The sequence below is a fragment of the Baekduia sp. Peel2402 genome, assembly GCF_052567285.1.
Window position 1 is genome coordinate 2074683 of record NZ_CP199582.1, and the last position, 56475, is coordinate 2131157.

Sequence of the window (56475 nt, forward strand, 5' to 3'; positions counted from 1 at the left end):
CGCGCCTCGGTGCCCGCGCCGGCCGACTGCGGCGTGCCGGTCAGCGTGATGTCGTAGTCGGCCGGGCTGGCCGTCGAGACCGCCACGTCGACGGTCGTCTGGCCCGCGGGCACCGGGTTGGGCGAGAACGTCACGCCGACGCTCCCGGATGAGTCGCTGAGCAGGATGTCGCCGTTGGACCCGTTGATGCGGTTGATCGTCAGCGTCGTGTGGGCGATCCCGCCGGCCGACAGCGCCACGCGCGTGGTCGCAAGCTCCATGGCGAAGTCCGCGGGCGGCGGCGTGACCGGGTCGTCGTAGGCGAGGTCGTCGACGCGGACCGGCCCGCTCGACGTGCTCGACAGCCGGAAGTAGGCGATCGTGGACACCGCGCCCGGCGTCGTGACGCTGAACGACACCCACCCCGCCGCCGTCGTCAGCGCGTGCGTGGCGATCGCGATCTGCGCGCCCGCCGAGTTGTAGGCCTTCAGCGAGACCGACGCGACGTTGACGTCGGTCGCGCGCGCGTAGAGCGAGACCGTGGAGCGCGTGGTCGAGAACTTCCCGGCGAAGTCCGGGTGGGCGAACTCCTGCTGGTCGTTCGACACGTCCAGGGCGTGCGTGCCGCCATGTACCACGCCGCCGACCCGCATCCGCGGCAGCGCTCCGGACGGCGTGCCGGTCGGCGCTCCGGTCACGAACGTCACGCCCTTGGAGGCGGCGAACTGGGCCGCGACCGCCGTCCCATCGGCCACCGCCGGGCTCTCGAAATCGACGGTCGTGGCCCCGGCTGCGGGCGCGGCGGCGCCCACGCACAGCATGGCCATCAGCACGACGCTGCGCAGACGCATGGGCGAATGCTCTCATCACACGCGGCGGCGTCGCAACGCCGTCGACCCGCACGGTGTTCGGTCAGGCGGCCAGACTGGGTGCGGCCGCGGTACGGCGCTCGCGCTTGCAGTCGTACATGCGCGCGTCGGCCAGCCGCAGCGCGACCTGGGCGTCGGTCGTCTCCTCCGGCAGCGACACCGAGCCGACCGACGGGCCGATCGGCGCCTCGGTCAGCGCGGCGCGGGCGCGCTCGCGGAACACCGGCACGGCACCGGCCGGCAGCGCCAACAACACGCAGAACTCATCTCCGCCGAGGCGGTAGGCGACGCCGTCGTCGCCGGCCGCCTCCGCCAGCCGCCCGCCGAGCCGCGCCAGCAGCGCGTCGCCCGCCACGTGGCCGGAGCGGTCGTTGTAGGCCTTGAAACCGTCGAGGTCGAAGAACAGCAGCGTCGCCGGGATGCCTTCGGCCGACCGCGCGGCGGCGGCGTCGAGGTCGTCGATCATCCGGCGGCGGTTGGCCAGGCCGGTCAGGGCGTCGGTGAGCGCGTCGCGACGGCTCGCGCGCAGCAGGCGGTGGTGCTCGGCAAGCGTCAGCCCGGAGCGGACCGCGGCGACGAGCAGCGCGCCGGCCGCGAGCACCGCGGCGAGGTCCGGCGCGCCGGCCAGCGCGGCCCACAGCAGGATCGCGAGGTCGATCAGCGCCAGGGCGCCCGGCATCATGATCAACATGGTGGTGTCGGTGACCTGGGCGCGACGCGACGGCGCCGCCCAAGCGCCGGCCGCGGCAGCCATCAGCGCGACCACGTTGCCGACGAGCCACCACGACGGCGCGTAGGCGCCGGTCGCATGCGCGTAGGTGAACCACACGTCGGTGACGACGTGCCCGAGCACCCAGACCAGCAGCAGGACCCAGTCGCGCGTCAGCCGCCAGCCGCCGGTTCCGAGGACGACACCCAGCACGCTCAGCATCAGCAGGTCGATCGCGACGTACGCGACGCCCGTCGCCGAGCCGTGGTCGTCGGCCAGCACCGGCCCGAGGAAGGCCGTGGCGACGATCGCCGCGAGCGTGATCCCCGCCATCACCCCGTCCAGGACCAGCGGCGCGCGCAGCGGGGCGAGCCGGTCGCGGATCAGCCGCAGGACGCCGGCCAGGCCGCAGACGAAGCCGGCCATGAAGAGGATGTCGCTCGGGTTCGGCGACGGCGGGTCGACGACGTGCTCGAGGGCGAAGTGCCAGTACGTGTCGCCCGCGGCCTGGCTCACGCACGACAGGCCGATCAGCAGCCACGCGTCGCGCTCGCGCGGACGGGCCCGCGCGCCCGCGACGCACAGAGCCGCGGGGACGACTTCGGCGAACAGATAGAGAAGGCCAGGGCCGTGACCGCCGAGCGACCGGCCGACGAACGTCAACGCAGACAGCGCGCACAGCCCCAGCAAAGCGACGACGGCACGGGGCACGTTCCCTGCGGTCGACTGGGAGCACACGGACTTGAGGCGGCCTGTCCGGGTCCGGCCGATGGTCGATCTGCGGACCTTCGCCAGGGCTTCGCTGACGGTCTGTCACCGTTTACCGCGACACTGTGCCGGTGGACGACCCTGCCGCCGAGCGCGCGCGTGACGCCGACGGCCTCGTGGCCCAGGCCCTCGACCACGCGCCGTCCGCCATGGCGGTGCTGGACGTCGACGGCCGCTTCATCATCGCCAACAGCTCCCTGTGCGAGCTGACCGGTCTCAGCGAGGCGCAGCTGATGGAGCGCAACTTCATCGACCTGGTCGCGCCAGAGGCCGTCGAGTACGCGCTGACCCAGCGCAACCGGATGCTCGCGGGCGAGATCGAGCGCTTCGCGGGCGAACAGCCGTGCCGGCGCGCCGACGGCGAGATCGTCTGGGTGCAGCTGCTGGTCGGCGCCCTGCGCGGCCCGGACGCCACGATCCGGCGGTTCATCGTGCAGGCCGACGACGCGACCGCGCGCCACGAGGCCGCCGAGCGCCTGCGCGCGAGCGAGCAGGCGGCGTTGGACGCCTCGCGCATGAAGTCGCAGTTCCTGGCCAACATGAGCCACGAGATCCGCACGCCGATGAACGGCGTCCTGGGGATGATCGACGCGCTCCTGCACCGCGGGCTCACCGAGGAGCAGGAGCGCCACGCCCAGACCGCGCGACGCTCGGCCGAGTCGCTGCTGACGATCATCGACGACGTCCTGGACTTCTCGAAGATCGAGGCCGGCAAGCTGGAGCTCGAGCAGAGCCCGATCGATCTGGTCGAGTTGTTGGAGGAGTTGCGCCACCTGCTCTGGCCGCGCGCTCGCGACCGCGGTCTGGGCTTCGCGCTCGCGCGCCTGCCGGGCACGCCCCGCACGGTCCGCGGCGACCCGGTCCGCGTCCGGCAGATCTTGGTGAACCTGATCATCAACGCCATCAAGTTCTCCGAGCGCGGCGACATCGTCGTCAGCGTCGGGGCCCTAGACGGCGACCGCCTGCGCTTCGCGGTGGCCGACCAGGGCATCGGGATCGACGCAGACACGCTCGGCCGCCTCTTCCAGCCGTTCACCCAGGCCGACACCTCGACGACGCGTCGCTTCGGCGGCACCGGCCTGGGGCTGGCGATCAGCCGGCAGCTCGCCGAGTTGATGGGCGGGAGCCTGGAGGCGACCTCGGTCGTCGGCGAGGGCAGCACGTTCAGCTTCACCGCCGAGCTGCCGGCCGTGCCTGACGCGCCGTTGAAGCCGGGGTCGCGGCGCTTGGCCGGGCTGCACGCCCTGTTCGTGGCGGACCTCGAGCTGCGCCGCGGCGCGGCGGAGGGCCTGGTCGAGCAGTGGGGCGTGACCGCGACGCTGAGCGAGTTCGACGACGCGGAGCGCGCGGTGGTGCTCGACGGCGCGCGCGGCAACGCCCCGGCGTTCGCGGTGATCGTCGATCCCGGCGGGGATCGCGCGCTGGAGCTGATCGCGCGGCTGCGCCATCGCGTCGGGAGCGAGCTGCCGTGTCTGCTGATCAGCGAGGCGCCACCGTCGGCGCCGCTGCCTGCGCGGGTCGCGGGGGCGCACGCGCCGCTGCGCAGCGACCGCTTCGTGGACCTGATCGGCGACGTCGTCGGTGTCGCGCCCCTGCCCGCGCCGCCGGAGCCAGCCACGCCCGCTGCGCCCACACGCGCCGACGACCCGGTGCCCGGCGCCGGATGCCGCGTGCTCGTCGCCGAGGACAACGAGGTCAACCAGCAGGTCGCCAAGCTGAGCCTCGCGCGGCGCGGCCTCGAGGTCGACGTCGTCGCTGACGGCGAGGCCGCGGTCGTGGCCGCCGAGCAGACGCGCTACGACCTGATCTTCATGGACTGCCACATGCCGCGCATGGACGGCTTCGCCGCGACGGAAGAGATCCAGCGGCGCCTCGGCGACGCCGCCGCGCCGATCGTGGCGCTCACCGCCTCGTCGACCGCGGAGGATCGCGAGCGCTGCGCCGCGGCCGGCATGGACGACTTCCTGTCCAAGCCGATGCGGTCGGAGGAGCTCGACGCGATCCTGCGCCGTTGGCTGGGTGGCGTCTAGAGACACTCGTGGTGCGAAAGTCCGTCACCGCGGCTCCCGCCGCCGGTCATAGCCACCATGAACGCAGCCACCACCCGTCTCCTACGCGGCGTCGCGCTCGCCTCGGCCACCGTCCTCGCGGCGGCCGGCGCGTCGTCCACGAGCGCCGTCGGCCTCGACCCCTCCATCTACGACACCGGCGTGCCGTTCGGCTCGGTCGAGCACGGCGTCCTGTCCTACACGATCACCGGGACCCGCGACCCGATGAACCGGCGGATCGAGTACTGGAACACCGCCGACCGCTACCGCGAGCAGGTCACCGACGCGCGGACCGGCGAGCTGATCGCCGGCCGCCTGCATGACGCGAGCGGGACGACGTGGCTCCAGTACAAGCCCATCAACGGCGACCCCAAGGTCTTGCACTTCAAGGGCAATGACTCGGTCCCGGGCCCCGGCTACCCGGCGCCCTACAACCGCAAGCTGGCGACGACGGGGGTCCCGGCCGGCAGCGACGCCGACCCCATCAACCAGACCCTCCAGCCGATCGGGCCGCGGACGATCGCGGGGTTCGCCGGGACCGCCTACGAGCAGCTGAGCAACGGGGTGCCCGGGCTGCATGGGGGCGAAGCGGGCACCGTCCCCGGCTCGCACGCGATCCTCGTCCTGCAGGACGGGACCTATCAGCCGCTGATGCGGGAGTTCAGCGCGCCGAACGGGGCCCACGGCTCGTTCGTCCAGCGCGAGATCCTGCTGTCGCGGCAGACGACCCCGGCCGCGCAGGCCAGCGTGAAGCTGACCAAGGCGAGCTTCGCGAAGACCACCGCCGTGTGGAGGGCCAAGGTCAAGGCCGCCATCAAGAAGAAGCACCACAAGAAGTAGCCGGCCGGTGCGGTCATCTGCACTCGCGCGCCGGGCCCGCGCCGCGATCGTCCTGACGATCGCGGCGCTCGCGCTCGCGCATGGCGCGCCCTCAGCCAGCGCTGCCGCGCGGACGGTGACGATCTGCGCGCCGCGCGTGACGCTGTACGAGTCGCCGGGCGGCGCCAAGGTCGGGATCCTGCACGCGGGCGACCGCGTGCGGGTGCTGACCCGCGGCGCCCACAAGCCGTGGTGGCGCGTGGTCGCGGCGTTCGGAACGCGCGGGTGGCTGCGCTCCAGCGCGATCTGCGGGCGGCGTCGGTGAGTTTCTCGCACGTGATGCGGCCGCTGGCGCGGATGAGCGACACCGAGCTGCTGGCGGCCTTGCGCGCGGGCGATCCCGACGCGTTCGCGGTGCTGTGCGAGCGCTACGGGCCCGCGCTGCGGCGCTATGCGCGTGGCGTCCTGCGCGCGCGGCCGGCGATCGTCGACGACGTCGTCCAGGAGTCGCTGCTGCGCGCCCACCACGCGCTGCGGCGCGACGACCGCCACATCGAGGTCCGGCCGTACTTGTACCGGTTGGTGCGCAACTGCTGCCTGGACGAGCTCGCACGCGTGCGCACCGACTCGGTGCCGCTGCACCTCCTGCGCGCCGACGAGGAGCCGTCCAGCGGCGCCTCCCCCGAGGCGGCCGCGGAGCAGCGCCAGCGACTCGGCGCGACGCTGGCCGCGCTCGCCGAGCTGCCCGAGGCCCAGCGCCGTGCGCTGGTGCGCCGCGAGCTGGACGGGCTGTCGCACGAGCAGGTGGCGGCCGAGCTGGGCATCACGCCCGGCGCGAGCAAAAGCCTGGTCTACCGCGCGCGAGAGACCCTGACGCGGGCGGAGGCGGCGCGCGACGCGCGCTGCGAGGACATCCGCTTCGCGCTCCTGCGCGCGCACGACGCCAAGCGCCGCGCGCCGATGAGCGCCCTACGCCACGTCGCGACGTGCAGCGGCTGCCGGAGCTACCGGGCGGCGCTGAAGGACGGGCGCCGCGCGCTCGGCGTCCTGGTGCCGGTCCCGGTCTTCGGCCTGCTCGGCGGCCTGGTGCTCGCCTCCAAGCCGGCGGTCGTCAAGGGCGTCGCGGCGGGCACGGCCACGGTCCTCGCCGCGGGCGGCGCCTACGAGCTGCGCACGCACGTGTTCCGGGCCGGCGACCCGGCGCCGATCGCGCTGACCGGCGTGGCGCTGCCGGGCGGCCGCCTCGCCCAGGGCGCGCCGCTGCCGGCGCGCACGGCGCTCGTGACCCAGGAGGTCAAGCTTCCTACCAGCGCGGTGACGCTGGAGTGTCCCGGCGGTATGCGCGTCGCGGGCCTCGTCCCGATCCCGGGCTTCTCGCGATCGCACGGCTTCGACCCGCTGACGGTGGTTGGCGCCAGCGTCACCGCCCGGATCGTCTTCGCGCCGGGCGCGCCGCGGGAGACCGTGGACGTCGCGATCTTCTGCCGGACGCCCGACGCGCACGGCTCGGTCCGCGCCGCGCCCGCCGCGTCTGAGGGGGCGCTGATCGTCCACGCCTGTCGCCGCCGCATCGCGCTCAGCGCCGTGCGCGGTGGCCAGCCCTCCGGCACGATCACCGCGCGCGAGCCGCTGGCCGTCCTCGCCGCGCGCCACGGCTGGATCCGCGTGCGCACCGACGCGGGGCGCCGCGGGTGGATCCGGGCGTCGGTCGCCTGCTGACGCCTGAGTTGTCATAGGCTTCGGTCTCGTGCCGACGCCGCTGACCCGCCGGGAGATCCTCAAGGGCGCGGCCGCGCTCGGCGCCGGTGCGACGTTGGCGGCTCCCGTCACGGCCGCGGCCGCCGCGAAGCGCGACCGCGTCGCCGTCATCGGCGCCGGTGCCGGCGGGATCGCCGCGGCGTACTTCCTCTCCGGCCCGTACGGCGTCGACGTCTTCGAGGCCCGCTCGCGGATCGGCGGGCACTGCGACTCGCGTGTTGTTGAGTACCAAGGGCACCGTGTGACCGTCGACCTCGGCGCCCAGTTCTTTCACCCCGACACGCACCCGCTCTACGTCACGCTGCTCGAGGAGCTCGGCCTGGAGCGCCAGATGCACGCCTCGGACGGCAGCCTGTGCGTGTTCGACGCCAACAGCAGCGGCGCACCACGGTTCACGTCGACCCATCCGCTCGACACCCTCCCCACCGCGCTGGCGTTCGCGTCCTTCACGCAGCTCGCGCGCCAGGCGGTCATCGATGGTCTGGCGTGGGAGACCACCGTTGCGCAGTGGATCGCCTCGCTGCCGCTGGAGGCGGCGTTCAAAGCCGACATCTTGTACCCGTGGATCACCGCGACGATCGGGTGCTCGCGCGCCAACGCCGCGCGCGTGTCAGCGCGCTCGATCCTGCAGACCTTCGCGCTCGCGTTCCCGGCCGACCCCGCCGCCGGCGCCAAGACCTACAACTCGAAGATCGGCCTCCAGGGCAACCTCCAGCGGCTGCTGGACCGCGTGCCCGCGGCGCGCGTCCACCGCAGCGCGCCGGTGCGCGCGTTGACGAAGACCCGCGCCGGCTGGTTCCTACGCACCCCCGCCGGCCGCCAGGGTCCGTACCGCTACGTGGTGGTCAACGCGCCGCCGCGCGTCAGCCGCACGCTGCTCGCGCCGCTGCCGGCGTTCCGCGAGGCCACCGCTCTGCTCAAGCAGTACACCTACTTCGACTCGCGCCTGGTGATCCACCGCGACCCGGCCTACGTGCACCGCGACCGCGCGAACTGGACCGCCTACAACGCGGGCGCCGACGGGCGCGAATGCGAGGGCAGCGCCTGGGTCGGCGCCCTGCACGACCCGCTCCCCTCGGGCGCGACCGTCGACGTCTTCAAGTCCTGGGCCCAGCGCCGCCACGCCGATCCAAAGCAGATCCTGTTGGAACGCCGCTTCCAGCACCCGCTGATCAGCCCCCGCGCGATCGCCGCCGCCCGCGCGCTGCGCCCGCTCCAAGGCCGCCACGGCCTCTTCTTCAGCGGCGCCTACACGACCGGCGCCGACCTTCAGGAGACCGCGCTGTACTCGGCGATGAAGGTCGCCGAAGCGATCGCGCCGACCAGCCCGAAGCTCACGGCCCTCCAGGCGCGGATGCGCGCCAAGGGACTCGCCGGCGTCTCCTACGACCTGTAGGCGGTGCGCGCGGGCGACTACGCGTCGAGCGTGACTGGGGCGGTCGGGCGGCTACAGCAGACGAGCGCGACGCCGTCCTCGGGGCGCTCCAGCGGCTCGGGGGCGTAGGCGACCTCGCCAGCCACGACGCTGGTCGCGCAGGTCTGGCAGACGCCGGTGCGACAGCTGAAGGCGACCGGGACGTCACAGGCCTCCGCCAGCTCCAGGAGGTTGTTGTAGCGGTCACCGTCCCAGGCTGCGGTGATGCCGGAGCGGGCGAACGTCACCTCCGGGCCGGTGCCGGTCGGGCCGTCGGGCGCGTGCGGCGCGGGACGGTCACCGGTTTCGACGATCCCGGTGCGCGCGATGGCGACGGCGCCGAAGGTCTCGGTCGCGATCCGCTCGGGCGCGACGCCGCGGGCGACGAGCGCGGTCGAGAGCGCGCGCATGAACCGATCCGGCCCGCAGAGGTAGTAGTCGGCGTCGACGGGGACGCCCGCGCGGTCCAAGGCGGCGCCGTCGAGGCGGCCGGAGATGTCATGGTCCTTGTCTTGGTCGCCGACGACGGTCGGCCCGCTGTAGGCGATCAAGTGGTGCGCGTCGGGCAGGCGCGCGAGCAAGCTGGTGGCCTCGGCGGCAAAGGCGTGCTCGCGCGCGCCGCGGGCGCCGTGGACCCACCACACGGGGCGCGCGGTCGCGGTGGCGGCGAGCTGGGCGAGCATCGCCAGGACGGGCGTCGCGCCGACGCCGGCGCTGAGCAGCACGACGGGGCGCGCGACGTCGTCGTCCTCGCGCAGGACGAACGCGCCGCGCGGCGCGGCGACGTCGAGCACGTCGCCCGCATGGACGTGGTCGTGCAGCCAGCGGCTGACCGCGCCGTCGCGTTTGACGCTGATGCGCAAGGTGCCGTCGGCGCCCGGGAGCGCGGAGAGCGAGTAGCTGCGTACGAGCGGCGGCGCGGCGGAGTCCGGGTCGGCGCGCACGCGCAGGGTGACGTACTGGCCCGCGCGCACGGTGCCGGCGCCCGCGCCCTCCGGCGGGACGAGCGAGAACGACATGATGGTGTCGCTCTCGCGCTGGACCGCGGCCACGCGCAACGGCGCGAACCCCGGCCAGGCGGGCGGTTCCGCGGGCACGGCCGCCGCCGCGCCCTGCGCGCCGTGCAGCAGCTCCCGGAAGCTCCCCTTCCAGCCCTCGCTCAGCGCCGGGATCCGCAGCGCGCGCTCCATCCGCTCGCGCGAGCGGTGCGGCAGGTACAGCAGCGCGTCGACGTCAGCGACCGTCAAGCGCTCCAGGCCCTCGGCGACCTGGACGATCGCGTCGCCCGCCTGCACCTCACCCTCCTCCAGGACCCGCAGGTAGTAGCCGGGCCGGTGGTGGCCGACGAGCAGCGACGCCATCCGCGGCTCGTCCATCCGGATCCCGACGCGGTAGCACGTCACCCGCGGCTGGGTGACCTCCAGCAGCGCGCCGCCGATCCGGAACCGATCGCCGATGCAGACCGCGTCGTCGGCGAGCGCCTCACCCTGCACCGTGAAGTTCTCGCCGAACTGGCCGTAGGTGAAGTCGTCGCGCGCCAGCTCACGCTTCCAGTAGTCATAGGACTCGATCTGGTAGACGAACACCGCCCGGTGCTCGCCGCCATGGCCCTTACGATCGGCCTGGTCGTCGCCGTCGATGTTGATGGTCCTGACCATCCGCGGGCCGTCGACCGCGTCCTTCCAAACGGCCGTCCGCACCGTCTCGCCCTCCCACACGACCTCCCGCGGAAGGCCGACGTTGACCGAGAGCAGGCGCCCGGCGCTCATGCGCCAACGCTACACCGGTGCGGCTTCGTCGGCGCGCCGCGCGGCCATTGCCGCCCGGCGGGGCGCGCCGGCCTCGCGCAGGACGATCTTGATCGTCGCGGCGAACGGGACCGCCAGGATCGCGCCGACCACGCCGAGGATCGAGCCGGCGATCATCACCGCGACGATCGTCGTGAACGCCGACAGCGACACGGCGCGGCGGTAGACCAGCGGGTAGACCACGTAGTTCTCGATCTGCTGGTAGACGAGTTGGATGACGAGCATCCCGATCGCGGCGGGGGTGCTGACGGTCAGGGCGATAGCCACCAAGATCACGGCGGCGATCGTCGCGCCGACTTGCGGGATCAAGTCCAGGAAGCCGGTCATCACCGCGAGCACGATCGGGAACGGCAGCCCGAGCGCCCACGCGCTCAGCCCCGCCACCGTGGCCGCGACGAGCGAGATCGCCAGGTTGCCCAGCAGCGACTGCGAGATCGCACCGATCGACTCTTCCAATACCGGACGCCAGCGGCGCTCGACCTCGGGCGGAGCGAAGCCGAACAGCCAGTCGGTGATCGTCGGGCGCTCCATCAACACGAACAACGCCAGGAAGGTCAGCGTCACCAGCGACAGCACCGATCCGAACACGCCTCCGGCGATGCCGAGGATCGCCGTCGCGGCATCCGGCAGCCCGGCGGCCAGGTCCTTGAGCCCGTTGCGGATCGTGTCATCGGCGTTGGCCGTCGAGATCAGGTTCTCGAAGCCGTCGGTGTGGGTGAGCTCGTCCCAATAGCCGGGCAGCGCGTGGGCGAAGTCGACGATCTGGTCCCACAGCGGCCCCGCGGTGACCAGGACCAGGACGACGACGCCGACGAAGATCCCCGCGAACAGCGCGACCGCCGCCAGCCCGCGTTTCCAGCCGCGCGCCACCATCGCGCTGACCACCGGGTCCAGCCCGAGCGCCAGGACGACCGCCACGAAGATCGACAGCAGCGTGCCGAGCGACAGGATCGCCAGCGCCACCAAGGCCAACGTGCCCAGGACGACGAGCATCGTCCTGACCCCGACGACGACCTCGACCTGCTTGCGGTCAGCAGGCGGCATGTGCGCGTCGTCCGCTTCCGGTGCCGGCCTATGCCGCCGCCAGGACCTTGGCCTTCAACGTGGCGAACTCTTCAGGCGTGATCGCGCCGCTGTCCAGCAACTGCTTGGCCTTGTCGATCTCGCTCGCCGCGCCGCCACCCACCGAGCGCACGTAGTCGTCGAACTGCGACTTCTGCGCCTGGGCCGCCTTCGCGCTGCGCTCGGCCATCCCGTCGTGGTTGACGATCAGGTAGACGAGCACGCCCAGGAACGGCAAGACCAACATGAACACGACCCAGCCGGCTTTCGCCCAGCCCGAGCTGTCGCGGCGACGGAACACGTCGCCGAGGATCAAGATCATCATCCAGATCCAGACCACCCACGCGAAGAAGATGATCATGGACCACAAGATGTCCAAGAACGGGTAGTCGGCTGCGATGATCACGCCGCGAACTTTCGTCGGCGCCCGGATGAGCGGGCGTCACCCTCCCAGGGTGATGTCTGGGCGCCGAACGCAGCGAAAGCCGACGTGGCTCATGCCCGTGTCGACCATCTGCGGACGGCGCGCGGCGGGCCGGTAACGCAGGCAGTAGCTGTCGGCGCACAGGAACGAGCCGCCCTTGAGGACCTTGCGCGGCACGCGGAACTGCGGCTGGGCGGGGTCGAGGCTGGCGGCGGCATCGGCGCCGCGCGGGTTCTGCGGGATGCAGCACGGCTTCGCCGCGTCCTGTGGGTGACGGGCGGTGTAGAAGTCCTCGGTCCACTCCCACACGTTGCCGGTCATGTCATACAGGTCGAAGCTGTTGGCGGGGAACATGCCCACGGGCGTGGTCGTGCCGTAGCCGGGGTCCGCGCGCCAAGGGAAGTCGCCGTGCCAGTAGTTGGCCCGCCGCCGCCGCGGCGCGCCGCCATCCGGCGGTCCCTCGGGCTCGTCGCCCCAGACGTAGGTCGCGCCGTCCAGACCGCCGCGCGCGGCGAGCTCCCACTCCGCCTCGGTCGGCAGCGTGGCCTGCGCCCATGCCGCGTAGGTCGCCGCGTCCTCGTGGGCGACGTGCACGACCGGGTGCTCCATCCGCCCGGCCAGGACCGAGTCCGGTCCCTCCGGATGGCGCCAGGACGCGCCCGGCGTCCAGCGCCACCACTGGTCGATGTGCCGCAGGTCCACCGGCCCGCGCGTGCGTGCGAAGACGAGCGACCCGGCGCGCAGGTTCTCCGGCGGCGCGCCGGGGAAGTCCGCCGGGTCCGGCGGGCGCTCGGCGACCGTGACGTAGCCGGTCTCGCGCGCGAAGGCCGCGAACTGGCGGTTGGTGACCGGATGGCGGTCGATCCAGAACCCGTCGACCGCCACGCGGTGCGCGGGCGCCTCCTCGGCGTAGTGGACGTCCGACCCCATCATGAACGTCGCGGCCGCGATCCACGCCATGTCACGCTCGGTCCCGACCGCCACGCCCGCCATCACGCGAAGACCCGCGCCCAGTCGTCGCGCATGCTCACGACCGTCCACCCCGCGCGCGCCGCGGTGTCGGCGATCGCCTCGGCGCTCGGGTCGGTGACCGATTGCCCGGCGTAGGCGTACTCGCGCTCGGTGTCGTCGTGGTTGACCACCAGCGCCAGCGACGGATGCGTCCCGGTCGTCGCGTACTCGAGCATCTCGCGGTCCCCGGCGCTGTTGCCGGCCGCGAAGATCGGGCGCCGGCCGACATGCGCCTGGATGTTGAGGGCCTTGGGCGCGCCCTCGTTGGGCGACCCCATCAACTTGGCCTGGCGGACCAGGACGACGCGGCCGTCCCGCCGCTCGAAGGCGACCTCCACGGCCGAGCCGACCACGTCGTCCGGGCCGATGCCGTAGAGCCGCTCGCTCGCGGCGCGGACGAACTCGACGCCGCCGCCGGTGACGACGAAGACGCGGAAGCCGGCGCCGCGCAGCAGCTCGAGCAGCTCCAGCATCGGCGCGTAGACGAGGTCGGCGAACGGCCGCTCGAAGCGGGGGTGCCGGGCCTCGGCCAGCCATCCCGCGGCGACCTCCGCGAACGCCTCGGCGGTCAGCCCCGAGTGCGTCGACAGCAGCACGTCGACGAGCTCCTCGGTCCCACCCGCGTGGGCGGCGGCGCCCAGGTCGCCCGCCAACAGCGCCTGAACCACCGGCCGCGCCGCGAGCGCCGGGTCGGCGTCAGCCTGCTCGCGCAGCCGGGCGAGGATGAACATGGCCTGCACGTAGGCGGGCTTCTCGCACCACAGCGTGCCGTCGTTGTCGAAGGTGGCGATCCGCTCGGCGGGCGGGACGTCCGCCGAGCGCTCCACGAAATCCAGGATCGCGGAGCGCGCGGCGCCGTCGTTCCAGGAGGACAGCGGCGCGGTGCTCATCGCCCGGCCGTCATCGCCGCTTCCATCTTCTCCAGCGCCTGGTCGATCGTGAAGCTCGCCGCCTTCTGGCGCGGCGGGAACTCCTTGAACGTCTCCAGGAACCGCGCCACCAGCGTCGTACCCGCCAAGACGAGGAAGTCGTTGGTCAGCAGCCAGTCCCAGTAGGTGTTGGACGTGATGTCCGCGCGCTCGAACGGGTCCATCCGCAGGTTGAACAGCTTGGGCACGCGCAGCGTCACGAACGGGTCAGACCAGACCTGGAGCGTGCCGGCACAGCGCTGCTCCATGAACACGACCTTCCAGTTGTCATAGCGGATCGCAAGCAGGTCGCCGTCGTCGGAGAAGTACAGGAAGCCCGGGCGCGGGTCGTCCTCGGTCTCGCCGGTGAGGTGCGGCAGCAAGTTGTAGCCGTCGATGCAGACCTTGTAGGTGGCGTCGCCCGCGGTGTGGCCGGCCTTGCACTTCTCCACGATGTCGGGCTCGCCCGCCGCGGCCAGGAACGTGGGCAGCCAGTCGTGGTGGCTGATGATCGCGTTGGAGATCGACCCCGCCTCGATGCGACCGGGCCAGCGCACCATCTGCGGGACGCGGAAGGCGCCCTCCCAGTTGGTGTTCTTCTCACCGCGGAACGGCGTCATGCCGGCGTCCGGCCACGAGTTCATGTGCGGCCCGTTGTCGGTGCTGTAGACGACGATCGTGTCGTCGGCTAGGCCCAGCTCATCGAGCAGATCCAGCACGTCCCCGACCGCGCGGTCGTGGTCGATCATCGTGTCGTGGTAGGGCGACTGCCAGCGCCCGGCCTGCCCCACGCTCTCGGGCTTGGGATGCGTGCGGAAGTGCATGTGCGTGGTGTTGAACCACACGAAGAACGGCGTGTCGGCGTCGGCGGCGCGCTTGATGAAGTCGCCGGCGTGAGCCAAGACCTCGTCGTCGATGGTCTCCATCCGCTTGGCCGTCAACGGTCCGGTGTCCTCGATGCGCTGCTTGCCGACCTTGCCGTAACGGCCCTCGACGGTGTCATCGTCGACGTCGGTCGCCCAGCTGTGCAACACGCCGCGCGGGCGGAAGCGGTCATTGAACTGCGGGAAGTCGCCGGCGTCGGGCCAGTTGGGCTGCTCGGGCTCCTCCTCGGCGTTGAGGTGGTACAGGTTGCCGAAGAACTCGTCGAACCCGTGGACCGTCGGCAGGAACTTGTTGTTGTCGCCGAGGTGGTTCTTGCCGAACTGCCCGGTCGCGTAGCCCAGCGGCTTGAGCAGCTCGGCGATCGTCGGGTCCTCGGCCTGCAACCCGACATCGGCGCCCGGCATCCCGACCTTGCTCAGCCCCGTCCGGAACACGCTCTGGCCGGTGATGAACGACGACCGCCCGGCGGTGCAGCTCTGCTCGCCGTAGGCGTCGGTGAACCGCATCCCCTCTTTGGCGAGTCGGTCGATGTTCGGCGTCCGGTACCCCATTAACCCGTCGCTGTAGCAGCTCAGGTTCGTGGTCCCGATGTCATCGCCCCAGATCACGAGGATGTTGGGCTTGCTCTGGTCAGGCAACGTCGATCGTCTCCTCAAGGGTTTCAGGCTGACCTCACCTTCAACCCGCCCCTGAGGAGACGGCATCACCCTGCGGAGGTGATCTGGCGGAGAGCCGCCCTACGTCGTCGCGTACCCCGACAGCGGCCATGACCCCGACCAGTTGGGTCCCGTGCTCCAAGTCGACGGCAGCGCCGTGAGGTTCGTCTGCGACGAGCCCTCCACGCCCCCGGCGCTCGAGCCGTCGCGGAAGCGGATGATGCCGCCGACGCCGAGCACGGCAATCCAGTACTTCGTGCCCGAGGTCACGGAGACGGCGCCGACCGGGATGTCGATCCAGCCGGTGAGCGGGGTCGCAGAGCCGCTGGTCAACAGCGTCTTGGGGTGGTTGCCGGAGGTGGTGTTGGAGTAGAGCCCGAGCTTGACCGTCGGCGACGTGAAGCCCGTGATCACCTTCAGCCACAGATGGTTGACCGTGCCCGTGGTCGAGGCCGTGAACTGGAACGCCTCGGCCTGCCCGTCCGGGTTGTAGTCGTTGGCGGTGTTGTTCGACGTCGAACCCAACAGCGTCGTGTGCGCGGAGACCACGACGTCTTGCTCGACCGTCGCGACGTCGCTGTCGGCGTCGGTGACCGTCAACGTCACGTACTTCGTGCCGGTCGTGGCGAAGCTGTAGGACAGCGTGCTACCCGAGCCCAGCGACGTGACGCCGCCGCCCGGAGGCTCGTCCGTCCACGCGTACATGCACGGGGCGTCCTGGCAGGTCGACGTGGTGGCGTCGAAGGCGATTGAGTCGCCCGTCTGCGGCGCCGCCGGTGAGAACGTGAACGCCGCCACCGGCTGGTGGTCGTCGGGGATGGGCCCGAAGACCTTGGCGGACGGCACCCAGTCGACACCGCGCCCGCTGGCGAGGCGGTAGTCGCCGTGGGCTTGGTCGAGGAAGGCCGGCGAGCAGCTGGTAGTCGTCCCAGGCCAGTCCGCCCAGCTGCCGCTGCCCGCGGCGGTGCAGCGCGTGTTGCTCGATCCTGAGAGGCCCGAGGGCACGTCGGTCCCGCTGTCGTCGGTCACGTTGTCCGAGACCGTCACGCTCGACCAGCCCGGGTCGCGCAGGAGCGACGCCCCGCCGACCTTGAGCTGGCCAGTGTCGGTGGGCCAGATCGTGTTGTGCGAGATGGTGGCGTTGGAGATCGGCCCGAAGACCTGGAACGGAGACAGCTGCCAGGTGGGGCAGAGCGAGTCGGGGTCGCAGGGCAGGTTCTGCCGGACGATCAGGTTGTTGGAGATCACCAGCCCGTCGATCGCGGTCGCCTGGTCCTTGACCAGGATCCCCTGCCCGCCGAAGTCGTGGATGTAGTTGCCGCGGATGACGAGGTGGTCGCCGACCCACACCGTCTGGAAGACGTCGTTGTGGCCGCCCCACTCCTCGTTGCCGGAGAACTCGTTGTCTTCCACGAGCAGGCCGATCCCGTCGCTGTCACCGTCGTGGTAGACGTTCGCCCGGATCGCGTCCTCGCTGAACGAGCCGACGAACTTGTTGCCCGTGATGGACGTGTCGTCGCAGTGGTTCGGGGGCGTGGCCGGACAGACCATGACGCCGTACTCGGTCCTCGATCCGACGATCAGGTTGTGCTCGACATGCATGCTCACCGCGCTCGTCTTCACGTCGACCGAGCTGGTGAGCTCCAGGTTCGACACGGTGAGGTTGCTGCCGTACATGTCGACGCCGGCGACCGACGCCGCGCCGGAGTGCTGGGCGGTCAGCGTGACTCCAGGTGCCGCGGGCGTGGCGTTGAGCGTGATCCGCGCGTAGCTGCCGTCGGCGAGGCAGACGGTGTCGCCGGCGCTGGCTCCCGAGACCGCGGTTTGCGCGGCGCCCACGGTCGACACGGTCGTCGTGCACGTCGCCGCGCTGGCCGTGCCGGGAAGCGCCCAGCACAGTGCGACCGCACATGCGGCCAGCGATCCACGGGTGCCGAATGCGCGCAGTTGCGTCCTCATGGGAGATGCCCCAGTTTCAGTTGGAATGCTCTGCCCTGCCGCGGTGCCCACACTACGCACTAGCACAGAGCGATCGCAACACCTAAGCGTCATTTTGGCGATTACCTAGGCAGGCCCAATAGGGTTATGACCACGCCCGGGGCGTCATCGACAACACCAACAACATGCCAGCACCACTCTGGAAGCTCGCACCAGGCGAGCCGATCAAGCGCACCGAACTGCATGCGGCGTTTGGCGGCAGTAGCCAGAACGGCATCGCGCCGTCGCGTCAGTCGCCGAACGTCTTCATCTTCAGCGATCCGGCGTCCGGCGAGCAGCACGGGTACTTCGATGGCTGGTTCAGTGACGGCTGCTTTCACTACACCGGTGAAGGCCAACGGGGCGATCAGCAGCTGAAGGCCGGCAACGCCGCGCTGTTGCACCACGCGGCCGACGGACGCGCGCTGCGGGTCTTCGACGGCGCCCGCGGCATCGTCCGCTACCGCGGGGAGTTCGTGGTCGACGCCACCGAGCCCTATTACTTCGCAGACGCACCGGAGACCGGCGACGGCCCGCTCCGGCAAGTCATCGTCTTTCGCCTCCGTCCGCTCGACGCCGCCGTCGAAGGCGCCTCAGCGCTTGACGCGCTGCTGCACCGCCAGGTCGAGCAGGTCGCGGTCGAACGCCAGATGACCGAGGTCGCCTGGGTCAACCCTCGCGCCGAAGGCCACGAGCTCAATCGCCGCGAGCAACGCCTCGTCCTCGCCTACCGCGACCACCTGATCGCCCGCGGCCACGACGACGTCGGCCGGATGAAGATCGTCCCGGACGGCGAGCACCGGCCGCTCTTCACCGACCTCTACTGCCGCGACCTCAACCTCCTGGTCGAAGCCAAAGGCTCCGCCGAGCGCGGATCGATCCGCATGGCCATCGGCCAACTCGCTGACTACCGCCGCTTCCTCTCGCCGTCGCCGATCTGCGCCGTGCTGCTCCCGAGTCAGCCACGCCCCGACCTCCTCGCGCTGCTCGACGCGGAGGACTGCGCTGCGATTTGGCCGGCGGCGAACGGCGGCTTTGCCGACTCTCGCAACGGCACGCTGTCCTGATCAGCCGCGCCAATTCATGGCCTACATCTTGACTTCTTGACACATCGGAGGAGAGTCGGGCGCTCCTCGATGGAAGCCGTCCGGTCGGAACGATCGCAGCGACAACCAGGAAGGGGACACGCATGTCCCCCGCAGCGCCTCACGAGCCGAGTCGCCCGTCGCTCACCTCGGAGCACCCGCAGGACAACACGACCGAGCGCCACCTCCGAGACCTGCGCGAGGCTGCCGATGGCCGCGACACGGCTGCCAAGCGCCCTCATGAGAGTCCCGCCACCGGCGTGGACGCGACGACCAAGGGATTGCCGTCACCCGAGCAGTGAAGGGACGCTGCGGACGGCGTACACTGGACAGTCCGCGCCCGGACTCATATGTCTTCTCGCCCCGCGCGCCCTGCCTTTCGAGAAGACATGGAGAGGCCCATCATGGGCAATCGCCCCAACCCGCCGCGCGAGCCCCCGGGCGCGCTAGGCGTCGAGGTCCTCGAGCATCGGCGCACCGCGCTCGTCGCCCTCCGTGGCGAGCTCGACCTCGTCACCATCTCCCAGGTCGCAGAGGTGATCGGCCAACTCGATCCCCGCGACGACGGGCTGCGTCACGTCGTCCTGGACCTGCGCGGGTTGTCGTTCATAGACGTCTCCGGGTTGCGCGAGTTGATCAACCAGCACGAGCACGCCCGGACCAACCACCACAACTTGGCGATCGTGCGCGGCTCCCCCGCCATCGAGCGTCTACTCGCGCTGACCGGCGTCAGCGATCGGCTCGTCCTCGTCGACGATCCCCTGGACCTCGCGCCGCCGCCGCACGCCCTCGGCCGCTGACGAGCCGCCCGCCCGTCGCTGCTCGCGATTCCCCGCGTTGATCGCGGTGTTGGCACGATCGGCATCGCTCAGCGCTTGGACGGCTAGATAATGGGGATAGGATGGCCGTCGTGAGCAGCGCTGCGGCCGCAGGCCATCCGCCCATCGAGTTCGACGGCCTGGTCAAGCGCTTCGGCAAACGCACGGTGCTCGACGACCTGTCCTTCACGGTGCCCGAAGGCAGCGTCGTGGGGCTGCTCGGACCCAACGGGGCGGGCAAGTCCACCGCGATGCGCGTCCTGCTCGGGCTGCAGCGCCCGACCGCCGGGCACGCGCGGATCCTCGGCCACGAGGCGGGATCGGCCGGCTTCCGCGAGGCGACGCGCCGCGTCGGGGCGATCATCGAGGCGCCGCCGTTGTACAAGAACGCCAGCGCGCGCCAGAACCTGGCGATCCGCGCGGCCGCGGTCGGCGTCTCGGGACGCGACGCTGACCCGGAGGCGTTGCTGCGTCGCGTCGGGCTCGGCGACCGCGCCGACGACCACGTCGGCTCGTTCTCGCTGGGGATGCGCCAGCGCGTCGGGATCGCGCTGGCCCTGGTCGGCGACCCGGCGATCGTCGTGCTCGACGAGCCCACCAACGGCCTCGATCCCGAGGGCGCGGTCGAGGTCCGCGACATCGTGCGCTCTTTGCCCGCGCGCGGCGCGACGACGCTGCTGTGCACCCACCGGCTCGCCGAGGTCGAGGCGACCTGCGACTACGTCGTCGTCCTCCAACAGGGCCGGTTGATCATCAGCGGCACGCTCGACGACGTCATCGCCCAAGCCTCCAGCGGCGGCCTGACGATCCGCGTCGCGCCGGCCGAGCTCGACGCGGCGCTAGCGGCGGTCACGGCGCTCGGGCTCGGGAAGACGAGGATCGAGGACGGCGCGATCATCACCGCCGCGGTCCCCGACGACCCGGCGGTCGTCACCCGCACGCTGGCCGAGCGCGGCATCTACCTGCGGGGCCTGGCCGAGCGCCGGGCGACGCTCGAAGAGGCGTTCCTGAAGCTCACCCACTCCCAGGAGGCGCCCGCCGCATGAACGCCGAGCTGCTCAAGCTGCGCTACCTGCCGACCGCGCGCTGGACCGCGGCGTTCGTCGCCGGCGTCGTGCTGATCGTCGGGGTCGTTCTGCTCGCCGTCGCCCCGAAGGACCCCAACAAGTACATCTCGATCCCTGAGACGACGATCGGCCTGACGACCGCGATCGCCGCGATGGTCTTCGGCGTCTGGCTCGCCACCCTCGAGTTCAGCGCCGGCACCCTTCAGCGGACGCTCACCGCCGAGCCCGACCGCAACCGCGTCCTGGCCCACAAGCTCGTGGTGGTGATCACCGTCGCCGCGATCGGCGGCCTGCTCGTCGCCGCCTCGGCCGGTGGCCTGGCCCACCTCGCCGCCAACCGCCACGGGGTCGGCATCGACGACGGCGACCTCGCCGGCCGGCTGTTCGGCTCGGTCCCGGTCTGGATGGCCGGCGCGGCGATCGGCTTCGGCTTCGGCCTGCTGGCCCGGGCGCCCGGCGGCGGCATCGCCGTCAGCCTCGTCTTCGTCCTGGCCTTCGACGGGATCATCAGCTTCATCCCCGGCGTGCAGGACTACACCTACGGTCAGCTCACCTCCGACCTCACCACCAACATCGGCGGTAACGGCCAGACCCAGAACGGCCTCGCCGTCGCGATCATCGGCACGATCGCCTGGTGCGCGCTGATCATCGCCCCGGGCTGGGTGCGGTTCCTGCGGGGCGACCTGAAGTAGCGCCGCGGCCCGGCGCGCTCACCACACGGTCTCGAATAGCAGCTGCGTGACCAGCGCCTGAGCGGCCAGCGCGAGCAGGACGAGGCGCAGCCGCCGTGGCGGGATTGCCGTCGCCGCAGCGGCGCAGGCGAGCGGGACGAACGGCAGCCAGATGCGCTCGGTCTCGGCCTTGGTGAACGCGAGCAGCGAGGCAATGGCAACGACAACGGCGAGTGCGATCGCACCGGGGTCACGGCGACGCACGGCGATCAGCCAGCCGCCGGTGAGCGGGAGGCCGGTGCAGACGGCCCAGGCGACCGGGGAGCCCAGCACCCAGAACCAGTACGGACGGATCTGCGCGAGCGAGTTGCGGTAGACGCCCTCGGTCGCGCGCAGGGTGCCGATCGGGTCATAGCCGTAGGCCGCGGCCAGCCCGGCGTTCAACACCAAGAACGGGATCGCGGAGACGACCGCCAGCCGCGCGGCGGTGCGCCAGCCGTCACGCTGCCAGGTCACCAGCGCCGCGAACGCGCCCGCAGCCAGCAGCGCCCAGGAGCAGAAGGCGGCGAGCGCGAGCACGACCGCGCCGACGGTGCGGTCGCGCCACGAGGGCCGGACCAGCAGCGCTGCCGCCCCGACGCCGAGCGCCGCGTAGACCGCGTCGGCCGACGTGGTCCCGAACAGCAGCAGCCCGGGCGCGGCGGCGGCGAGCAGCCCCGCGGTGCGGGCGGTGCGGTCGTCCTGACCCAGGCCGCGACCCAAGGCATAGGTCAACGGCGCGCACGCGGCGGCGGCGCCGATGCACAGCGCGGCGAAACGCGCCGGCGTCGTCAGGGTCGTCAGGTGGGCGAACAGCAGCAAGCCCGGCGGATGGCCGGCGACGTTGACCGGCACGGCCGGCGCCAGCTCGGCGAAGCGGTCCAGGAAGAAGCGCGACCCATAGGACAACGCGGGCAGACCGGGCAAGTACTCGTTCTTGGCCTCGAACGAGCCGTCTGGGCCGGTGTCGAAGATCGCGAGCCAGCCGTGGGTGCCCGTGCGCGCGGCGTTGATGGTGAGCGCGCAGGCCAGCGCGGCGGTGGAGATCGCGATGATGTAGGCGTTGCGCGGGAGCCGGACGATCGCGGGTCCGGCGACGACGAGCGCGCCCAGCGCCGCGGCCGCCAGGAGCGCCCAGAGGACGTCCGCCTTCGGCGCCCACCCCATCACGAACGGCGGCGTCGCCGTCCCGAGCACGCGGCCGGAGCGCTCGACCAGGATCCCGAGCGCCGTCCACGCCGCGGCGAGCGCCGCTGCGCCGAGCAGGAGGCGGCGCGGGGTGAGACGCGGGTGCCGACCCGACCGGAGCCGCGCGCGGGCCGGGGCAGTCGCGCTCATGCCGCCGCCACCGTCAGCCGCGAGAACGCCCGCGCGAACGCCGTGCCGGGCGCAGCCGCCGCGACGTGGGCGGCGTCCTCGATCGTGTCGACGTCGACGAGCGTCGCGGCGTCGGCGACGCGGAGGCCGAGCGCGGCCAGTCGCGCGCGCTGCGCGGCGAGCGTGTGGTCGACGCTCATCGGCACGCCCACGAGCGTCCGCGGGTCAGCGCGGCGCAGGCCGATGCCCCAGTAGCCGCCGTCGGCGGCCGGGCCGAGGACCGCGTCGTGGTGCTCCAGCGCGGCCAGCGCGTCGGCCAGCATCGCGCCGGTGAGCTGCGGCGTGTCCATGCCGACGATCAGCGCCGGGCCGCCCTCGAGGTCGGTGAACGCGTTGGCGAGCCGCTCGTCCAGGCCGTCACCGCGTTGTGCGATGACTCGCTCGTCGGTCGTCCACGCGCCGGGCGCCCCGTCCAGGACGATCGCCCGCGTGACCGCGTGACCGGCCAGGCGCGCGGCGTCGGCCATCGCGGCGAGCGTGTCGCGCAGCGCCGCCTCGGCGAGGGTCGCGGCCTCGGTCGGCGTGCACGGCGGGCAGAGGCGCGTCTTGACGCGACCCGCCACCGGGGCCTTCGCGATCACCGCGAGCGTGAGGGCGCTCACGCCAGCACCGCCGCCATGTCGCGCACGGTCCGCAGCGTCCCGCGCACGGTCCCGGTCACCTTCGAGCGCCCGGCGCGTTCGCGGTACGGGACGCCGACCTCGTCGATCGTCCACCCGGCGCGGTCGGCGCGCACGACCATCTCCAACGGCCAGCCGAAGCGACGGTCGGTCACGCCGAGGTCGAGCAGCGCGCGGCGGCGCGCGGCGCGCATCGGCCCGAGGTCCTCCAGCCGCGGGCCGCCGCGGCGGGCCAGCTCGCGCACGAGCACGCGGTTGGCCAGCCGGGCGTGGGCCGGCCAGGCGCCGCGGTCGGCGTGGCGGGCGCCGAGCATGAGGTCGGCGCGACCTTCGATCACCGGCGCTGCCACCAGCGGCAGGTCGGCCGGATCGAGCGAGCCGTCGCAGTCCATGAAGCACACGACCTCGGACCGCGCCGCGCGCAGCCCGGCGAAGCAGGCCGCGCCGAACCCGCGCTGGGGTTCCACGACAACTTCGGCGCCGAGCGCGCGCGCCAGCTCCGGCGAGCCGTCGGTCGAGCCGTTGTCGGCGACCACCGCGCGGTAGCCGGGTGGCATCCGCTCCAGCACCCACGGCAGTGCGGCCGCCTCGTCGAGAACCGGAAGGACGACGTCGATCATCAGCTACAACTCCCTCGATGCGGATCCTCGTCACCGGCGGCGCCGGCTTCATCGGAGCGCACGTCGCCGAAGCGCTGCTCGCGCGCGACCACGACGTCCGGATCGTCGACGCGCTGCTGCCCAGCGCCCACGACGGCGTCCCGCCCGGCCTGCCCGCGGCCGCCGAGTTGGTCCACGCCGACCTGCGCGACGCGGAGGTCGCCCGTGCCGCCGTCGCCGGGATCGACGCGGTCTGCCACCAGGCCGCGATGGTCGGCCTGGGCACCGACTTCGGCGACGTCGCCGACTACGTGTCGCACAACGACCTCGGGACCGCGCAGCTGCTGCGCGCGCTCGCGGCCCGCGATTTCTCCGGCCCGCTCGTGCTGGCCTCCAGCATGGTGGTCTACGGCGAGGGCCGTTACGCCTGCGCCGAGCACGGGGACGTCGCGCCCGGCCCGCGCGCCATCGACGATCTGCAAGCCGGGCGCTTTGAGCCGCCGTGCCCGGCCTGCGGCCGCGCGCTGGAGGCCCGCTCCGTCCCCGAGACCGCGCCGCTGGACCCGCGCAACGTCTACGCCGCGACCAAGCTGCACCAAGAGCAGCTCGTCACCGCCTTCGCCCGCGAGCACGACGGGGTGCGCCCCGTGGCGTTGCGCTATCACAACGTCTACGGGCCGCGGATGCCCCGCGACACGCCGTACGCCGGCGTCGCGAGCATCTTCCGGTCGTCCCTGGAACGCGGCGAGGCGCCGCGGGTCTTCGAGGACGGCGCGCAGATGCGCGACTTCGTCCACGTCGCCGACGTCGCGCAAGCCAATGTCCTTGCCTTGGAGGCCGAGGACGACCGCGTGCGCGGCGCGTTCAACGTCGCCTCCGGCACTCCGCGCTCGGTCGGCGACATGGCCCGCGCGCTGGCCGCCGCGATCCCCGGCGGCCCGGCGCCCGTCGTCACCGGCGACTTCCGGCGCGGCGACGTCCGCCACGTCTTCGCGTCTCCCGACCGGGCACGGGAGGTCCTCGGCTTCACGGCGCAGACGATGCTCGAAGCAGGCATGGCCGAGTTCGCCGTCGCGCCGCTGCGCGCGCCCGCGCGGATCTGAGGAGGCCCGCGCGGTCACGACGCGCTCCGGGTCAGCAGCGGGTGCGGCCGACCGGTCGCGGCCAGCTCGACGACGTCGCCGTCGCGCGCGCTCAGCGTCACGTACAGCCGACGCGCGACCGGGTCCAGCGCGATCGCCGACGGACCGCCGGGGAGATACACGCGCCGGACCAGCTCCAGCCGCGGGCGCGTCGCGAAGACCAGCAGCGCGTCGCCGCGGGTATCGGTGACGTAGACCCAGCTTCCGGCCGCGACGACGTGCGTCGGCCCGACGCCGGCCGCGGCGCGCGCGATCCGGCGCCCCGTCTGGCGGTCGCGCAGCTCCAGCACACGCTCGCGCCCCAGCAGCACCGCGCGGGCCGCGCCCACCTCGGCGACCGCGCGGGCGGGTCCGGCCGCCGGCGGCAGCTCGTCGATGCTCGCCGAGCCGCAGCCACCCGCCGCGACGGTCAGCGCGACCACGGCGATGGCGCGCGCGGCGATCACGTCGTCAACGCCGCGAACCAGCGCCCGTCGTCGCTCCAGCGCTCGGCGACCGCAAACCCGGCATCCGCCGCCGGCCCGTCGATCGCGTCGACCGCCACGCGCGCCCAGGCAAACGGCGCGCTCGTCCGGGTCTCGCCCTCCAGGCGCACGCGCCCGGACCGCAGCCCGGCGCCGGGCGCCTCCAGCTCCACCAGCACGTGCCCGTCAGCGCGCAGCATCGCCGCGACCCGGGCCAGCAGCGCGACCGGGCAGCCGCCGATCCCGATGTTGCCGTCAAGCAGCAGCGCGGTCCGCCAGCTCCCCGCCCCGGGCAGGTGGTCGAAGATCGATCCGTGGACGACGTCGGCGCCGCCGCGGCGCGCCAGCGCAACCGCCGCAGGCGTGACGTCCACGCCGACCGCGAGCACGCCCCGGCGCGCCAGCGCGTGGACGTGGCGCCCTGGCCCACAGCCGACGTCGAGCACCGGCCCGCGCGCCCGCGCCAGCAGCCGCTCGTCGCAGGCCGTCGCGCGCCCGAGCCACGGCGCGACGTCCACCGGCCACGCAGTCCCGTCGTCGAGCCGCGCGACCAGCGCCCCACCATCGCTGAGCGCCTCCGAGTAAAGGTCGGCCGGGTCGTTCACGGCGCCCGACACTACGTCGATGGACCTTACGGATCGATGACGGATGCCCCGGACCTTGCGCCAACTCGGTCCGCACGTGTCATCGTCGGCGGCGCATGACCGAGCAGCCCCGCACCCCCGCGTCGGTCCTGGTGGTCGACGACGAGCCGACGATCGGCGAGATCGTCTCGCGCTACCTGGAGCGCGAGGGCTACGACGCACGCGTCGTCGGCGACGGGCACGCCGCGATGGACGCCTTCACGCGCCAGCGCCCGGACCTCGTCGTGCTCGACGTGATGATGCCCGGCATCGACGGCCTGGAGGTCATGCGCCTCATGCGCGAGCAGCAGGGCGCGCGCACCGCGATCATCCTGCTGACCGCCCGCGGCGAGGAGACCGACCGCATCGCCGGCCTACAACTTGGCGCCGACGATTACGTCGTCAAGCCGTTCTCCCCCGCCGAGCTGGTCGCGCGCGTCGGCGCCGTGCTGCGCCGCCACGACCCGGCGACGACGTGGGCGCCGCGCGTCGAGGTCGACGACCTCGTCATCGATCCCGAGTCGCGCGAGGCGACGCGCGCGGGCGAGCCGCTGCTGCTGACCCAGCGCGAGTTCGATCTATTGCTCTTCCTCGCCCAGCACCCCGGCAAGGCCTTCGCCCGCGAGCAGCTGATGGACCACGTCTGGCGGTTCTCCTATTACACGGACACCTCGACGGTCACCGTCCACATCCGACGGCTGCGCGCCAAGATCGAGCGCGACCCCGACCAACCCAAGTACATCGAGACGGTCTGGGGCGTCGGCTATCGCTTCGCCGCGCCAACGTCATGACCATGATCCGCACGACCGCGCTCGGGCTGCTGTGCTCGACGTTGACCGCACTGGCGCTGTCGGCCGTGGCCGGCCTGGTCTATGGCGGCCATGCGTTCGTCGTCACCGCCGAGATCCTGCTGCCGCTGGGCTGGGCGACGGTCGCGCTGACCACCGTCGCCGTCTCGCACCGCGCAGTGCTCGGTGGCCTGCGCGCGCAGTTCGGGGCGATCGCCGCGATCGCGGGCGCCCAGCTGGCCGCGGGCGTCGGGCTGTTCGTCGCCATCATGTTCGTCTCGCCCCACGACGCGCTGCTGACCGTGCTGCTGGTGGTCGACTGCGGCGTGCTCGCGCTGTGGGCCGGGCTCGTCCTGGGCCGCCGCGCGCTGGCCGACCTCGACGCGGTCCGCACGACGCTCGACGCGGTCGGCGAAGGACGACGCGACGTGCTGACCGGCGCGGGCGCGGCGGACGCCGTGCCAACCGACGAGCTGGGACGCCTGGCCGCCGACGTGGACGTGATGGTCGGCCGCTTGCACGACGAGGAGGAGGCCCGCTCGCGCCTCCTCGCCGCGGTCTCGCATGACCTGCGCACGCCGCTGACCGCCCTGCGGCTGCTGGCCGAGGCGATCGGCGACGGCGTCGTCGACGAGCACGACCGCGGCGAGTACGCGCGGCGGATGGGCACGCACCTGACCGCGCTGAGCGCGCTGGTCGACGACCTCTTCGAGCTGACGCGCGTGCGCAGCGGCGACCTCGGCGCGATGACCGAGCGCGTCCGCCTGGACCTGCTCGTCGCCGAGACCGTCGACGCGATGCGCCCGACCGCCGCCGCGGGCGCCGTCGCGGTGCGCTCCGAGTCGGCCGCCGACCTGGCGGTCGCGCGCGCCAACCCCGACAAGGTCCAGCGCGTCCTCTACAACTTGATCCAGAACGCGATCCGCCACACGCCGCCCGACGGCGAGGTCACGGTTCGCGCGCTGGCGCACGGCGGCGAGGTCGAGGTCCAGGTCTCCGACACCGGCAGCGGCATCCCGGCGCCGCTGCGCGACCGCGTCTTCGAGCCGTTCTTCCGCGCCGACGCCTCGCGCACCGACGCGGGCGCCGGCCTCGGGCTGGCGATCGCCCAGGCGATCGTCGAGGCCCACGGCGGCCGGATCTGGGTCGCCGAGCCGGAGACCGGCGCCTCGGTGCGCTTCCGGCTGCCCGGCGTGTCCGAGGCGGCGCGCTGACGTGCCCCTGCTGCCGAAGGACCCGCCGCCCGGCCCCAGCCGCGAGGACTTCTGGCTCTCCCCCGTCCGCGGCCCGTGGCTGACCACGATCCTCGGGTCGGTCCTGCTCGTCGCGGTGGTGATCGTCGGCGCGACCGGGTTCCTCTCGCACGCGGCCTATAACCCGGACCTGGGCGCCAACGCGGTCGTCCCGCGCGACCATGACCTACAACTGCTGATCTTCGACTGGCCGACGCGGCCGGTGTGGCTGTTCGCCTTGAACCAGTCGCTCCACACGATCGTCGGGATCATCGCCGTGCCGTTGTTGTTGGCCAAGCTGTGGTCGGTGATCCCCAAGCTGTTCGCGTGGCCGCCGGTAGCGTCGCCCGCGAAGGCACTGGAGCGGCTCTCGCTGCTCGGGCTCGTCGGCGGCGCGATCTTCCAGTTCGGCACGGGGATCTTCAACGCCCAGCTCTACTACCCGTGGCACTTCAACTTCGTTGTCGCGCACTACTACGGCGCGTGGGTGTTCCTCACCGCGCTGGCGCTGCACGTGGCGATCAAGCTGCCGACGATGCGGCGCGCGATCCGCGAGCGCGGTGCCTTGCAGCCGCTCATCGACGGGATCGCCGCCACCGAGGCCGAGCCCTATGAAGCCGGCGGCCTGGCGCCGCCGGTCCCCGAGCCCGCGACGATCTCGCGCCGCGGCGTCTTCGCGCTGGTCGGCGCCGCCTCGGCCGGGCTGTTCGTCGTCACCGCCGGGCAGTCGATCGGCGGGCCGCTGCGGTCGGTCGCGCTGCTGGCGCCGCGCGGACGCGGGACGACGTTCCCGGTCAACAAGACCGCGCGGCTGGCGCGCGTGACGCCGGCGATGGTCGGCGCGGCGTGGCGGCTGGAGCTGACGAGCGGCGGCGACGGAGGCACCGCGCCGCTCATGCTCTCGCGCGCCGCGCTGCTGGCGATGGACCAGCACAGCCACGACCTCCCGATTGCCTGCGTCGAGGGCTGGACGACGACCCAGCGCTGGACCGGCGTGCGGCTGAAGGACCTCGCCGCCCGCGCGGGCGCAGGCAAGGACATGCTGTTGCACGTCGAGTCGCTGCAGCCGCACGGCGCGTTTCGCCAGACGACGTTGAGCACCGACCAGTGGCATGACGACCAGGCGCTGCTGGCCCTGCAGGTCAACGGCGCCGACCTGCCGCTCGACCACGGCTACCCGGCCCGCATCATCGTCCCGGCCCTGCCCGGCGTGCATTGCACGAAGTGGGTCGGCAAGCTCGCGTTCGGGGCCGCGGCATGACCGCGGCGTTCCGCAGGTACTACGGCGCCTCGCCGCTGCACCTGCTCGGGCACCTCGTCGCGTTCGCGATCGCCTACTACGCGCTCAGCGAGGTCTTGTTGTCCCGCTACAGCCACTGGATCAACTGGGTCGCGTGGTTCGTCGGCGGCGCGCTGCTGCACGATCTCGTCTTCCTCCCGATCTACGTGCTGTTGGACGCCATCGCCCGCCTCGGCGTCGTCGACCACCCGCTGCGCCAGGTCAACGCCATCAACCACATCCGCGTCCCGGCCGTGATGGCCGGCGTGATGTTCCTGGTGTTCTTCCCGCTGATCCTCGGCGACGGCCGCGAGAACTACGTCAAGGACGTCGGGCACGCCCCGCCGGACTTCCTGGCGCGCTGGCTGCTGATCTGCGCGATCCTGTTCAGCGCATCAGCGTTGGTGTACGCCATCCGATTGCGAAGGAGCCGCGCATGAGCGACGAGCAGGTCCCGGACGGCCGCCCGATCGGGCGGCGCGCGTTCTTTGGCGTCGTCGGCGTCGGGATCACGGGCCTGCTGTGGGGCGACCAGGTCGCGCGACTCGTCGCGAAGTCCACGACGGTGCTGCCGGCGCCGGTGCGCTCGGCGATCCCGCTCGGCGAGGGCTGGCGCATCTACTCGGTCAACCCGCCGTTCCCCCACTTCCACCCCGCGACCTGGCGGCTGGAGATCGACGGGCTCGTCGAGCGGCCGCAGCGCTTCACGCTCGACGACCTGCAGGCCCTCCCCGCCGCGCAGCAGGTCTCCGACTTTCACTGCGTCACCGGCTGGTCGGTCAACGACGTGCGCTGGCGCGGCGTGCGCTTCGACGACCTGCTGGCCAGCGCGGGCCTGCTGCCCAACGCGACGGCGCTGTCATTCGTCTCCTCCGAGAAGCCCTACGTCGACACGCTCACCCTGGAGCAGATCCGCGCCGCGCCCGACGCGATGCTCGCGCTGGAGATGGACGGCAAGCCGCTGACGCGCGAACACGGCGCGCCCGCGCGCGTCGTCATGCCGCAGATGTACGGGTACAAGGGCGTCAAGTGGGTCCAGCGGATCACCGTGACCGACACGGTCAAAGACGGCTACTGGGAACAGCGAGGCTATGACCGCGACGCGTACGTCGGTCGTTCCAACGGCCTCTGAGCCGCCCGCCACGGTCCCGCGCTTTGGCTCCACCGAGCGCGCCGTGCACTGGGTCCACGCGGTCGCGTTCTTCTCGCTGTCGGCGTCCGGGCTGGCGCTCTACCTGCCGGTGCTGGCCAGCGCGATCGGCGACCGACCGTTGTTGAAGGCCTTGCACCTGGGCACGGCGGGCCTGTGGCTGACCGCGCTGCTGGCGCTGACCGTCGGCGGCGACCACCGCCGCCTGCGCCGCACGCGCCAAGAGCTCGAGCGCTTCACCGACGATGACATCCGGTGGCTGCGCCGGCAGCGGGGCGCGCGGGCGGGACGCTTCAACGCCGGGCAGAAGGTCCACGCGGTGCTTCAGTCCGCGCTGGCCGCGCTGTTCGTCGTCACCGGCATCCTGCTGTATCTCGGCGAGCGCAACACCGCGCTGCGCTTCCCGGGCACGATCCCCGTCCACGACGCCTGCATGTTCGCCGCGCTGGCGTTGGTCACCGGCCACCTCTACCTCGCGCTCGTCCATGAGCCGACCCGCCCGGCGCTGCAAGGCATGACCGACGGCCGCGTCGACGCCGCGTTCGCCCGCAAGCACCACGCGGCCTGGACGCCGGAGCCGGACGTCTGGCGTCCTTCGCCACAGACCCGCCTCGCCGGGGCCCTCGTGCTGCTCGCCGGCAGCGTCGCGACGGTCGTGCTGATCCTCGACACCCTCCGCTGAAAGGCCCTGATGCCCGACTTCTCCGACCTGCGCGCGCTGTTTCTCAACTGCACGCTCAAGCCCGGCACCGAGCCGTCCAACACCCAAGCCTTGATGGACAACGCCATTGCCATCATGGACGCCCAAGGCGTACAGGTGGAGTCGGTCCGCGTCGCCGACCTCGACGTCCCGCCCGGCGTGCAGCCCGACATGACCGAGCACGGCTTCGCGACCGACGAGTGGCCCGCGCTCCAGGAGCGCGTCTTCGCCGCCGACATCCTCGTCCTCGGCACGCCGATCTGGCTCGGCGAGAAGACGAGCATCGCCACCCGCGTGATCGAGCGCCTGTACGGCTACTCGGGGCAGCTCAACGAGGCCGGGCAGTGGATCTACTACGGCCGCGTCGGCGGCGTGATGGTCACCGGCAACGAGGACGGGATCAAGCACGTGGCCATGAACGTGTTGTACTCCTTGCAGCACCTCGGCTACGTGATCCCGCCACAGGCCGACTGCGGTTGGATCGGCGAGGCCGGGCCCGGACCGTCCTACGCCGACCCGGGCAGTGGGGGCCGCGAGAACGAGTTCACCCAGCGCAACACCACGTTCATGGCGTGGAACCTGATGCACTTGGCGCGGATGTTGAAGGACGCGGGCGGGATCCCCGCCTACGGCAACCAGCGCGCCGAGTGGGACGCGGGCGCGCGCTTCGACCACCCCAACCCGGAGTACCGCTGACGTCGGCCGACCCCATCCTGCGCGCTCGGGGCCTGGTCAAGGTCCACGGCAGCGGCCGCGCCGAGCGGCGGATCCTCGACGGCGTCGACCTGGAGGTCGAGCGCGGCGAGCTGGTGGCGATCGTCGGGCGGTCGGGCAGCGGCAAGTCCACGTTGTTGCAGCTGCTCGGCGGGCTGGACCGTGCCGATGCCGGGGCGGTCACGGTCGCCGGGCGTCCCGTGGCCGGCGCGTCGGAGCGGGCGTTGAGCGCGCTGCGCCGAGAGGAGATCGGCTTCGTCTTTCAGTTCTTCCACTTGTTGCCCGAGCTCGACGGCGAGGCCAACGTCCTGCTGCCCTCGACGTTGCCGGGCGCTGACGGCCCCGCGGTCGCCGCGCGTGGGCGGGCGCTGATCGAGCAGCTCAGCTTGGGCGCGGTCGCGGGCCTGCGGCCGCATCAGCTCTCCGGCGGCGAGCAGCAGCGCTTCGCGCTGGCCCGGGCGCTGGTCGGGGATCCGTCGCTGGTGTTGGCCGACGAGCCGATCGGCAACCTCGACGCCGCCGCGGGCGCCGTCGTCCTCGACCTCCTGCGCGGGATCGCCGACGACGGGCGCGCGGTGGTGATGGTCACCCACCAGCCCGAGGCCAGCGCACGCGCCGATCGCGTGCTGCGCCTGCAGGACGGCGCGCTGACGCCGGCATGAGCGCCGCGGCGTTCGCCCTTCGCACCGCGTGGACGTCGCTGCGCGCGCGGCCGGGTCGCGCGCTGCTGACCGGCGTCGGGATCGCGGCGGCCGGGCTCGTCCTCGGCGTCGCGCTAAGCGTCGCCTACGCGCTGTCGACCGGCTTTGACCGGGCCGCCGAGCGGGCCGACGTGCCGACGGTCGTGGCGCGCTTTGCCGAGCAGGACCGGGAGGTCGTCGCACGCGCGGTCGGGGATCTGCCGAACCTCGCGGCGGCGTCGTATCGCTATGAGCGCACAGGGCTGCCGCTGCGTGCCGCGGACGGGCACCGCACGCGCCAGGGTGTTCTGCAGGTGGTGCCGGACGGGCGGCGCGGCTACGCGATCGTCGCGGGGCGTGACCTGACGCCGGGCGCGCGCGGCACCGACGAGGTCGTGATCGAGCGCGGCCTCGCGCGCGCGTGGGACCTCGGCGTCGGCGACACGCTGGACGTCGGGCGGTTGGGCGAGCTGCGGGTGGTGGGCGTGTCGGTCGCGCCGGACAACGTGGCGTTCCCGCTGGCCAAGACCGCGCGGGTGACGGTGAGCGAGCCCGCGCTGCTGGCACGGCTGGGCGCCCAGCCCGGCGAGCGCTTCCCGGTCAACATGGTGGCCTTGTGGGCGCAGGATGGGTCGCGCGCCGACGTCCTGGTCTCCGCGGCGCGCCAGTCGTCGTTCGGGCTGCGCGAGCTGCGGTTCCTCACGCGCAGCGGCGTGCAGGCGCTGATCGGCCAGGCGGCCGGGATCGTCGTGGCGTTGTTGGTGGCCTTTGGCATCGTGGCGGCCGGGCTGGCGGGCGTGCTGCTGGCGGCGGGCGCGCAATCGGAGGTCCAGCGCGCCTTGGACCGGATCGGGCTGCAGCGCGCGCTGGGCGTGACGCCGGGCGCGGTCGTCGGCGTCCACGCCGCGCGTGGGGCGCTGGTGGCCGCGCCGGCGGCGGCGGTGGGACCCGTGGTCGGCGCGGTGGTCGCGCGTGCGCCGACCGCGAGCGTGTTGTCGTCCTTGAACGAGCTGGCGCCCGGGTGGGGCGTGGAGGTGCTGCTGCTCGGCGCCGTGTGGCTGGCAGCGGTGGCGCTGGTTGCCGCGTGCGCGGCGCTGCCGGCCTGGCGCGCGGCGCGACGGGCGCCCGCGACGCTGTTGCGTGGCGGTGACGTGGCGGACCCGCCGCGGCGGCGGCGCGGGGGCGGCGGCTTCGGGCGTGGGCGGACGCGCGGCGGCCTCGGCGCGCTCGGCGCCCGGCTGGTGGCGGCGCGCCGCGCGCGCTTCGCGTCGGTCATCGCGGTCCTTGGGACGGCGACGGGCGTGGTCCTGCTGCTGCTCGCGCTGGCCACCACGCTCGAGGCGCTGCGCGACGACCCCGCGACGCTGGGCAAGCGCTATCAGTTGACCGCGCGGCTGGATCCCTCGCAAGCGGCCGCCGTCGCCGCGATCCCGGGCGTCGAGGCCGCGGCGCCGCGGTTCTCGATCGACGCGGTCAGCGCCTCATCGCTGGGGTCGCCACTCAAGGTCATCGCCTACCCGGGCGACCACACGCGCTTCGAGGCGCCGCCGCTGGCCGAGGGTCGCCGCGTACGCGGGCCGGGCGAGGCGGAGGTCGGGCTCGGGCTGGCCGACGCGCTCGGCCTGCGGCCGGGCTCGACGCTTGTCGTCCAGCCGGCGTCCCCGCGTGAGGCGCGCTTCCGCGTCGTCGGGGTCGTGCGCGCGCTGCAAGACGAGGGCCGCGTCGCCTACGTCCAGCCGGCGCGGTTGGAGGCGGCAGGCGCGGCGCTCAGCGGGCCGATTGTCCTGCGCCTGCGCGACGGCGCCGACCGCGCGCGGATTGCCCGCGGCCTGCGCGACCTCGGCGCCAGCGCCGACCCGGTCCGCGGCGCGACCGGAGACAACGGCGCCTTTCTCGGCGTCCTGGCCGGGCTGCTGCGCGTCGTGGCCTTGAGCGTCGCGCTGGTCTGCCTGCACGCGCTGGTGGGCGCGCTGGCGCTGACCGCGCGCGAACGGCGCGGCGCGGTCGCGACGCTGCGCGCCGCCGGTGCCGACGCCGGCGCGTTGGCGCGGCTGCTGGGCGGCGCGGCGGTGGCGGTCGTCGCCCCCGCGCTGGTCGTGGCGACCATGTTGGAGGCGTTGGTCCTGGCGCCGCTGGTCGCGCGGCTGGCCGCGGGATATGCGGACCTGCCGCTCGGCGCGAGCGCCGGCCAGGTGCTGTTGGTGGCCGGTGTGTTGTTATCGTTGTCGCTTGTCGCCGCCGCGCTGACCGGGCGGCGCCTGACGCGCGAGCCGGTCGTCGCCGGGCTGCGGGAGGAGGCATGACCCGGCGCGCCCGGCCCACCCGCCGCGAGCTACTCGCGTCGTCCGCCGCCGCGGCGGCCGCGGCGCTGCTGGGCGGCTGCGGCGCGGCCGGACGGGGCGGCGATCCGGGCTCGACGCTCCTGCGCACGCTCGTCGACCCCGACGGCGACGGCCTCCTGGCCCGCGGCCCCGGCTTGCCGCTGGCCGACCGCACCGAGCTGGCGCCGCGCGCCGGGGCGACCGGCCGAGCCCTGGCCGCCGTCGCCCAGGTCTCCGACCTGCACGTGCGCGACGCGCAGTCACCCGGCCGCGTCGCGTTCCTGGACCGGCTCGGCGCGCCGCTGGGATCGGCCTTCCGCTGGCACGAGGCGCTGACCGCGCAGACCGTCGCCGCGGCCGTCGAGGCCGTCAACGCCGCACGGCCACAGGCGGTCCTGGTGACCGGCGACCTCGCCGACTCCGCCCAGCGCAACGAGCTGGAGTGGGCGCTCGGGCTCCTGCGTGGCGGCACGGTCCGGCCAGACTCCGGCAGGCGGGGCTACCAAGGCGTACAGGATGCGTCGATCCCCGACCCCTTGTACTACCGGCCCGACGTCGACGCTCCGAGACATCCCGAGCTCCTGCGCCGTGCCGTCGCGCCGATCCGCTCGCCCGGTCTCGACGCACCCTGGCACGCGGTTTTGGGCAACCACGACATCTTGGTCGCGGGCGAGGTCGCGCCGTCGGACGCGACGCGCGCAGCGGCCACCGGCGACCGCCTGCTGGTGACGCCCGCACCGGAGCTGCTGGAGTCTTTGCGCGGCGCCGCACCAACGCGGGCCCAGGTCGACCAGCTCCTCGCCGCAGGCCTGGCGGGCGACGCGATCCGCGTCGCGCCCGACCCGGCGCGGACCCAGCTCGACGCCGCCGACGTCGTCGGGCGGCTGCGCGCGGGCGCGTCCGAGCGGCTCGACTACGCCGTCGACGTCGGCGACCAGTTGCGCATGATCGTCCTGGACCTCGTCCGCCGCGACGCCGGATCGGGCGGCCTCGTCACCCCCGCCACCCTCGCCGCGCTCCAGCGCGATCTCGCCGCCGCAGGCAACCGCTACATCATGGTCGCCGTCCATCAGCCGCTCCACGGCACCGCTGGCGGCGACGCGATCTTCGACGTGTTGGACGCCGACCCCCGCGTTATCGCCGTACTCGCCGGCCACACCCACCGCAACGCGATCGCACCTCGACGCGCCGCCGCCGGCGGCTACTGGCTGATCACCACCGCCTCGATCGTCGACTGGCCCCAGCAGTGGCGCGCCCTGCGCCTCGTCGAGACCGCCGGCCGCGGCCTCGCGATCGAGACCTGGATGGCCGACCACACCGGCCGGCCCAACGACGAGTCCTCGCTGGCCGGCATCGCCCGCGACCTCGCCTTCCTCGACCCCCAAGGCGGCCGGCCCGTCCACGCCGCTGGGCCTGCATCTGCGCGCAACGTCCGCCTCCACCTCCCCGCCGGCCGCGCGCCTCGCCCGCCACGCCGGCCGGGCGTCCCCCGCGCGCTCCCGCCGCAGACCGCGCCGGACCGCCTGGGAGCGGGCGACGCGATCAGCGGCTGAGCGCTGCTACTTCGTGACGTAGTAGAGCGTGTGGGCCTTGTGCCCGGTCACGGTGATGGTCACCTTGATCAGCGTGTTCTTGGCCAAGAGCTTGCCCTTGACCGTCTTGGTGGTGAGCAGGTTGACCGACGTGCCCTTGACCTTGACCGACGTCGCCTTGGAGGCGCCGCAGCCGACGCCGTCGCACGCGACCTTGACCGAGGAGCCGGCGACCAAGCCGGTGACCGACAGCTTGGTGAGCTTCGCCCGCGTGGACTTCTTGCCGTTGACCTTGACCGTGACGTGCTTGGTCGCGACCGACAGCTTGCCCGGCGCATCCGATGCAGGGCCCGCGGGACCGACCGGACCGACCGGACCGACTGGGCCAGCGGGACCGACCGGACCGATGGGGCCGGCCGGGCCGGTGTCGCCCTTCGGGCCGGTCAGATCGACGGCCGGGTAGTCCGCCGCGGTCGGGAAGTCCCTGCGCCGCGCGGTGGCCCCGTGCCCGGCCACATCCGAGTACGGCCAGGCCGACGTCCCGCCCCACGGCCCTGTGGAGAACGGGACCGAGGCCGAGACCCCGTCCAGGTTGACCAGGTTGAACGCGCCGCCGACGGTGGCGCCGGTGGGCGTCGTGCCCGGAGGCGTGGAGCCGAGGATCTCGCCGGTGAACAGCGCGTGGAGGGTCACGCCCGGCTTGACCGGGCTGGTGATCACGCTGGTCACGTTGCAGTAGCAGCCGTTCCCGAGCCGGCTCCACGACTGGAAGCCGTGCAGGGTGAAGTGATCGACGTTCGACGAGATGGCCAGCGCCGGGTACCCGTCGAAGTTGTTGTTCATCTTCCACACGTGCGGCTGCTGGCCGATCTCACCCGGGATGTCGAACGGCACGGTCAACGGCCGCTCGTTCTGCAGGAACGTCACGTTCCCGTACTCGCCGTTCCAGGTGATCTGGGTCTTCTTGAAGTGCTCGAGCCAGATGCCCTGCCAGGTGATGTGGTCGCCGTTGACGATCGCGCCGGTCTCGCTGCTGGCCGCGTTGGTCCAGTTGGTGGTGGTGTAGCCGTCGCCGGAGTTGTTGTTGCTCTGGATCTGGCCCTGGTTGAGGATCGTGTAGTCCTGGTTGATCAGGTACAGGTTCCTGGAGCCGCTGACCGAGCTGACGTCGTTCAGCGTCGTCGGGTCGGCCGACGAGCCACCACCGTGCGGCGTCTCGCCGATCACGATCTGGTTCTCCGCGAACGGCACCTGGCCGACGTCGTTGGGGTCGAACGCGCGGCCGTTGGCGTTGAACTTGGAGAACGTCGAGCCGGCGGCGGAGTCCTTGACCACGAGCGTCGAGGTGTTGTCGGCGCGCAGGATCGCGTCGCCCAGGCCCATGACCACCGTGTCGGGGTGCGTCACGGTGATCGGCGCGTCCAGGACGTAGGTGCCCGGGCCGAAGATCAGGTTCTTCCCGCTCGCCAGCGCCGCGTTCATCGTGGTGGCGTTGTCACCGCCGGCGACCGTCGCGAGGTAGAAGCTGCTCAGCGGCAGGGAGTCGCCCTGGTTGGCGGCGACGCTCCAGTTCGGGCCGCGCACGTCGAACTGCGCCGACGGGCGGAAGACCTGGAACTGGCTGCCGTCGTAGTAGACCCACGGCGCCTCGCGGATCACCGGCGCGCGCGTGACGTTGGTGATGTGGCCGGGCGCGGCGTACGGCGAGATCGAGCCGGGGCCGAAGTCGTCCGACGGCGCGCCGAGCGTGCCGTTGAACACCATGTCGGAGCCGAAGCCCGTGTAGCCGCCGATGTCGTCCTGCTGGAAGTAGATGTCGGAGTTGCCGCCGTCGCCCTCGACGTTCGGGCGGTTGAGACCGTCGTTGTTGATGACCTTCCCGGTGACGACCGAGTTGGAGATCACGAAGCCATTAGCAACGCCGAAGATGAGGTTGATCGGCAGACCCTGGGTGATCGGATCGCACGGGTTCTGGCACGCGCCCGCGGTCGGGGTGACCTGCGAGACGTACAAGTTGCCCAGGATGTTGACCCGGCGCAGCGTCGCGGTCTGCGACGTGTACCAGAGCATCCCGCCCGCCGGGACACCGGCTTGGATCGGGTTGATCGTCAGGTTCGACATCTGACTCGGCCGGATCGCCAGCCCGCCGTTGTTGATGCTCAAGGCGCCGTTGATCACGACGTCGCACGGACCGCTGCCGAGGCCCGCGACGACGGTGCCGCTGGCAACCTGGGCCTGGATGACGTTGCTCGTGGTGGCCGTGGACGGCGTGACCGTCGGGTCGCCGTAGGTCCCCGGCAGGAAGAAGAACTGCCGCTTGCCGCCTGCCGGCGGGGCCGCGCTGAGCGCGGCGTTGATCGAGCTCACCGACATCGACGGATCGAAGATCGTGACGTTGGCCCCGAACGGGTTGGCCGGCGGGCTGGAGACCGGCGTCGGCGCGGTCGTGCATGGATTGGCCACGGCGGCCGAGGCCGTCGCGACGCCCCCGGCGAGTAGGGCGGGAACGACGACGCACGCGACCGCCAGCGCGGCACGCGCCTTTCGCACAGCACTCAACGACATTGCTTTCTCCTCCATTGACCCGGGACATCCCGCTACTGCATCCAACTCTGGCGACTGTATGCTCGTGCGAGAGACGTAGGCAAATCACAATTTCGACGCACGACCATCGACGAGATCTATGGCTTCACGGGGAAACGCCCTCCGCGGGATGGACCTGAACCTCCTGAAGGCCTTCGACGCGTTGATGCAGGAGCGCAACGTCACGCGCGCCGCCGAGCGCCTCGGCGTGACGCAGCCGTCCGCGAGCGCTGCCCTCGCCCGGCTGCGGCTCCTCTTCGGGGACGAGCTGCTGGTCAAGTCCGGGCGGGAGATGCGCGCCACGCCCTTCGCCGAGCGGATCGCCGAGCGCATCCACACGATGCTCTTGGAGGTCGAGGACATCGTGACCTCACACGAGGACTTCGATCCCCACCAGGACGAGCAGACGTTCCGCGTGATGGTCACCGATTACACGGCGCTCATCCTGATGGGACCGGTCGCGCGGACGCTGGCGGCCGAGGCGCCTCACGTCCGGCTCGAGCTCGTGACCCACGGCATGAGCGATCACGCCGACCGCCTGCACTCCGGCGAGGTCGACCTCGCGGTCGTGCCGGATCGTCTGAGCCGGCACAGCGGGCTCCCGCGCGAGGAGCTCTTCGTCGACGAGTTCGCGCTCGCAGGCTGGCGCGGCAATCCGCGCATCACCGATTCGATGACGATCGCGGACTTCACCGCCACGCCCTACCTCAGCTTCAGCGTGGGATCTGAGCCATCGATGGTCGACTCGCTGCTCACCGAGCTCGGGCACGACACCCGCGCCAACGTCCTCGTGGCGAGCTTCGTCACCGGACCGCTGCTTCTACGAGGCACCGGGTTCGTCACGTTCATCCAACGCCGGCTCGCCGACCTGCTCGCCGAGTCGGCCGAGCTCCGCGTCGTCTCACCCCCGTTCGAGATCCCACCACTGCTCGAGACGCTCACCTGGCACCCGCGGTCGACGACCGATCCCGGGCATCGATGGCTGCGCAAGCAGATCGTGGCGGCAGCGGCGGCGCTGTAGCCGAGGGTTCGCGCAACCTGCACGCGGGAACCATCGAGATCATCATGTTGCCTTTGGGTCGTCCTTCTCCCGCGATGGTCGTCGCGTGCACGGCGCTGATCGTCGCGCTCGGCGGCACCGGCTACGCGGCCACGCAGCTCCCCGCCGACAGCGTCGGACAGAAGCAGCTGCGAAATGGCGCCGTCGGCAACCTCGAGCTGCGCGACCGCGCGATCACGCAGGGCAAGCTCCACGACGACGCGGTGACGAGCCGCGCGATTCGCAACGGGTCGGTGAAGGCACAGGACTTGGCCAAGGGCATCCTGCCCGCTGCGGCGAGCACCGTGCACCAGATCAGCGGCGATCCGATCGCGCCCGGCGCCGTCGGCGCCGTCAGCGCGGCCTGCGACCCAGGCCAGCGCGCGACCGGCGGCGGAGGCGGCTTCGCTGGGCCTGCAGTCACCAACGACAAGATGGTCGACTCGATCCCCGTCGGTGAAGAACGCCCCGTGGTCCGCTGGCGCGTGAGCCTGTTCAACGGCGGGACCGCTCCACGCACGCCCGTGGCTTACGTGCTCTGCGTCGGGCCCTGAGCGCCGCGCAACACTACGTATCCCTCGGTAGAGATTTAGGTGAGCTTCTTACCGGAGGTCCGGTTGCGTGCGCAGGTCGGCGAGGTTCTCGCGAGCGGCCACGTCGTCGGGATGGAGGCACACCAAGGCCTCCAACAACGTGATCGCCGTCTTGTGGTCGCCGCAGCGGTGTGAGAGGACCGCGAGGTCGTTGAGTGCCTCCGGGGCGATGGTGCGGCGCAGCGCGTTGGCCAGCAGCGCTCGTGCGCCCTGGGCGTCGCCGGCCGCGGCCAGGTTCAGTGCCTCGGCGTGGGAGGCGCCGTGCTGGGCCAGCGGCGGCGCCGGCGGGTAGAGCCCGGCGACCGTGAGGCCCATCCGGGTCTCCTCGGTGCGGTAGCGGTCGTTGGGCTCTACGCGGTTGGCGCCGGTGTCCCAGCGCGATCCGGGCCGGGTGATGACCGAGATGCAGTCGGTGAGGGTCTGGGCCTCCCAGGCAAACGGCTCCTGGATGACACAGCGAAGCCCGGCGCTGGCGGCGAAGCGCTCGACGATCGCCGCGGAGACCGACGGCGCGCGCCAATGGACGCGCTCGGGATCGACCGCGCCGAGCGCGGCGACGTTCGAGTGGTGGATGAACACGACGCCGTCGTCGCTCAGCACGCGCGCGAACTCGACCATGTAGCCGCCCAGCACGTCAGCCTCGGCGTGCACCAGCGAGTCGAAGCTGAAGACGAGGTCGACCGAGCGGTCAGACGCCGCGGCCAGCGACGTTCCGTCGTTGACGTGGAAGCTCAGCCGCGGATCGTCCGCAAACCGCTGACGGCAGTGCGCGATCGCCGTGCCCGCGATGTCCACGCCGATCAGCTCGTCGCAGCGCTGCGCGAGGTACTGGGTCCAGCGCCCGTGCCCGACGGCGATCTCCAGCACCTTCTTCGCCGGCAGAAACGCCCGCACGCGCGGGTACAGCCACATCGACCAGTGGTTGGCCGAGCCACCCCACGCCGCGGACCACTCCTCGCCATCTTCAGGCCAGTCGTAGCTGGCGTCCCAGACCATGAGGTTCTGCACGAGGGAGGGCACGAATTGGTGATCGGCAGCGAATCGACGGCGCTTAAGCCCGACCCCGGTCGACGGCTAGCCTGACGGGATGAACGGCAAGACCAAGGGGCGCCTGCGCGCCGCGGCGCAGCTGACGCTGGGCAGCTTCCTGCTCACGGCGGGCACCGGCCACATGACCTTCGCGCGCGAGGAGTTCCAGGCCCAGGTCCCGGACTGGGTGCCGCTGCTGGACAAGGACACGGTCGTCCTGCTCTCCGGCGTCGTCGAGCTGGCCTTCGGCGCCGCGCTGGTGAGCACCTGGAAGCAACCGCGCCGCGCCATGGTCGGCGCCGCAACCGCCGCGCTGTTCGTCGCGGTGTTTCCCGGCAACGTCGCTCAGCTGACCGGCCACCGCGATGCCTTCGGCCTGGACACCGACACCAAGCGCGCGATCCGCCTGCTCTTCCAGCCGCTGCTCGTCGCCTGGGCGCTGGGCGCCACCGACGCACGCCGCGTGCTCACCGCGCGCTCGTCTTAGCCGGCGACGTCTGATCTGTACAAGGCGCGCGTTGGGCTTTGACGGCGCGCGGCACGGCCGAGGACCCGTGCCTGCTCGACACCTACCGCGCGGTCATCGCCTTCGCCGAGACCGGCGACGCCCGGCCCTGGCACGCGTTCTCCCGCGAGCGCTTGGCGCAGGACCCGCGACCGTCCTGAGCGACGCGGCCTACGCCAGCCCCATCCGCAGCGCCCCCGCCAGCTCCACGACCGCGTCGTGGGAGGCCTGCGAGACCGCGGTCATGCTCGCGAAGCCGTGGATGAGGCCCGGGTGGCGGCGGGCGACCGTGGGGACCCCGGCGGCGGCGAGCCGGGCGGCGTAGGCCTCGCCCTCGTCGCGCAGCGGGTCAAAGCCGGCGGTGACGACGTAGGCCGGCGGCAGGCCGGAAAGGTCTGAGGTGGCGGCGGGGTAGGCGCGGGGGTCGGCGTCGGCGGCCGCGTAGGAGGCCTGGAACCAGGCGATGTCCTCCTCGACGAGGAAGAAGCCGCGGGCGAAGAGCTCACCCGAGCGGGTCGGCTCGTGGGTGGTCTTGGGGTAGATCAGCAGCTGGAAGGCGGGCGTCGGCGCGCTGGCGGCGCGGGCCAGCTGGCAGACGACGGCCGAGAGGTTGCCGCCCGCGCTGTCGCCACCGACCGCGATCCGGTCCGGATCGATCCCGAGCGACGCGGCGTTGGCGTGGACCCACGCGAAGGCGGCGGACGCGTCGTCGACGGCGGCCGGAAACGGGTCCTCCGGCGCGAGCCGGTAGTCAATGGCAATAACCGTCACCTGCGCGTGGAAGCACAGCATCCGGCACAGCTCGTCGTGGGAGTCGAGGTCGCCGAAGACGAAGCCGCCGCCGTGGAAGAAGACCAACGCCGGCCCCGCACCGTCCTCGCCCGGCGCCAGCGCGGGCCCGGGCGGCGGGATGTAGCGCCGCGCCGGCAGCGGTCCGGCCGGGCCCGGGACGGTCAGGTCGGCCACGGCCGCAACACGCGGCAACGGCCGCGCCGTGACCAACGCCGAACGGCGCACCTGACGACGCGCGCCCTCAGCGCCCTGCGCCTCCCACCCACCCAGCCCGCGACGCTCGCCGAGCTTGAGCACGAGCTGAATCTGCGGATCGAGCGTCTGCCCGTCGAGGATGACCGGCCGTCCCGCCAGCCGGCGCGCGGCCCGCGGAGACAACCGCCCGAGCACGCGCGCGCCGGCGCGCTCGACGCGATCGGCCGGCGTCAGCCGGTAGGGCGAGGCGGAGGACATTGGCGGAACCTACCGGGGCTGCGGCACGCCGACGACAGAGTTCCGAGACGAGACCACGATCCGCGGGCTCAAGCCGGCGCCACCGCCGGCTTCGCGGTGTCCTCCACACCGAGCGGCAGCCACCTTTCGCCGCGATCAGCCGCTCTCGGAGACTCACGAAAATCGAACATGCAGTCGTGCTCGACGGCCACTCCCGCGCCGTCGCAGAAGACGACCAACGGTCGGCGACCGGATGCCCTCAAGGTCACTCAGTAATGCTGAGCACTTTATAGATGTGTGCGACTGGTCACGGGTAGACCGAGGTCTCTGCACCAACCTGAGGAGAGTTCCTGATGGTGTCCATGTCCCTTGCCCGCCGGGCGGCGGTCGTCACCGGCTGCTGCATGCTGATCGTTCTTCTAGGAGCCGCGACGCGGCCAGGTGACGCCTCGGCCGCTGCGTGCACGATCACTAGCAACGCAGCGGTGATCGTAGGGACGTCACAGTCCGACGTGATCTGCGCGGGCGACGGCGACAACGTCATCTACGGCGGTTTGCTCGACGATGAGATCTATGGCGGCGGCGGCAACGACGTGCTGATCGGCGGTCACGGCACCGACCTCCTGCATGGCCAGACCGGCAACGACGTGCTCCGTGGCGGCACCAACCGCGATTGCTACATCGGCGGCGACGGCAACGACACGGTCAGCTTCGCCAGCATGACCCCGAGCGGGCGCGACGCTAGTGGTAACCCGAGCACGGCCGGCGTCACGGTGGAGCTCAAAGCCGACACTTTCCCGGCCGAGCGAAGCTGCCCGGCGAGCTTCACCGCCGACGGCCTCGCGAAGGGCGAGGGCGCCGACGAGGATCTCATCGGCGTCGAGAACATCATCGGCAGCGCGTTCGACGACGACCTGACGGCCAAGCCCAACAGCACCAGCGACCTGCGCGGCGGCGGCGGCAACGACATCCTGCGCGGACGCAGCAACGGTGCGGCCGACGACACCCTGCGCGGCGAGGCCGGCGCCGACCAGTGCCGCAGCAACGGGGTCGTGGTCGCGTGCGCCGACGTGCCCGAGGGCGCGTCCCGTCCTGCGGCTCCTCACGCCTACGTCGAGAACCGCGGCGCGGACTCGGGCGTCGTCGTCCTCGGACGCCTGGGCAACGACCCCGACACGCTCGCGATCACGCGACCGTCATCCACGCAGGTGCGCATCGACTTCGACGAGGCGCCCACCGCGACCACGACCTGCCCGAAGACCGCCACGCTGACGCTGACCTGCACGATCTCCACCCCGCGCTACGTCACGGCCTGGGGCGACTTCGGCAACGACACCATGTCGATCGGCGCAAGCGGGACGCTCTTCCCGCCAGAGGCGAGCCTCGACCTCAACGGCGGCCCGGGCGACGACGTCGTCACCGGCGGCCCCAACCAGGAGATCCTGTTCACCGGCGAGGGCGACGCCGACCAGCTCTACGGCAACGCGGGCACCGACGCCCTGATCAGCGAGGGCGATCCCGTCGGCTCCGGCGGCGACTACCTCGCCGGCGGTGATGACAACGACCAGCTCGTCACCGACAACGCCTGCGCCGGCCACACGCTCTGGGGCGGCAACGACACCGGAACCGGGGCCAGCGGCGACATCATCGGCTTCGCACGGCAGGGCAACCTGCTCCTGCCCGGCGGCGACCGCGGTGTCTGGGCCCAGCTCGGCACCGGGGCGACGCCCGGCGACGCCTTCGCCGTCCCCGAGCCCGGCGGCTGCGCGCACTCGCAGATCCTTGGCGGCGGCGAGATCCTCGAGGGCACCAACCAACACGACCAGCTGCGCGGCAACGACGCCCCCAACGAGATCTGGGGCCGCAAGGGCAACGACACCATCTACGGCCTCGGCGGCAACGACATCCTCCACGGCCTCGACGACAACGACATCCTCTACGGCAACGAGGGCAACGACACCGTCTACGGCGAGGAGGGCGTCGACGAGCTCTACGGCGGCGACGGCTCGGACAAGCTGCGCTCCCAGGACAACCGCACCGACACCGCGGTCAACTGCGGCGCCGGCGCCGACTACCCCGTCGAAGCCGACCCCAACGACCCGGTCGTCAGCTGCAACGAGCTCGGCTAGCCCAACCGCTCTTAGCCGACAACAAGGGCATAGGCCATGAAAGACCGTTCATGGCCTAAACCCACAAGAATCCGCCCGAAACACGGGTTCCTCGGACGGCCGAGACCCCGGCCGAGGATCGCCGAGATCTCGCCGATGCGCTCAATGTGCCCGCCCGTGTCGCGATCCCGGGACTCGGCCGTCGCCGCGAAGACGATCGACAGGAAGAAGATGGAGGAGCAGCAGGGTGCCGACGCCGCCGTCCAGGCAGCACAGCGCGACGCCCCCGGCGATGTGGGACCCGTTCCACGCCACGAAGAGCCGATACGCCTGCCGGCCGGTCGGCAGCGTCCTTCGGGTCTGCCACCAGATGGCGGCCAATTCGCCGGCCGCGGGTGGCGACGGCTAGTGCTTGGCCTTGCGCGCCTTGTCGGCGGCGGCGTCGCGCTGATCTCCGAGCTGGGCCTGGCGACGCAGGAGCGCAAGCCGCTCCTTGCCGCCGACCGTGCCGGCGATCTTCTCGCCTACGGTCTTGAGCTGCTTGAGGACGGCGGCGTCGGTGAGCGGTCGCGGAGCCATTGCCCCAGTATTCCCGATCTCGTGCTCGCGCGATCACGAAACAGCGGCGTCGCCCTCATCTCCAAGGACGTCGGCCTCGCCGCAGGGGCTGCACTGGTGTCTCCCGACGAAGGGCTTCGTGACCCGCAGCTGCTGTTCGGCGTGCCGGTTTCGCTTCCACGCGACGGCGACCCTACCCAGCAGCGCCGACGGGCCGGCACGGCCACGTTGCCTGGACACGGCCATGAGCTGTCGCGAGCCGAGTCCGGCTCGATCAGCAATGGGCGGTTTGCTCCTGATGCGTTGGGTGCAGTGCGCTGGGCGGACCGGGCCGAGGGCAGCCGACCACGCACAGGACCTGGTGAAGCGCGGCCTCGGCTACGTGCGCACACGGACCTTGAGCCGGGTCGCGACCGACCTGTTGCCGGCGGCGTCGGTCGCGGTCACGGTCAGCTGCAGGCCCCCCGGCCGTACCAGGTGCTTGGGGATGCGCAGCGTGTGCGCCCCCTTGGCCCCGCGGCCCTTGATCACGCCGAGGACCTTGCCGTTCCGCCTGACCGTGACGCGCACCGTGGCCGCTTCGGAGAGGGTGAAGGCCAGCTTCCCTTGCCGGCCGGCCCGTAGGCGGCCCGCGACGGCGACCTTGCTCACGACGGGCGCCTTGCGGTCGGCGGCCGGGAAAGGCGTAGGGGACGGAGACGGAGACCGAGACGGAGCGGGAGCGGCGCCGATCACGTTCGTCGTCACCGAGGCGGTGTCGTCGGCGGCTGACGAGTCCGGCGTGGCGCCGGAGACGCGCGCGGTCGTGGTGGCGGGGCCGGGGGTGGCGGGCAGGCGCAGCGCCAGGATCACGGTCGCTGTTGCGCCGGGCGTAAGCGCCCCGAGGGAGCAGCTCGTTCCCGCGCACGTCCCGTTCGAGCCGTAGATCAGGTCGGCGCCGGCGCCGGCGGGCAGGTCGAAGCTGACCGTCGTCGCTTGGGAGGCGTCGAAGCCGGTGTTGGTCGCGGTGGCGACCAGGGTCACCCCGGCGCCGGACGCGACCTCAGCGGCAGAGGACTGCAGCGTCACGCTGCGCCCGGCACCGATCTCGACCGCGCCGATGTCGCAGCCCGTGCCGACCGGTGCGGGGGCGCCGCGCTGGTCGGCGGTGTCGTCGGAGCACGCGGCGGCAGCGTCGACGACGGGTGAGCCGACGCCGGGCACGAGCGTGTCCGTGGGGCCGCCGTGGTCGCCGAGCGGGCCGAGCAGCGGGTCGGCGACGATCTGCCCGGATCCGAATCCGCAGCTGCTGTCGCCGGCGAGGTTGCGCCCTCGCGTTTGGGGCGCGGTGCCTGAGCAGTTGGCGCCGGACGGCGCGCTTCCGGCGGCGATGATCGAGTCCTCGACGATCACGCTGCCCGCGCCCGTGCTGTAGATGTTGCCCCCATTGCCGGACGGCGCCCTGTTGCCGGTGAGGGTGACGTGGTCGAGCGTCAGCGCTCCCCCGGTGGTGAAGATCCCGCCGCCCAGCGTGCTCCGGGAGTGGGAGGTCCCGTCCGACGCGGTGTTGCCGGCCACCGTGGTCCGCCGCAGCACGAGGGTGCCGCCCCCGTTGTACACCCCGCCGCCCTCGACGAGCGTCGAGCTGCTGCCTCCGACGTTGCCGACAATGGCCGAGTCCCGGAGCGTCACGTGGGTGCCGGAGACGAACAGGCCCGCGGTGTCGCTGGCCCCGCTCAATTCCGGGTAGATGTTGTCGCGGATGACGATGCCGTCGCCGTCCACGCTGCCGCCGTCTCGCACCTTGAGCCCGGTCGCGGCGCCCGTGAGCGCCAGTCCCGACAACGTCGCCGCGCCGGCACCGAAGACGTCCAGCACGGAAGCGTTCGAGGCGCCGTCGATGACCGTCGCGCGAGCGCCCGCGCCCTTGACCGTCATCGCGGAGGTGATGACGAGCTCCTCGGTGGCGCTGAAGGTCCCCGCCGGCACAGTGACGCTGTCGGCCCCCGCCTGGCCGTTGGCCTGCTCGAGGGCGGCGCGCAGGGTGCAATGACCGGTCGCGTCCCGGCAGAGCCCATCGCCGAGGGCTTGGTCGTGAGCGTCCGTCGTGACGTTGACGACGAACTCGGCGGCACTGGCCGATGCGGCGACCGCGAACGTCGCGACAAGCGTGGCGATCGTGGCGATCAGACGCATGACAGCGAGCATACGTACGGCCTCGTCGTCCCGCCAGCTGCCCACAAGCTCGTCGAGCCCTGACCGTCGGTGAGGTCGGCCTAGCAGAAGCCGACGTTGGCTTCGCAAGGACCACGTGGTCGTTGGCGCGCCGCGCACGAAAACTCAGCGGGACAGCCCCGGTGGTTTCACCGATGCGCCCTCGCCGCCGCCCTGCTGCGATGCCGGGATGCGTCGCCTCGCCACCGTGCTGCTCGTTGCGTCCTGCCCGCTGCTCGGAGCGCCAGCCACCCAGGCGGCGAGCCTCGTCTTCATGGACAAGGACAACGACGTGGCGATCGCGCGGCCGGACGGCAGCCTCGTCAAGAAGGTCGCGCACGCGAGCGACGCAGCGCACGGCTACAAGGCCGTCTCCGTCGCCGACGACGGTGGCATCACCGCGTTCCTGCGCCAGAACGACGACGGCGGCAACTCCAGCCTCGTCGTCCTCGGCCAGGACGGCGCGGTCCGCGAAGGCCCGTTCCTGTTCGAGAGGTACGGGCTCTGCGGCGGCCTGAGCCCGTTCCGCACCTCGACGTCGCCGGACGGCACCTTCGTCGCGGCCCAGTACTGGAAGGGCTCGAACAACTGCCTCGGCGGCTCGTACACCCCGTCGGTGCGGCTCGTCAACCGCAACAGCCCGACGATCGGGACGAGCACCTACCCGTCCTACGACTACCTGACCGAGCCGCACTGGCTCCGCCACCCCGACGCCCGCCTGGCGGGCATCAACGGCGGCACGCTGTCGGTGTGGCAGAACGACGCCGCGCACATGGACGCGTGGATCGCGCTCCCGGTCGACAGCCCGTACGAGCTCGACGGGTTCGACTTCCATCCCACGCAGACCAAGCTCCTGCTCGACCTCGGCCCCGCCCACGCGACCGGGGTCCAGCCCCACCGGCTCGAGCTCTACACCTACACCGAGTTCTCGACCGGCGCCGCGCCGCCGACCGACCCCGCGCCCCAGCTCGTCTGCGGCATCGACGCCTACGTGTCCAACGACGCCGGCGGCGGCCGCCCGTTCTGGTCGCCGGACGGCACCCAGATCGCCTGGAACGCCCCGGACGGCATCCGCGTCTCGCCCGCACCCGTCGCCAACGGCGAGACGTGCGTGCTCCAGCCGACGCTCGTCGTGCCCGGCGGGTCCGACGTCCACTGGGCGTCGTTCGACGTCACCCCGCCGTCCGGAGGCGGCGGCACGACCACGACGACGCCCGCGCCCGGCGGCGGCACGACGACGCCCCCGCCCAGCGGCGGCACGACGACCAAGCCGAAGTCGACCCCTGCCTTCAGCGCGGCGAAGGCCATCGCGGCCAAGCGCGCGTTCACCCTTCGGCTCACGCTCGCGAAGGCGGCGACCGTGCGCGTCACCGTCACCCGCCGGGGCGCGAAGAAAGCGCTGGGCACGGTCACGTACAAGGCGAAGAAGGGCGCGTTCACGCGCAAGATCGCGAAGGTCCGCGGCACGCGCCTGAAGCACGGCACCTACACGGTCGTCGTCGCGGTCGGCGCGACGAAGAAGACGCTGACCGTGCGCGTGAAGTAGTCGGCACGTCCGCCGGCGCGACAGGTCCGGTGATTTCACTGATGCGGTCCGTGACGGACACGGCGCAGGATGGGGTGATGCGACGGATCACCGTGCTGGTCGTCAGCGCCTGCGTGCTCGCCATGGCCGCCGGGACGGCGCCCGCGCCGGCGAGCATTCAGGCCTACAACGAGCCCGCCTACACGAAGACGGCGGCCAACGACGCGTTCTTCTGGCACTGGGTGGCGGTCAACGGCACCGACGAGAGCGCCAACACCAACTACACGTACTACCTCTGCTTCTTCACCTACCGCGACAACGTCACGGTCGAGTCGAGCAACGGCACGACCGGCGGCCCGGGGTCGTCGAACTGCACCGGGAGCGTGCGGTCCGGGCCGAGCCCGTCCAGCGGGGACTTCGGCGGGACGCCGTTCACCACCAACACGGTGCTCGAAGACGGCCACACCTACCAGATGTGCGCCAGCGCCTTCTACCGCTGGCCCTACCTGCCGTGGAAGCTCGACGCGGCGAACATCGGCAACTGCGCGGCAACGACGATCGACCGAACCAAGCCCGCCATCGGCGTATCGGTCGACGGCACCGCCAACTACACCAACAACCCGGTCCTGCAGATCCAGATCGACTATCAGGACGCGACGAGCCCGCCGTGGCAGGGGGCGGGCGGCGTGGCCTCCAACTGGGTCTGCGTCAACCGCGGCGGCACGTGCTCGCCGGGCGGCAGCCCCTCGGAGCCCTGCAGCCACGCCGCCAACCCGTCGAGCCGCACGACGTCGTTCACCTGCAGCTCCAACGTGACGGCGCAGCCCGACGGGGACTGGAACGTCTGCGCGATGTCCGCCGACTCCGCTGTGCCCGACAACCCGTCGGGGACCGACCAGTTCGCGCAGGCGACCTCCAACAACGCCAACATCTCGACGCCCGTCTGCGGCCACGTCGTGCTCGACCGCGTCGCGCCGGCGGTGACCGCGAGCGCCGGCAAGTCGACGGTGGGCGTCGGCGAGCTGGTGACGTTCGGCGCGAGCGCGACCGACGCGACGTCCGGCGTCGGCAACACCTATGACTGGGACTTCGGCGACAACACCGCCCACGGGAGCGGGACCGCGCCGACGCACACCTACACGCAGGCGGGAACCTATGTCGCCAAGGCCTCCACCAACGACGGCGCGGGCAACGCCGGTCAGGGGACGGTGACGATCACGGTCACGCCGCCGCCGTCGGGCGGGACGACGACCACGGGCGGGACGACCACCACGCCCGGGGGCGGCACGCCCGGCGGCACCACGACCACCACGCCACCGCCGGCCACGACGTCCGGGGGCGCCACCGTGACGGTCGCGCCGTCGGCGGCGACCGTCAGCCAGCAGGCGGGCGGCGGCGGCACGCAGAGCACGCGCGTCGGCGGGCTCAGCGTCGTCGCGCCCAAGCGGGTGACGCTGGCCAAGACGCGCAAGAAGCTGCCGCTGGTGCTCACCGTCGACACGGCGGGCACGGTCGAGGTCTCGCTGCTGCGCGGAGCGCGGATCGCCTCCAAGGGCAGCGTCGAGATCGCGCGGGCGGGGACGCTCGGCTTCTCGCTGAAGCTGCCCAAGCGACCCAAGGCCGGGGCCTACACGCTGAAGCTCGTCTTCCGCCCCAAGAGCGGGCGCGCAGCGACCAAGACGCTGCACCTGACGTTCGTCAAGCCCCGCGCGGCGCGCAGCTCCCGGCTCCCGCTGCGCGGGATCCCGCTGGCGCGCTGAGCGGGCAGCGCCGGCAACCCGTGCGCGGTGAAGCTCACGCGCAAGCTCCGCTGGCAGGAGACACGATGGCGCCTTCCGCGCGCCGGTACCGTTCCCGCCCGGTGGAGCTGATCGGACGCCATGCCGAGCGGGAGCGGCTGCGGGCCTTCGTCGAGGGAGGACGCGGCGCGCTGGTCATCGCCGGGCGCCCCGGCGTCGGCAAGAGCGCGCTGCTGGACGCCACGATCGCGGACCCGGACCGCCGCGTGCTGCGCGCGATCGGCGTCCAGAGCGAGATCACGCTGCCGTTCGCGGGCCTGCGCGAGCTGCTGGACCCGGTGCTGGCCGAGGTCGACGCGCTCCCCGCGACGCAGCGGCACGCGCTGCGCGGAGCGCTCGCCCTCGACGACCAGCCCGCCGGCCTGGACCGCGGCACCGTCCTGCACGCCTTCGCCGCGCTCGCCGGCGCGCTCGCTCCCCTCGTCGTCGCGGTCGACGACGTGCAGTGGCTCGACGCGTCCTCGCGCGAGGCGATCGCGTTCCTGGCCCGCCGCGCCGAGCGCCTCGGGGTGGCGGTGCTCGTCGTCCGCTCGCTGCGCGGTGAGCCCCTGGCCGACTGGCCGGAGCTGCCCACGCTGGCCGTCGAGGAGCTGCGCCGCGCCGACGCGCTGGACCTCGCGCGGCGCGGCGGCGTTGCGCCTGCGGTCGCCGAGGCGCTGGTCGAGGCCGTCGGCGGCAATCCGCTCGCGCTCGTCGAAGGCCCGGCGGAGCTGACCGTCGCCCAGCGCTCCGGCGGCGAGGCGCTGCCCGACCTGCTGCCCGCGGGCGGGCGGCTCACCGACGCCTACGCCGCGCGCCTGGCCCGGCTGCCCGGCGCCACGCGCGCGGCCGTGCTGCTCGCCGCCGCCAGCGGCGACGGGGCGACCGCGCCGCTGGCCGCCGCGCTCGCGGCGTCCGGCAGCGGGCTCGGGGCGTTCGACCCGGCCGAGGACGACGGCCTCGTCCTGCTCGACGAGCGCTTCGTGCGCTTCACCCACCCCGAGGCGCGCGCCGCCGTCTACCACGCCGCCCGGCCCAGCGACCGCCGCGCCGCGCACCGGGCGCTGGCCGCCGCGCTCCCGCCGTCGCAGGCGGCCTGGCACCTGGCGATCACCGCCGACCGGCCTGACGAGGAGCTCGCCGCGGTGCTCGAGCGCTCCGCCCACGACGCCGCCGCCCGCGGCGCGCCCGGCACCGCGCTGCACGCCGCGCAGCGCGCCGCCGCGCTCACCCCGGACCCGGTCCGCGCCCGCGCCCGCGCGCTTGCCGCCGGCCACCTCGCGCTGGTCGCCGGCCGACCGGAGACCGCGCTGGCGCTGGCGTCCGGGCTCCCGCCCGCGCCCGACTCGGCGGCGCGCGCCGACACGCAGCTGCTCGTCGGCGCGGCCACCGCGCAGGCCGGGCGGCCCGCCGAGGCGCATGCGCTGCTGGAGGCCGAGGCGGACCGCATCGCTGCCACCGACCCCGGTCGCGCCGCGGTGCTGCTCACCCAGGCCTCGATCGCGCTCATGGGCGCCGGCCCGACCGGGCTGATCGCGCGCATCGCCGACCGCGCGCGGGAGCTGGCCGGGCCGGGCGCCGACCTCGTCCCGGCGATGATGGAGGCCTCGGCCCGCGCGGTCGCCGGGCAGCACGGCTTCGCCCGCACGGCGATCGGCGCCCGGATGGACGAGATCCTCAGGCTCGACCCCGGCGCGCCCGGCCACCAGGTCATCGCGCTGGCGGGCATGTGCCTGCACTGGATGGAGGAGCAGGACGAGGCGGTCCGCCTGATCGCGCCCGTGGTGGCGACGCTGCGCGAGCGCGGCGCGGTCATGCCGCTCGCGTTCCCGCTGGTCGTGCTGGCCAGCGTCCACGCCCGGCAGGGCGACTTCCGCGGCGCGCGCGAGCTGGCCCAGGAGGCGGCGGCGCTGGGAGAGGAGGCGATCGGCGACTTCCTGCAGGCACTGACCTTGAACACCCGCGCGTTCGTCGGGACCTACCTCGCCGAGGACGACGTCTGCGTCGCCAACGCGACCACCGCGCGGGCGATCTGCGAGCGGCTCGGGATCTACTCGCACCGCGCGGTCTCCGAGCAGGTGCTAGGCATGCTCGCGCTGTCCAAGGGCGACCTCGTCGCGGCGATCGACCACCTCGAGCGCGGCCGCGAGTACCGCCTGCGCTTCGGGGCGCACGACCCCGGCTACATGTTCAACGAGAGCGACCTGACCGAGGCCTACGCCCGCGCCGGCCGCCTCGACGACGCCGCGCGGATGCTCGCCGAGCTGCGCGCCGGCGCCGAGCTGACCGGCGGCGCGTGGGCCACCGCCGCGACCGCGCGCTACGCCGCGCTGCTCGACGGCAACGACGCGATCGACGAGCACCTCGCCACCGCGCTGGCCGCCCACTCGCGCGTGCGGTTCACGTTCGAGGAGGCCCGCACGCGGCTGATCTTCGGCGAGCGGCTACGACGGGCACGGCGGCGCACCGAGGCGCGGGCGCTGCTGGCCGAGGCCGAGGCGACGTTCCGCGCGCAGGGCGCGGTGCGCTGGGCGGATCGCGCTGCCGCCGAGCTGGCGGCGGCGGGCGGACCCGTGGGCAGCACGGCGAACGCGGGCGCCGGCGCGCCCGCGCTCAACGGCGTCACCCTCACCGCGCGGGAGCGCGAGGTCTGCGCGCTCGTGGCCGGCGGCGCCACGAACGCCGAGGTCGCCACCGCGCTGTTCCTGTCCCGGCGCACCGTCGAATACCACCTGCGCCAGATCTTCCGCAAGCTCGGCGTGCGCTCGCGGTCAGAGCTGGCCGCTCGCGTTCTCACCGACCCGGTGGATTGACCGCTGCGAAGCGCGCGCCTACCCGGCGATCCTGAGGACGAGCAGGTTGTGCCCGCGGTTCTTGCGCTCGACGTTGCCGGCGGTGTCGATGCCGCTGGATTGTTGCCGGGTCGGCTGTCACGGCTTGCGGGTCTTGGTCAGGCGTGCCATGCAGTTGGCTACCGCGCCGGTGGAGCGGCCGAGTGCCCGAGCGCCAGTAGCTCGACCCACGCCTCGTGATAGAGGCCCTCATGGTCGGGCTCGCGCGGGAAGTCGGCGGCCAGCATGGCCGGAACCGCGTCGCGATGTTCACCATGCTCACGAGCGAGTACGGCACTGGAGCTCAACCTTGCCGCTACGCGGTCGCCGCCCTGTTAGCCGTCACCTGGCTCATCGCGCTCGCCACGCGTCGGGCCGCTTCTGCGCCCGCCCGCTGAGCACGGGCGCCGGTCAGCGGAACGGATCCGCGAACCGCGGGTTGGTCGTCACGGAGCGGTCGGTCAAGGTCTTCAGGAATGCGACGAGGTCGGCCCTGTCGCGGTCGGTCAGGTCGATGCTCTCGATCAGCGGGTCCTTGTAGGGGTTGGCGCGCCCGTCGCCGGCGTATGGCCCGCTGGTGACGTTCCGGCCGCCGTTGGCGTAGTGGTCGACGGCGGCCTCCAGCGTCGGGATCGAGCCGTCGTGCATGTAGGGCGCGGTCAGCGCGATGTTGCGCAGCGTCGGCGCTTTGAAGCGGCCCATGTCCTGCGGGCGGCCGGTGACTGCGAAGACGCCCTGGTTGTCGGCGGGGAAGGCACCGGTGCCGCCGACGTTGTAGAGGCCGGTGTTGTGGAACAGCGGCTTCTCGTCGGGGGCGCCGGCGTAGGTGGCTTGGTCGCTGAAGATGAAGGTGCCGTGGCAGTGGTGGCACTCGGCCTGCTCGCCCATGAACAGGTCCATGCCGCGGCGCTGGGCGCCGGTGAGCTCGACCTTGCCGCGGAGATAGCGGTCGTACTTGGAGTCGGCGGAGATGATGCTGCGCTGGAAGGCGGCGATCGAGCGGATGATCGTCGTCCAGCTGATCGGCTTCTTGAGGTCGGGGAAGGCCTTGCGGAACTGCTTGGCGTACCAGGGGTCCTTCTGGATACGGGCCAGGACGGCGCGCTTGTTGGCGTCGGTGATCCCCATCTCGACAGGCTGGGTGCCGAACAGCGGGACGAGCATCTGGGACTCGAGCGTCACCAGCGCGGGGTTGGCCCAGGTCAGCGTCGAGTCATAGGCGACGTTGACCAGCGACAGCGCGCCGCGCGGGTGGACCTGGCCGGTGGAGCCGATCGCCTGCGCGCGGCCGTCGGTGAACGCCTTGTCCTGCTGGTGGCAGGACGCGCAGGACTGCGTCTGGTTGCCCGACAGGCGCACGTCGTAGAACAGCCGCCGGCCGTTCTCGGCTTTGGCCTTGGTCATCGGGTTGGCCTTCGGCGTGCGCGGCGTCGGGAAGCCGTCGGGCAGGTTCCACGCATAGCCGGCCGACGGCGTCCGGGCGGCTTCGCCCGTGGCCGACATGTAGTACAAGCTCAGCGCCGCCGCGCCCGCCCAGGCCAGCAGCGCGAGCGCGACGGCGCGACGGCTCATCGCTTGATCCCCCGGAAGACCTTCTGCTTGGCGGACGAGGCGGCGCCGCCGCCGGCGGTGTCGCTCCAGCCGATGCCCAGCTCATCGAAGATCGAGCCGCAGGTCTTCTCGCCCGGGCCCGACATGCAGGCGCTGGACATGTCCATGTCCATCTGCGCCGCGGTCGCGGTCATGCCGCCCATCGGCGTGCTCGCCGCGGTCAGCATCGTCCCTGACAGCAGCTGCTTGACGTCGACGGCGACCTTCTGCTTGGACGGGTCGAAGGACTTCAGCTTGACCGCGGCGCGGTTGGAGCTCGTGCACCTGACCTTCGCGCCGCTGGCCGGGTTGCCCGTGCAGCCCGTGCTGCCCAGGTGCACCATGAACGACGGGTCGGCGGTCTCGATCTTGAGGAACTTGCGCCCGACCTGCCACGACCAGCCCATGGCCGCGAGGTTCAGCGGCGACGGCGCCGCGGCCAGGTCGGTGTGGTTCAGCGCCGACGGGACGCCGACGCTGTAGCTCAACCCCTTGTACTTGCCCTCGGGGACGGTGCCGCGGACATGGGCGTTGGTGGCCTTGGTGCCCTCCTCGGCGCACGCGCCGGTGCCGTTCTCGAGGTCGATGAGCGTGACCGACCCGGCCTTGCGCACCAGCTGCGAGGACGACGGGCTCAGCTTGACCGCGACGCCCTTGCCGTCGCTGCGGATCAGCTTGACGTCGGTGACGTAGAAGCGCAGGTCCTTGATCTGCGCGCTCTGGGCGTTCATGCCCAGGCCTGCGACCGGCGAGCCGCAGGCGACCGGCTGATCGCCGGCGACGGCGGCGAACGTGACGTCGACCTTCTTGCTGTGACCTTCATGGGCGGCCGCGGGTGCGGCCGCCGCGAGCGCCAGCGCGGCGGCGGAGACGAGGGTGGCGGAGAGCGTGTGCATGGTGATGGGTTCCTTGTCAGGTGGAGG

The 56475-nt window shown here is 72.5% G+C and carries 51 protein-coding genes (2 of these 51 running past the window's edge); 29 read left to right on the plus strand and 22 right to left on the minus strand.

The features are described 5' to 3' along the window. Both ACT01A_RS10070 and ACT01A_RS10075 read right to left on the minus strand, forming a co-directional pair. On the minus strand, positions 1–830 hold the 5' portion of the coding sequence (locus ACT01A_RS10070) for a hypothetical protein (RefSeq protein ID WP_445152114.1). The gene continues 2371 nt to the left of window position 1, outside the view; only the first 830 of its 3201 coding nucleotides appear in the window; it begins with the start codon at positions 828–830; the stop codon falls past the left edge of the window. A gap of 61 nt (positions 831–891) precedes the next feature. Next, the gene (locus tag ACT01A_RS10075) at positions 892–2268 is read right to left on the minus strand and encodes a GGDEF domain-containing protein (protein ID WP_445152115.1); all 1377 of its coding nucleotides are present in this window, start codon (positions 2266–2268) and stop codon (positions 892–894) included. Positions 2269–2396: 128 nt separating this feature from the next. Here ACT01A_RS10075 and ACT01A_RS10080 point away from each other — a divergent pair, with 128 nt between their 5' ends. From ACT01A_RS10080 to ACT01A_RS10100, 5 genes are read left to right on the plus strand one after another with little or no spacing between them, the layout of a single operon-like run. Then, positions 2397–4355 carry an ATP-binding protein gene (locus ACT01A_RS10080; protein WP_445152116.1) on the plus strand — a complete coding sequence of 653 codons (1959 nt, stop codon included), beginning with the start codon at positions 2397–2399 and terminating at the stop codon, positions 4353–4355. Positions 4356–4412: 57 nt separating this feature from the next. Further along, entirely contained in the window at positions 4413–5213 is an 801-nt protein-coding gene (locus ACT01A_RS10085) for a hypothetical protein (protein ID WP_445152117.1), read from the plus strand. A gap of 7 nt (positions 5214–5220) precedes the next feature. Continuing rightward, on the plus strand, positions 5221–5517 hold the full coding sequence (locus tag ACT01A_RS10090; protein WP_445152118.1) for an SH3 domain-containing protein: 297 nt from the start codon (positions 5221–5223) through the stop codon (positions 5515–5517). Further along, positions 5478–6911, plus strand: coding sequence for a sigma-70 family RNA polymerase sigma factor (locus tag ACT01A_RS10095; RefSeq protein ID WP_445152119.1), 1434 nt, complete (start codon positions 5478–5480; stop codon positions 6909–6911). The genes ACT01A_RS10090 and ACT01A_RS10095 overlap by 40 nt, the downstream gene beginning before the upstream one ends. Before the next feature lie 28 nt (positions 6912–6939). Next, positions 6940–8346: an FAD-dependent oxidoreductase gene (locus ACT01A_RS10100; protein WP_445152120.1), complete on the plus strand. Its 1407-nt coding sequence runs from the start codon at positions 6940–6942 to the stop codon at positions 8344–8346. Between the two features lie 17 nt (positions 8347–8363). On the opposite strand, the gene ACT01A_RS10105 is transcribed toward ACT01A_RS10100, so the two are convergent. From ACT01A_RS10105 to ACT01A_RS10135, 7 genes are all read right to left on the minus strand, one after another. Further along, entirely contained in the window at positions 8364–10133 is a 1770-nt protein-coding gene (locus ACT01A_RS10105) for an MOSC domain-containing protein (protein WP_445152121.1), read from the minus strand. Positions 10134–10142: 9 nt separating this feature from the next. Continuing rightward, positions 10143–11216 (minus strand): AI-2E family transporter, encoded by a 1074-nt coding sequence (locus ACT01A_RS10110; protein WP_445152122.1) that lies wholly within the window; start codon positions 11214–11216, stop codon positions 10143–10145. 28 nt (positions 11217–11244) lie between these two features. Beyond that, positions 11245–11640 (minus strand): SHOCT domain-containing protein, encoded by a 396-nt coding sequence (locus tag ACT01A_RS10115; RefSeq protein ID WP_445152123.1) that lies wholly within the window; start codon positions 11638–11640, stop codon positions 11245–11247. 36 nt (positions 11641–11676) lie between these two features. Next, positions 11677–12651 carry a formylglycine-generating enzyme family protein gene (locus ACT01A_RS10120; protein WP_445152124.1) on the minus strand — a complete coding sequence of 325 codons (975 nt, stop codon included), beginning with the start codon at positions 12649–12651 and terminating at the stop codon, positions 11677–11679. Next, positions 12651–13559, minus strand: a complete 909-nt coding sequence (locus tag ACT01A_RS10125; protein ID WP_445152125.1) for an HAD family hydrolase — start codon at positions 13557–13559, stop codon at positions 12651–12653. The genes ACT01A_RS10120 and ACT01A_RS10125 overlap by 1 nt, the downstream gene beginning before the upstream one ends. Beyond that, positions 13556–15100, minus strand: a complete 1545-nt coding sequence (locus ACT01A_RS10130; RefSeq protein ID WP_445152126.1) for an arylsulfatase — start codon at positions 15098–15100, stop codon at positions 13556–13558. Before ACT01A_RS10130 ends, ACT01A_RS10125 begins: the two co-directional genes overlap by 4 nt. Before the next feature lie 99 nt (positions 15101–15199). Then, complete coding sequence (locus ACT01A_RS10135) at positions 15200–16957, minus strand: hypothetical protein (RefSeq protein WP_445152127.1); 1758 nt, start codon at positions 16955–16957, stop codon at positions 15200–15202. A gap of 284 nt (positions 16958–17241) precedes the next feature. On the opposite strand from ACT01A_RS10135, the gene ACT01A_RS10140 reads away from it, so the two are divergent. The 5 genes from ACT01A_RS10140 (at position 17242) to ACT01A_RS10160 (ending at position 20757) form a co-directional block, all read left to right on the plus strand. Further along, positions 17242–18162, plus strand: coding sequence for a restriction endonuclease (locus tag ACT01A_RS10140; RefSeq protein ID WP_445152128.1), 921 nt, complete (start codon positions 17242–17244; stop codon positions 18160–18162). A gap of 122 nt (positions 18163–18284) precedes the next feature. Further along, positions 18285–18482 (plus strand): hypothetical protein, encoded by a 198-nt coding sequence (locus ACT01A_RS10145; RefSeq protein WP_445152129.1) that lies wholly within the window; start codon positions 18285–18287, stop codon positions 18480–18482. An 87-nt stretch (positions 18483–18569) separates the two neighbouring features. Further along, on the plus strand, positions 18570–18980 hold the full coding sequence (locus ACT01A_RS10150) for an STAS domain-containing protein (protein ID WP_445152130.1): 411 nt from the start codon (positions 18570–18572) through the stop codon (positions 18978–18980). Between the two features lie 110 nt (positions 18981–19090). Beyond that, positions 19091–20044, plus strand: a complete 954-nt coding sequence (locus ACT01A_RS10155; protein WP_445152131.1) for an ATP-binding cassette domain-containing protein — start codon at positions 19091–19093, stop codon at positions 20042–20044. Further along, positions 20041–20757: a hypothetical protein gene (locus ACT01A_RS10160; protein ID WP_445152132.1), complete on the plus strand. Its 717-nt coding sequence runs from the start codon at positions 20041–20043 to the stop codon at positions 20755–20757. Before ACT01A_RS10155 ends, ACT01A_RS10160 begins: the two co-directional genes overlap by 4 nt. Before the next feature lie 18 nt (positions 20758–20775). On the opposite strand, the gene ACT01A_RS10165 is transcribed toward ACT01A_RS10160, so the two are convergent. The 3 genes from ACT01A_RS10165 to ACT01A_RS10175 are packed head-to-tail and all read right to left on the minus strand — an operon-like array spanning position 20776 to position 23392. After that, the gene (locus tag ACT01A_RS10165; RefSeq protein ID WP_445152133.1) at positions 20776–22113 is read right to left on the minus strand and encodes a hypothetical protein; all 1338 of its coding nucleotides are present in this window, start codon (positions 22111–22113) and stop codon (positions 20776–20778) included. Beyond that, positions 22110–22754 carry a TIGR04282 family arsenosugar biosynthesis glycosyltransferase gene (locus ACT01A_RS10170; RefSeq protein WP_445152134.1) on the minus strand — a complete coding sequence of 215 codons (645 nt, stop codon included), beginning with the start codon at positions 22752–22754 and terminating at the stop codon, positions 22110–22112. Before ACT01A_RS10170 ends, ACT01A_RS10165 begins: the two co-directional genes overlap by 4 nt. Beyond that, positions 22751–23392, minus strand: coding sequence for a glycosyltransferase family 2 protein (locus tag ACT01A_RS10175; protein WP_445152135.1), 642 nt, complete (start codon positions 23390–23392; stop codon positions 22751–22753). Before ACT01A_RS10175 ends, ACT01A_RS10170 begins: the two co-directional genes overlap by 4 nt. 17 nt (positions 23393–23409) lie before the next feature. On the opposite strand from ACT01A_RS10175, the gene ACT01A_RS10180 reads away from it, so the two are divergent. Next, the gene (locus ACT01A_RS10180) at positions 23410–24474 is read left to right on the plus strand and encodes an NAD-dependent epimerase/dehydratase family protein (RefSeq protein WP_445152136.1); all 1065 of its coding nucleotides are present in this window, start codon (positions 23410–23412) and stop codon (positions 24472–24474) included. Positions 24475–24488: 14 nt separating this feature from the next. Here the strand turns inward: ACT01A_RS10180 and ACT01A_RS10185 are convergent, their stop codons facing one another. Continuing rightward, on the minus strand, positions 24489–24959 hold the full coding sequence (locus ACT01A_RS10185) for a YncE family protein (RefSeq protein ID WP_445152137.1): 471 nt from the start codon (positions 24957–24959) through the stop codon (positions 24489–24491). Continuing rightward, on the minus strand, positions 24956–25594 hold the full coding sequence (locus ACT01A_RS10190) for a class I SAM-dependent methyltransferase (protein ID WP_445152138.1): 639 nt from the start codon (positions 25592–25594) through the stop codon (positions 24956–24958). The genes ACT01A_RS10185 and ACT01A_RS10190 overlap by 4 nt, the downstream gene beginning before the upstream one ends. An 83-nt stretch (positions 25595–25677) precedes the next feature. On the opposite strand from ACT01A_RS10190, the gene ACT01A_RS10195 reads away from it, so the two are divergent. The 10 genes from ACT01A_RS10195 to ACT01A_RS10240 are packed head-to-tail and all read left to right on the plus strand — an operon-like array spanning position 25678 to position 36017. Then, complete coding sequence (locus ACT01A_RS10195; protein WP_445152139.1) at positions 25678–26391, plus strand: response regulator; 714 nt, start codon at positions 25678–25680, stop codon at positions 26389–26391. A 2-nt stretch (positions 26392–26393) separates the two neighbouring features. Further along, the gene (locus ACT01A_RS10200; protein WP_445152140.1) at positions 26394–27602 is read left to right on the plus strand and encodes a sensor histidine kinase; all 1209 of its coding nucleotides are present in this window, start codon (positions 26394–26396) and stop codon (positions 27600–27602) included. Between the two features lies 1 nt (position 27603). Beyond that, positions 27604–28881, plus strand: a complete 1278-nt coding sequence (locus ACT01A_RS10205) for a molybdopterin-dependent oxidoreductase (protein ID WP_445152141.1) — start codon at positions 27604–27606, stop codon at positions 28879–28881. After that, positions 28878–29339 carry a hypothetical protein gene (locus ACT01A_RS10210; protein WP_445152142.1) on the plus strand — a complete coding sequence of 154 codons (462 nt, stop codon included), beginning with the start codon at positions 28878–28880 and terminating at the stop codon, positions 29337–29339. The genes ACT01A_RS10205 and ACT01A_RS10210 overlap by 4 nt, the downstream gene beginning before the upstream one ends. Beyond that, entirely contained in the window at positions 29336–30031 is a 696-nt protein-coding gene (locus ACT01A_RS10215) for a molybdopterin-dependent oxidoreductase (RefSeq protein ID WP_445152143.1), read from the plus strand. Before ACT01A_RS10210 ends, ACT01A_RS10215 begins: the two co-directional genes overlap by 4 nt. Continuing rightward, a complete protein-coding gene (locus ACT01A_RS10220; protein WP_445152144.1) occupies positions 29991–30731 on the plus strand; it encodes a cytochrome b/b6 domain-containing protein in 741 nt (246 codons plus the stop codon). The genes ACT01A_RS10215 and ACT01A_RS10220 overlap by 41 nt, the downstream gene beginning before the upstream one ends. Before the next feature lie 9 nt (positions 30732–30740). After that, positions 30741–31445, plus strand: coding sequence for a flavodoxin family protein (locus ACT01A_RS10225; protein ID WP_445152145.1), 705 nt, complete (start codon positions 30741–30743; stop codon positions 31443–31445). Beyond that, on the plus strand, positions 31397–32125 hold the full coding sequence (locus ACT01A_RS10230; protein WP_445152146.1) for an ABC transporter ATP-binding protein: 729 nt from the start codon (positions 31397–31399) through the stop codon (positions 32123–32125). The genes ACT01A_RS10225 and ACT01A_RS10230 overlap by 49 nt, the downstream gene beginning before the upstream one ends. Beyond that, positions 32122–34446: an FtsX-like permease family protein gene (locus tag ACT01A_RS10235; protein WP_445152147.1), complete on the plus strand. Its 2325-nt coding sequence runs from the start codon at positions 32122–32124 to the stop codon at positions 34444–34446. Before ACT01A_RS10230 ends, ACT01A_RS10235 begins: the two co-directional genes overlap by 4 nt. Further along, the gene (locus ACT01A_RS10240) at positions 34443–36017 is read left to right on the plus strand and encodes a metallophosphoesterase (protein ID WP_445152148.1); all 1575 of its coding nucleotides are present in this window, start codon (positions 34443–34445) and stop codon (positions 36015–36017) included. Before ACT01A_RS10235 ends, ACT01A_RS10240 begins: the two co-directional genes overlap by 4 nt. Positions 36018–36023: 6 nt before the next feature. On the opposite strand, the gene ACT01A_RS10245 is transcribed toward ACT01A_RS10240, so the two are convergent. Further along, positions 36024–38561, minus strand: a complete 2538-nt coding sequence (locus ACT01A_RS10245) for a hypothetical protein (RefSeq protein ID WP_445152149.1) — start codon at positions 38559–38561, stop codon at positions 36024–36026. 118 nt (positions 38562–38679) lie between these two features. Between ACT01A_RS10245 and ACT01A_RS10250 the strand changes: the two genes are divergently transcribed. After that, a complete protein-coding gene (locus ACT01A_RS10250) occupies positions 38680–39600 on the plus strand; it encodes a LysR family transcriptional regulator (RefSeq protein WP_445152150.1) in 921 nt (306 codons plus the stop codon). Continuing rightward, positions 39558–40172, plus strand: a complete 615-nt coding sequence (locus tag ACT01A_RS10255; RefSeq protein ID WP_445152151.1) for a hypothetical protein — start codon at positions 39558–39560, stop codon at positions 40170–40172. The genes ACT01A_RS10250 and ACT01A_RS10255 overlap by 43 nt, the downstream gene beginning before the upstream one ends. A gap of 48 nt (positions 40173–40220) precedes the next feature. On the opposite strand, the gene ACT01A_RS10260 is transcribed toward ACT01A_RS10255, so the two are convergent. Continuing rightward, positions 40221–41231 (minus strand): methyltransferase domain-containing protein, encoded by a 1011-nt coding sequence (locus ACT01A_RS10260; RefSeq protein WP_445152152.1) that lies wholly within the window; start codon positions 41229–41231, stop codon positions 40221–40223. Between the two features lie 67 nt (positions 41232–41298). Between ACT01A_RS10260 and ACT01A_RS10265 the strand changes: the two genes are divergently transcribed. Together ACT01A_RS10265 and ACT01A_RS10270 are read left to right on the plus strand one after the other, a co-directional pair. Beyond that, positions 41299–41727: a DoxX family protein gene (locus ACT01A_RS10265; protein WP_445152153.1), complete on the plus strand. Its 429-nt coding sequence runs from the start codon at positions 41299–41301 to the stop codon at positions 41725–41727. 38 nt (positions 41728–41765) lie between these two features. Next, positions 41766–41906: a helix-hairpin-helix domain-containing protein gene (locus tag ACT01A_RS10270; RefSeq protein ID WP_445152154.1), complete on the plus strand. Its 141-nt coding sequence runs from the start codon at positions 41766–41768 to the stop codon at positions 41904–41906. Positions 41907–41916: 10 nt separating this feature from the next. Here ACT01A_RS10270 and ACT01A_RS10275 read toward each other — a convergent pair whose 3' ends face one another. Continuing rightward, a complete protein-coding gene (locus ACT01A_RS10275; protein ID WP_445152155.1) occupies positions 41917–42990 on the minus strand; it encodes an alpha/beta hydrolase in 1074 nt (357 codons plus the stop codon). Positions 42991–43331: 341 nt separating this feature from the next. On the opposite strand from ACT01A_RS10275, the gene ACT01A_RS10280 reads away from it, so the two are divergent. Continuing rightward, positions 43332–45098 (plus strand): calcium-binding protein, encoded by a 1767-nt coding sequence (locus ACT01A_RS10280; protein ID WP_445152156.1) that lies wholly within the window; start codon positions 43332–43334, stop codon positions 45096–45098. Between the two features lie 384 nt (positions 45099–45482). On the opposite strand, the gene ACT01A_RS10285 is transcribed toward ACT01A_RS10280, so the two are convergent. Both ACT01A_RS10285 and ACT01A_RS10290 read right to left on the minus strand, forming a co-directional pair. Beyond that, positions 45483–45656, minus strand: coding sequence for a hypothetical protein (locus ACT01A_RS10285; RefSeq protein ID WP_445152157.1), 174 nt, complete (start codon positions 45654–45656; stop codon positions 45483–45485). A gap of 357 nt (positions 45657–46013) precedes the next feature. Beyond that, complete coding sequence (locus tag ACT01A_RS10290) at positions 46014–47810, minus strand: choice-of-anchor Q domain-containing protein (RefSeq protein WP_445152158.1); 1797 nt, start codon at positions 47808–47810, stop codon at positions 46014–46016. A 208-nt stretch (positions 47811–48018) separates the two neighbouring features. On the opposite strand from ACT01A_RS10290, the gene ACT01A_RS10295 reads away from it, so the two are divergent. The 3 genes from ACT01A_RS10295 to ACT01A_RS10305 all read left to right on the plus strand — a co-directional run bounded on the left by ACT01A_RS10295 (position 48019) and on the right by ACT01A_RS10305 (position 53944). After that, positions 48019–49374, plus strand: coding sequence for a hypothetical protein (locus tag ACT01A_RS10295; RefSeq protein WP_445152159.1), 1356 nt, complete (start codon positions 48019–48021; stop codon positions 49372–49374). Positions 49375–49451: 77 nt separating this feature from the next. After that, positions 49452–51113 carry a PKD domain-containing protein gene (locus ACT01A_RS10300; RefSeq protein ID WP_445152160.1) on the plus strand — a complete coding sequence of 554 codons (1662 nt, stop codon included), beginning with the start codon at positions 49452–49454 and terminating at the stop codon, positions 51111–51113. A 101-nt stretch (positions 51114–51214) separates the two neighbouring features. Next, positions 51215–53944, plus strand: coding sequence for an AAA family ATPase (locus tag ACT01A_RS10305; RefSeq protein ID WP_445152161.1), 2730 nt, complete (start codon positions 51215–51217; stop codon positions 53942–53944). Positions 53945–54373: 429 nt separating this feature from the next. Here ACT01A_RS10305 and ACT01A_RS10310 read toward each other — a convergent pair whose 3' ends face one another. The 3 genes in view from ACT01A_RS10310 to ACT01A_RS10320 are tightly spaced (at most 16 nt apart) and all read right to left on the minus strand, a layout consistent with a single transcriptional unit that may run on beyond the window. Then, complete coding sequence (locus ACT01A_RS10310) at positions 54374–55534, minus strand: MbnH family di-heme enzyme (RefSeq protein WP_445152162.1); 1161 nt, start codon at positions 55532–55534, stop codon at positions 54374–54376. Then, positions 55531–56448, minus strand: a complete 918-nt coding sequence (locus ACT01A_RS10315; RefSeq protein WP_445152163.1) for an MbnP family copper-binding protein — start codon at positions 56446–56448, stop codon at positions 55531–55533. Before ACT01A_RS10315 ends, ACT01A_RS10310 begins: the two co-directional genes overlap by 4 nt. Positions 56449–56464: 16 nt before the next feature. Then, positions 56465–56475: the end of a DUF1775 domain-containing protein gene (locus ACT01A_RS10320; protein WP_445152164.1), read on the minus strand. It continues 682 nt past the right edge of the window; the window shows 11 of its 693 coding nt (coding positions 683–693); the start codon falls outside the window, past its right edge; its stop codon occupies positions 56465–56467.

Excerpts from the sequence above, each read along its gene's own strand:
- ACT01A_RS10150 (WP_445152130.1), top strand. The coding sequence starts at position 18,570 with ATGGAGAGGCCCATCATGGGCAATCGCCCCAACCCGCCGCGCGAGCCC.
- ACT01A_RS10085 (WP_445152117.1), top strand. The coding sequence starts at position 4,413 with ATGAACGCAGCCACCACCCGTCTCCTACGCGGCGTCGCGCTCGCCTCG.
- ACT01A_RS10140 (WP_445152128.1), top strand. The coding sequence starts at position 17,242 with ATGCCAGCACCACTCTGGAAGCTCGCACCAGGCGAGCCGATCAAGCGC.
- ACT01A_RS10110 (WP_445152122.1), bottom strand. The coding sequence starts at position 11,216 with ATGCCGCCTGCTGACCGCAAGCAGGTCGAGGTCGTCGTCGGGGTCAGG.
- ACT01A_RS10235 (WP_445152147.1), top strand. The coding sequence starts at position 32,122 with ATGAGCGCCGCGGCGTTCGCCCTTCGCACCGCGTGGACGTCGCTGCGC.
- ACT01A_RS10280 (WP_445152156.1), top strand. The coding sequence starts at position 43,332 with ATGTCCCTTGCCCGCCGGGCGGCGGTCGTCACCGGCTGCTGCATGCTG.
- ACT01A_RS10300 (WP_445152160.1), top strand. The coding sequence starts at position 49,452 with ATGCGACGGATCACCGTGCTGGTCGTCAGCGCCTGCGTGCTCGCCATG.
- ACT01A_RS10310 (WP_445152162.1), bottom strand. The coding sequence starts at position 55,534 with ATGAGCCGTCGCGCCGTCGCGCTCGCGCTGCTGGCCTGGGCGGGCGCG.
- ACT01A_RS10215 (WP_445152143.1), top strand. The coding sequence starts at position 29,336 with ATGAGCGACGAGCAGGTCCCGGACGGCCGCCCGATCGGGCGGCGCGCG.
- ACT01A_RS10120 (WP_445152124.1), bottom strand. The coding sequence starts at position 12,651 with ATGGCGGGCGTGGCGGTCGGGACCGAGCGTGACATGGCGTGGATCGCG.
- ACT01A_RS10175 (WP_445152135.1), bottom strand. The coding sequence starts at position 23,392 with ATGATCGACGTCGTCCTTCCGGTTCTCGACGAGGCGGCCGCACTGCCG.
- ACT01A_RS10200 (WP_445152140.1), top strand. The coding sequence starts at position 26,394 with ATGATCCGCACGACCGCGCTCGGGCTGCTGTGCTCGACGTTGACCGCA.
- ACT01A_RS10145 (WP_445152129.1), top strand. The coding sequence starts at position 18,285 with ATGTCCCCCGCAGCGCCTCACGAGCCGAGTCGCCCGTCGCTCACCTCG.
- ACT01A_RS10225 (WP_445152145.1), top strand. The coding sequence starts at position 30,741 with ATGCCCGACTTCTCCGACCTGCGCGCGCTGTTTCTCAACTGCACGCTC.
- ACT01A_RS10250 (WP_445152150.1), top strand. The coding sequence starts at position 38,680 with ATGGCTTCACGGGGAAACGCCCTCCGCGGGATGGACCTGAACCTCCTG.
- ACT01A_RS10160 (WP_445152132.1), top strand. The coding sequence starts at position 20,041 with ATGAACGCCGAGCTGCTCAAGCTGCGCTACCTGCCGACCGCGCGCTGG.
- ACT01A_RS10240 (WP_445152148.1), top strand. The coding sequence starts at position 34,443 with ATGACCCGGCGCGCCCGGCCCACCCGCCGCGAGCTACTCGCGTCGTCC.
- ACT01A_RS10275 (WP_445152155.1), bottom strand. The coding sequence starts at position 42,990 with ATGTCCTCCGCCTCGCCCTACCGGCTGACGCCGGCCGATCGCGTCGAG.
- ACT01A_RS10195 (WP_445152139.1), top strand. The coding sequence starts at position 25,678 with ATGACCGAGCAGCCCCGCACCCCCGCGTCGGTCCTGGTGGTCGACGAC.
- ACT01A_RS10165 (WP_445152133.1), bottom strand. The coding sequence starts at position 22,113 with ATGAGCGCGACTGCCCCGGCCCGCGCGCGGCTCCGGTCGGGTCGGCAC.
- ACT01A_RS10220 (WP_445152144.1), top strand. The coding sequence starts at position 29,991 with ATGACCGCGACGCGTACGTCGGTCGTTCCAACGGCCTCTGAGCCGCCC.
- ACT01A_RS10180 (WP_445152136.1), top strand. The coding sequence starts at position 23,410 with ATGCGGATCCTCGTCACCGGCGGCGCCGGCTTCATCGGAGCGCACGTC.
- ACT01A_RS10210 (WP_445152142.1), top strand. The coding sequence starts at position 28,878 with ATGACCGCGGCGTTCCGCAGGTACTACGGCGCCTCGCCGCTGCACCTG.
- ACT01A_RS10285 (WP_445152157.1), bottom strand. The coding sequence starts at position 45,656 with ATGGCTCCGCGACCGCTCACCGACGCCGCCGTCCTCAAGCAGCTCAAG.
- ACT01A_RS10125 (WP_445152125.1), bottom strand. The coding sequence starts at position 13,559 with ATGAGCACCGCGCCGCTGTCCTCCTGGAACGACGGCGCCGCGCGCTCC.
- ACT01A_RS10255 (WP_445152151.1), top strand. The coding sequence starts at position 39,558 with ATGGCTGCGCAAGCAGATCGTGGCGGCAGCGGCGGCGCTGTAGCCGAG.
- ACT01A_RS10245 (WP_445152149.1), bottom strand. The coding sequence starts at position 38,561 with ATGTCGTTGAGTGCTGTGCGAAAGGCGCGTGCCGCGCTGGCGGTCGCG.
- ACT01A_RS10315 (WP_445152163.1), bottom strand. The coding sequence starts at position 56,448 with ATGCACACGCTCTCCGCCACCCTCGTCTCCGCCGCCGCGCTGGCGCTC.
- ACT01A_RS10105 (WP_445152121.1), bottom strand. The coding sequence starts at position 10,133 with ATGAGCGCCGGGCGCCTGCTCTCGGTCAACGTCGGCCTTCCGCGGGAG.
- ACT01A_RS10295 (WP_445152159.1), top strand. The coding sequence starts at position 48,019 with ATGCGTCGCCTCGCCACCGTGCTGCTCGTTGCGTCCTGCCCGCTGCTC.
- ACT01A_RS10290 (WP_445152158.1), bottom strand. The coding sequence starts at position 47,810 with ATGCGTCTGATCGCCACGATCGCCACGCTTGTCGCGACGTTCGCGGTC.
- ACT01A_RS10265 (WP_445152153.1), top strand. The coding sequence starts at position 41,299 with ATGAACGGCAAGACCAAGGGGCGCCTGCGCGCCGCGGCGCAGCTGACG.